Origin of the sequence: Methylacidiphilum kamchatkense Kam1 (assembly GCF_007475525.1) — a bacterium.
GTDB classification, from domain to species: Bacteria; Verrucomicrobiota; Verrucomicrobiia; order Methylacidiphilales; family Methylacidiphilaceae; genus Methylacidiphilum; species Methylacidiphilum kamchatkense.
This window is the reverse complement of record NZ_CP037899.1, coordinates 2,018,503-2,076,173: the sequence shown is the minus strand read 5'-3', so window position 1 is coordinate 2,076,173 and position 57,671 is coordinate 2,018,503. Positions and strand designations below refer to the sequence as shown.

Genomic DNA, 57,671 nt, shown 5'->3' with positions numbered 1-57,671 from the left:
TTGTGGAGCAACTGAAACTTTTTTGTAAAGAGACGGCTCCCTTTGATGATGTGACCTTACTGGCCCTTTCAAAAAATTAGTGGAGATGGGAAGACAAACAATTTTGAATGCTATGGCAGAGACAAATATTAAAGAAGGACAGCAAGGGGTTGACCCAGCTGTTGAATCAATGGACAATGCCGCCTTTGTTGTAGTTAGCTCTAGGTTACTCTCAGAGTGGAAACAAAAAGCTCAACAGACTGATGAAATGCATGAAAAACTATTGAGGACTCTAGCTGATTGGGATAATGCTAGGAAAAGAATTTCAAAAGAAAAGGAAGAGGCCATAAAGCATGCCAATACACAAATCCTCCAGTCTCTTTTACCTATCATAGACAATTTTGAAATTGGCATTCAATCTTCCCAAAAGGCATCGGATATTAATTCAGTGCTGACGGGTGTCAAAATGGTTTTATCTCAGTTTTTGCAGATATTAAAAGAAGAAGGAGTCGAACCTATCGAAGCGGTAGGGAAACCATTCGATCCGCATTTTCATGAGTCCTTAGGATTTGTTGAAACGGATGAGGTAGAAGAAGGACATGTTGCAAGTCAGCTTAGAAAAGGCTATATGTACAAAGGTAGGCTTTTAAGGGCCGCTGCTGTCTATGTCGCTAAAAAACCGACGGCTCCTTCTAAGGAGGAAGTTTCTTCCGAATCTAAGGAAGAAGCTCCTGCTCAAGATGAAAAAAAGGCTAGCGATTAGTTTTGCTGAGCCTCTCAGCATACATAGGATTTTAGGGTATTTTGTATAATATTTTATTTAAAAAAAATCAGTAATAGATAAGAGTGAGTGAGGATGGCGAAGATTAAAAAAGATTATTACGAACTTCTTGGTGTGGAAAGAGGGGCATCGACTGAAGAAATTAAGAAGGCTTACAGAAAATTAGCCCTCAAGTATCATCCGGATAAAAATCCTGGGAATAAGCAGGCTGAAGAGCTTTTTAAAGATATAAGTGAAGCCTATGAGGTGTTAAGCGATCCAGAAAAGAGGGCTGCTTACGATCAGTTTGGTCATGCAGCTTTTGATCAAAGGGCTGCTGGACCTACCGGATTCCACGATCCTTTTGAGATTTTCAAAGAGGTCTTTGGCTCAGGAACATTTTTTGGAGATAGTCTGTTTGGAAGCCTTTTTGAAGAGGCTTTTGGCGTAGGGGTAGGAGGAAAACGAGGCAAGCAGCAAAGGGGGGCAGATCTTCGATGTGATTTAAAAATCAGTTTTGAAGAAGCTGCATTAGGTTGTGAAAAGGAAATAACCTTTACAAAACTGGATACCTGTCCGGGTTGTGAGGGGAAGGGCTATGCACCAGGTTCGGGCATGATTAGCTGTCCAGTCTGTTCGGGCAGCGGTCAAATAAGATCTTCTAAAGGATTTTTTACCATTGCACAAACTTGTCCCCGTTGTCATGGGGCTGGAGCGATAATAGAGAAACCTTGTCTGCGCTGTCATGGCGAAGGAAGGATCAAACAAACTGCTCAGCTTAAGGTCAAAATTCCCCCTGGGATTGACGAAGGGTATCGGTTAAGGCTCTCTGGTCATGGAGAATCTGGCATTGCAGGGGCTCCACCAGGAGACCTGTATGTGGTAATTCATGTTATGCCTCATGAACTCTTTAGTCGCCAAGGCAACGATTTGTTGTGTGAGATGCCGATTAGCTTTGCTCAAGCAGCCTTAGGAGGAGAAATAAGTGTGCCTACTTTGACTGGACATGAAATTCTTAGAATTCCACCTGGAACACAGAGCGGAAAGATTTTCAGGCTTCGTCACAAAGGCATTGCGGATATTCATGGGCATGGGATTGGCGATCTGTTAGTAAAAGTTCATGTAGAGGTGCCAACACACCTGACGCCGACACAACGATCTTTATTGGAGGCTTTCGCAGCGGCATGTGACCAGAAAACACATCCCCAACAGGAAAGTTTTTTTGAGAAAGCCAAGAGATTCTTTAGGTCTTCCTAATCCTTTAGCATAAGCGTTCGTTAGGGACTGTTCTTTTCTTGGTGATCATTAACTCTTCTCCTCTGCGGTCAGAACGGAAAGCTAAAAGAGCATATGGATTATGGTGGTCGTTCCAACTTGGAATGAGGATCGAGGCTTTTATTATGGAGAGAAGCCTCTTTTTACTCTTAGTGGCGATCAGAAAGATTGGGGTGGAGTTAAATCCGTTCTTAAAGAATTACGTAAAATAAAAAATGGACAGCAAGGACTAGTTGGTTATGTAGGCTTCGAAGGGAATTTCTGGTTTGGCTTTTATCCATGCCTTTCTTTGTTTAAAGATCGTTTCAAGCTCTCTGCTTTTCTGAAAAGCAAAAAAAAATCAAAAGCAACTGCCTTTATCCGCCCAGCTTTCTTTTCTAATACTGGACCTCAGGGATACGCTTCGATGGTTGCAAAAGCAAAAGAGTACATTGCTGCCGGTGATATCTACGTCATTAATTTAGCAAGGCAAATTTCTTGTCAGTGGGAGGCAGACCCTTTGTCGGTGCTTGCTTTTTTCCTTCATGAAGGCAAAGGGCTGGGAGGAATTTGTTATTTGGACGATGCTCCACAAACGCTAGTCTGTGCAAGTCCAGAGCTGTTTTTACATATCAATGGTAGAAGGATGACAAGCAAACCTATCAAAGGGACAAGGCCTCGGAACGGCGATAGGATATCGAACAGAAAAAATCTTTTGGACCTTGTTCAAAGCCAGAAAGAAAAAGCTGAATTGTTGATGATAACGGATTTAGTGAGAAATGATTTCGGAAAAGTTTGTCATTATGGAACGGTGAAGGTTAGCCAGCTGTGGCGTATTACTGCTCACCCGCATCTCTATCACATGCATTGTACTATTGAGGGGATCCTGTCCTCAGCTTACGATATGATAGATGCTTTCTTATCTAACTTTCCAGGTGGTTCGGTGACGGGTACCCCTAAAAAACGAGCGATAGAAATTATCAAAGAATTGGAACCCAATCCTCGAGGCCTGTATTCAGGAGCCATTGGTTATTTTATGCCCCAACGGGCCGCTTTTACTATGGCTATAAGGCTGGTGGTGATTGAAAAGGGAGTAGCAACTTTTCATGTCGGCAGTGGCATTACTTACGATTCAGATCCATATGCCGAATATGAAGAAACAGAACAAAAAGCAATTTTTATAAAAAGTGCTCTTGAGAATTGTTTGAAATAGTGATTTTTTAAAATAATTTTGATGCTTATAAGAAGCCTTTCCTGATTTTTTTCATGAAAGTTCAAAAAAACAATTTTTCGGCCAAATGCATTCCAAAAATAACTATTGGGGAATTCTATAAGCAGCATGGCGAGTTGCTTCATTTATCTTTGATAGCGGGCAAAAAGGGTTTTAATCGGTTAATTAGAGAAGGATCCATTAATCGACCGGGTTTACAGCTTTCCGGTTATTTAAGATATTTTCCTAAGCAAAGGGTCCAGATTATTGGATGGGGAGAGATGTCGTATCTGAAAAGTCTTCCCAGTGCAGAATCTGAAGAACGGATAAGGCAACTTTTCCTAAAAAAGATTCCTTGTCTGATTCTTTCCCGTGGAATGACTCCTCCAGCCTTCATCGTTAAACAAGCCGAAGAGTTAGGGGTTCCTCTTTTTGTATCACAACTCCATACGATGCGGTTAATCAACACCGTGACGATCTGTTTGGAAATGGATTTTGCTCCTCGAACCAATGAACAGGGCAGCATGGTAGATATTCAGGGGATTGGAGTGCTTATAAAAGGTCCTAGTGGTATTGGGAAAAGCGAATGCGTCCTTTCCTTGGTAGAAAGAGGCTATTCTTTGGTTGCCGATGATGTTACAACAATTTATTGTTTGGAGGGTAGAGAATTAGTGGCTAAGGCTCCAGATATTAGTCGGTTTCATATGGAGGTAAGAGGGATAGGAATCATCGATGTGACAACTCTTTTTGGTTTGCGGGCTATACGGCCTGAAAAAAAATTGGATATGGTAGCGACTCTTAAAGAATGGGAGAAAGGAGAGGAAATTGAAAGAGTAAACTTAGAGCAAGATTATTATGAGATATTTAATATTCGCGTCCCGCATGTCACTATTCCCATAAGACCGGGAAGAGATTTAGCGACCCTAGTAGAGGTGGCGGCACTGGATCAGAAATTAAGATCGATGGGGTACAATGCGGCAGCCGAATTCAACGAAAAATTAATTAAAATCACTGGAAGGAACCATAGGAAGATCTAAATGGAACCTGAAACGAATCAATCGGATTCTGGAAAAACGAGCTTTTCTCCTGTAGTGCGTGAAGTGGTTGTACAAAATAAGCTGGGCATTCATGCAAGACCTGCGGCCATGTTTGTAAAGATAGCTAACCGCTATGAGTCAGACATCAAAGTGGAGAAGGACGGTGAAGAAGTCAATGGGAAAAGTATCATGGGAGTGATGTTATTAGCAGCCAGTATGGGTTCTAAGCTTAAAATTACAGCTATTGGCCCTGATGCACAACAGGCTGTTGAAGCACTAGTCAATCTCGTGAATAACAAGTTTGGAGAAAATCAATAAGAGGTTAGCAAGCAAACGTTTTAAAATGTAAATGCAGCTCTGATATGGAGGATTTTAAAGAAACATTATTAGAAGGATGCCCTGCTTCTCCTGGATTATCCTATGGATCTGCTTTAATCCTTCAAGAAGAGCATGAAATTATTAGAGAAAGAAAAATAGAACCTCACGAAATTCGTAGCGAGCTAGAGAAGTTTGAAAAAGCGATTCTGCAGACAAAAGAAGATCTGTTAAAAGCAAAGGCCTCGCTGTGTGGCTTGGGATTAACTGTAGAAGAAAGTCTTTTCGATGTTCAGATTTTGGCTCTTGAAGATGAAATGATCTTGCAGGCTGTCAAGGAAAAACTGGAGCGTGACCTTGTTTGTGTAGAGGCAGTCTATCAAAACATCATCAGGTCATTTATTGCTGGACTCAATAAGGTTGGAGAAGATGAATATTTAAGGGAAAGAGCGATTGAAATTCGGGATGTGGCAAAAAGAGTTTTAAAAAAATTAAAAGGAGAAGAAGGTTCTCTACAAATCCTTGATTCTCCAAGGATTTTGATTGCTGATTTTCTTATGCTTTCTGATCTGGTTTCCTTGGATCTCCGACACGTCTCTGGAATTGTTACCGAAGATAGAAGCAGAACTTCCCATGCGGTCATTCTAGCGAGGTCTCAAGGAATTCCTGCTATTGTCGGCATTCAAGGTATTTTAAATAAAGTTACCAATGGACAAACTGTACTGATTGATGGTTTCAAAGGAATCCTTTTGGTTAACCCTTCTCCAGAAAGAATAGCGATGATCAAAGAGAAAAAATTATCTTCTTCTTATTTAGAATTATCTGATCAAAAAATTCTGCACCAACTAGCTGAATCTATTGATGGAAAGAAAGTTTATGTTTCAGCTAACATCGAATTTCCTGAGGACATCCCTGTGATGACGAAAAGTGGTGCTGATGGCATAGGGCTTTATCGGACAGAGTTCCTTTTTTTAAAAGCCAATCATCCTCCATCTGAAGAAGAGCAATATGAAGCCTACCGAAATGCTGCTGTCCATGCTAAACCCCATCAGGTTGTCATTAGAACTCTGGATTTGGGTGCTGATAAAATTATTTCCTATTTGCCTTGGCGATGGATGGAAGAAAATCCCGTTCTTGGTTCAAGGGGGATTCGTGTTTCTTTAAAAGAAAAAGAAATGTTTAAAACGCAATTGCGTTCGATCCTGCGTGCAGCTGTTGAAGGAAATGTCGCAGTAATGTTCCCAATGATCACCGATTTGACTGAAATTATTGCCGCCAAGGAAATGATTGATCAAACAAAACAAGAACTTTTTCATCAAGGGGTACCCTTTGGAGATGTCAAGTGCGGGGTAATGATTGAAACCCCTTCTTCCTGTTTAATTGCAGAGCATATTGCTCAAACGGTTGATTTTTTCAGCATTGGAAGCAACGATCTCATTCAATATACGCTAGCGGTTGATAGGATGAATAATAATGTGGAATATTTATACCAACCTTTTCATCCATCCGTGCTCCTTTTGATTCGCATGGCCGCAGAAGCGGCTCATCGAAGAAATATTCCAATTGGAATCTGTGGGGAAATATCAAGTGATCTTTACCTCTTACCATTTTTTCTTGCAGTAGGGATCCACCGACTTAGTATGGGTTCAGTGTTTATTCCAAGAACGAAAAGAGCAATACGTTTTTTGGATGTCGATAAAATAAAAAATAGTCTCTCTCCACTATGGGAAGCAAAAACCTCCAAAGAGACTTTTGAAATTTTAAAAATGATTGCTCAGACTTATTTACCCTCCTATTTTTTTGAGCAGTAGCGCAGAGAAGATCTCTGAATCAAAAATATCAACGGAGAAAAAAACATGCGTGCTTTAGTTCTATCTGCTGGATATGCCACAAGATTATACCCTCTGACTTTGAACCAGCCTAAAGCCCTATTGCCTGTAGCTGGAAAGCCGATCCTCGATTACATAATGGATAAGCTTTTTGAACTTTCTTCATTGGATGAAATCTATGTAGTCACTAACCACAAGTTTTATGCGCACTTTGTTGAGTGGGAGCATCGATATACAGAGAAAGCGACGGTAAAGCTTCCGGTCGTAGTGTTAGATGATGGTTCAACGACAGAAGAAAATCGACTAGGGGCTATCGGAGATATCCAGTTTGCCATCGAAAGAATGCCACTCCAGGATGATCTTATTGTTCTTGCAAGCGATAATCTTTTTTGTGCCTCCCTTACTTCTTTTGTTTCTGAAGCCAAGCGGAAAAATAGCCCGTTGCTAGGTGTCTACAACTTAAAAGACAAACAACTTGCTTCTAAATATGGGGTTGTGAGTTTCGATGCCAATGGCAAACTCTGTTATTTTGAAGAAAAACCTCAAAATCCATCGACAAGTTGGGTAGCAATGGCCCTTTATTTTTTCCCAAAATCGGTATTATCTTTGGTTAAAACGTATTTGAATGAGCAAAAGAACACGGATCAGCCAGGTCGATTTATCCAGTGGCTTTATCCTAAAATGGATGTCTATGTTTGGGAACTGACAGGCCCCTGGTTTGACATTGGTAGCAAGGAGACTTTAGAAGCGGCAAACCTTGCCTTTCAATAAATAAAGTTGCATTAGGATTAAATGCTCGGCATGGAATATGTTCCGACAAAATCAGCAGAGAGGAATTTCCTCCAGTTAAGAAAATTATTTCCTCGGTTTGTCTTTAGCCGTTTTTCTTCTGAAATAAGACAAAAAACTCTTTATGTGGAATATGAGTTTTGGACCGGGAAGGACAAAAGGGAGGCCATTTTTTTTCGACCATACTTAAAAATTCATGGGTTGCCACTTGATCTGAAGAATGAGCTTGGCAAGTATCTCGATGCTTTTCTTTTTCATATCGGGATGATCGAGCTCATCAGCTATTGGAAGGCTACCTGCTCTCCCCATATTCTCATTGAGCCAGCCTTCCTTTCTCCAGAGCAATTGTACTGGTGGTCTAAGCTTTATTGGAAGGGGTTAGGAGAATTTTTTTTTCAAAATGACATTGAAAAAACTGCTGATGAGCTGATGCAGATTGAATGTAGATCGCAGCAGCAATTCCCAACAGTGGAATTTCCTTTTCTAGAAGGCAATATCCTTCCTGTCGGAGGAGGAAAAGATTCCTTTTTAACTTTGGAATGGCTGAAAGAGCAAAAAGAAAAGAATCTCTGTTTTTTATTGAACCCTGTTCAGTCCCAATGGGACACCTTGAATTATTTTGGTTATCCTCAAAATCAGATTGTTGTGGTGGAACGGAAAATCGACGATCAACTCTTAGAGCTTAACAAAAAAGGCTTTCTCAATGGGCACACTCCTTTTTCGGCCCTCTTAGCCTTTATTGGGGTCTTGCTGATGGCTCTACACAAAAGAAAGTATTTCATCACTAGTCATGAATCCAGCGCTAGTCAGCCTACGATCCCTTCCAAAGGCATTAATCATCAATATTCGAAGTCCTACGAGTTTGAAAAGGATTTTCAAAAGTACCTGACTGATTTTTTATGTCCTTCTTTTTGTTACTTTAGTTTTTTGCGGCCACTCAATGAAATTCAGATTGCCAGGCATGTTAGTACTATTCCAAAGTCCGTACGCATCTTTCAAAGTTGCAATCGTAATCGGAATTCTGGAGGATGGTGTGGACACTGTCCCAAATGTCTCTTTGTCTTTTTAATCCTCAGGCCATTTGTTCCCCAAAAGGAGCTTGAGGCAACTTTTGGATCGGATCTTCTGGAGAACGAATCATTGTTTGGCCTCTTGTTGTCCCTTTGTGGTGAAGGAACCCATAGGCCTTTTGAATGCGTTGGATCTGAGGAGGAAACTAAAGCGGCGGCAAGCCTTCTTTGGTATCAAGCTAGAAAATCCAAGAAAAACCCACCACTTTTGATCAGAAAACTTATCGAATTGTATCCCGAATTTTTGTTGACAATGGAAACCCTGCAAGCTTTGTATGATCAAACGGATCGGGAACATCGTCTTCCACAAAAATTTTTGTCGATCCTAAATGAAAAATGTAAGATAAAAGTTCTTTTTGATGACTGAGGCTATTCGTAGTTATTTTTTAGGGAAAAAGATCCTTATTTGGGGGCTTGGATTGGAGGGAAAGGCCACTCTCGAATTTCTTTTAGCTAATCTTCCTGGAACCTTTTTGTTTGTTAGCGATAGCAATCCCGCTGCTCTAAACGCTATTCATAATCCTTGGATAAGGCAAATTGAGGAAGAGGACCTCCTTAGCTCCATAGAAAGTTTTGATGTGATTGTTAAAAGCCCTGGGATTCGCACAAGCCATCTAGCCATAGAGCCTTCTATAAAAGAAAAAATAGTGTTACAGACCGATCTGTTTCTCCAATTTTGGCCTGGAATAACAATTGGGATAACTGGTTCAAAGGGAAAAAGTACGACGACGTCGTTGATCCATCATCTGCTAAAAACAAATGGGCTTGATGCCTATATTGGAGGCAATATCGGAGTTCCTCCTTTTCATCTCATTCCATTTGCCTCAGAACAGGCGATTGCTGTGCTTGAGCTTTCTTCTTACCAATTGGAATATTGTCAACATTCTCCTTCTATTGCCATTTGGCTCAATCTCTATCCAGAGCATCTCAACTATCATGGTTCTTTTGAAGCCTATGGTCGAGCCAAAAGTAATATCGCAAGATTCCAGGCTTCCGAAAATTTTTTTCTCTATAATGCTGACAATCCATCTTTATTGGAATTTTTAGCTTCCTTTGATCCCATGCCCGGAAAAATGATTGCCATTGATGGAAAATGGAAGAAAACATTCGATTGTTCTAGGCTTAACCTTCCTGGAGAACACAATAAGAGAAATGCTCTGTTTGCTGCCTTAACAGCTTCTCTATTCGGGATATCTTCTGAAAAGATAGCCGAAGCCTTTGCTAGCTTTTGTGGACTGCCGCATAGACTCGAATATGTGGCAACCATTGAGGGAATCTCTTATTACAACGACTCCATTGCTACTGTTCCCGAAGCCACCCTTGCTGGGATCGAAGCCATTCCCAATGTTCAGTCACTCATTATTGGTGGACAGGATCGAGGTCTTCCTTTAGAAGATTTTACTTCGAAGCTTTGTCAAACAATAAACATAAGGAACATCATTCTCCTTCCTGAGACCGGTTGGCGAATTGGCACTTTTTTCGAACGTAAAAACCACAAAAAAAATCTTTTCTTTGCTAAAGATCTCGAAGAAGCCGTTACCATTGCTAGTAAATTTACCACGAAAGGCTCTAGCTGCCTTTTTTCTCCTGCGGCACCAAGTTACCACCGCTATCTTAATTTTGAAAAACGGGGAGAACATTTTAAAAGGCTTGTTTTGCAACTTCAAAAGGTTTAATTGATTTCCCCATTGATAATAATAGTAGGTTGTTTTCCTATTTTCCCTGGCTCCGAATGCAGTAAAAATGTTTTTTTAAATTCTTGGGAATAACCCCCATCTTTTTTTTACCTAACCTCATAGAAAGGGAAAGTACTTTCTGAAAAGAGCTCCTTGGTTGTTTTTGAGAGCTTTTGATAATGTTGATCGGAAAGACTTTTTCTTGGAAAGGAGCTATGATAAAAAGATTTTTTACTATCCATACGAATCTGTGGGTTGGGGTAGCTTTTGTTTTTTTATTTTCTCATTTTTCTTTAGCTCAACAGTCTTCAAACAATTGGTCGGAAGGAAATGGAACAGCTCAGGGATCTCTTCTCCAAAATGGTGGGATGGGCGAAGATGTACCTATTGTAAAAGCATCCAGGTCGAAAATATCGAGCACGCAATCGGATCCAGCACCGACGACTACGATCTCTGAGATCAATGTATATGCCAAGCCTGAATTGACCATGCAACCAACCTCTTCTGATATTGATTCGGTCTATGGAATACCGATGAATGTCATGGATACCCCTAGAACGGTCACTCCTGTGAATAAGACATTGATGTATGCCAGTGGTGTTAATGCTTTAGGTGGAATGATGAATCCAATGGCGCTATTGACTGTCAATCCAACGACGTATGGATCAGTTATGGATTTTATGACCGATGCACCATATGTCCTTGGAACTCAAGCTGTTCCTTATGTTAATGGAATCGAACTTTCACTTACAAACATTATGATGGGCAATGCGGGGTTACCTTGGAATTGGAATATGATCGAGTCTTTTGATATCTTGGAAGGACCTGCCAATGCGGTCTATGGACAAACCCAGGGCTCTAACGGTATAGTCAATTATGTTACTAAACAGCCTTATTTCGACAAGTTCAGAGGCTATGTGTATGACACAACGGGGATGTATGAAAATTATATTTGGGGGTTGGATGTAGGAGGGCCTATTAATGATAAACTAGCCTATCGGTTTAGCTACATGGGCACAGAAAGTGGGAGTTGGTGGCAGTATGTGCATAATGACGAGCAGGATTTTTATGCAGCCTTAAGCGCAAAACCCATAGAGAATTATACAGCAGATTGGTATTTTAATATGGAATTTGCCGATGCCTCTCCTCTTGGCTATAGCGGCATGAACAGACCTTCTAATGAACTGTTCTGGAATGGCCTTTATTACACGGGATATCTGCCAGTTTCTCAGATAAATAGTTTTCCTCCGACTTTCCCTAATGGACAGCCTATTCCTTATAATCAATTTCCTGGAGCTGGACTTCAACCGGTTAACCGCAGAGCAATGCTTATTCCTCCCAATGCGGCACAAACAGGGTATCAAGGGATGACGCAGTTGATCCAAAAAGCTCATATTGCTGAGGGCTTCGATATCGTAAACAATACCCTAGTCTGGTATACCCGTCATCGAGCGATCCAGCCTGCCTACTTTTATGATGAAGCGGTAATGGGTGATTATGAGGTCGATAATCGCACGGAAATTCGATTACAGTTTGATACTCCAGTTGGGGGAAAACCTGGAAGAAAAACTCATTGGGGAAAACAGGAGGGAGCAGATCAACAAGAAGGGCTTGATTTTTTTCACTATGTGGACACCGGCTTTGAATGGCATTACCAAAGGAACCTAGATTATGTTTCAACCAATTTTTTGAATATTCCTAATGAATTTGATATTATGAACGAAAATCCTTTGCTTTGGGATGCAAGGCTTACTCCTGCTTGGCAGGCTTTAGTGGCTCAACAAATCGAAGTGCCTATACCTGGGATGCCAGGTTATTATTTTGAACCAGGCAATGGAATAACAGGGACGACTGATTGTCAATATTGGGCCTTTGCTCCCTTTCTGCAATGGAATATTCAATTTCATCCAAAGGTTAGTCTTCTAGCCGGCGCACGGGCAACTACCTATATAGTCGATGCAGTAACTCCACCGGGTACACCTCCAGATCAATTCGCACAATTTAGAACAACCTCTCTGGCTCCGCTTTTTAATATCAGTCCAGTCTATAAGCCGTTTCCTTGGATGACCATGTATTTTAATTTTAACTGGCTTTATTCTACCGCTGCGGCCGATATGGGTGGCTTTGCTCCTGTTTTTTCTCAAAATAATATGCGTCTTTTGGATCAATACATTGAAGGTGGATTAAAGTTTAACCTTTTCCATAACAAACTGTATCTGACCGCAGCTGGAATTCGAAGCCATTTAGAGGAAGGCTACGTTGCCTTACCGCCTGTAGTAACGCATATGACCGCTTTTCAGTTTAATCTAAATTATCAACCTAATCGACATTTTTGGGCTAGAGCAGGATTTGCTTACATGCGAGGAATATCCAACTTTAGCGACCTGCCTTTTGGTCCCCTGAAACGCAATCTTATTCTACCGGCTATGCCTTTAGACATCATCTTCCTTTGGATGATGCGGGAATGTTTGGGTTTGGATATGGACCTGGAATTTGGCCTTGGATTGATTTCCCTGATATAGTCGCCAATGCCATGGTTAGTTATAAGTTCGACAATGGTTTTGGAGTGACGATTAGCGGAACGTGGATGGCCGCTACCCCGAGTTTTTGGAATTACACAGCTTGGATTCCTGCTCAAGACTATGCCAATATTCAGGTTTTTTATTCGAGTAAAAGGTGGGAAGCCTCGCTTTATTTCTGGAATTTTTTCAACAGTCACTATTGGATCCCTTATGCTGCAGCTGCTGGAGCTTCTCCGGATAGTGGATCGAATTCAGATTGGGTAGTTTCAGGTCAGGCTTTCTGGATACAAGGAACGGTTGCCTATAAGTTTTAACATGCGCTTCTGTAGAGAGCTTTGTTTTCAAGAAGAAGTTGAAGGGGAAAAGATTAGCAAGAATTTGACCTTTGTGAAGAAATTTGATGCTAGCAAATTGGGATTTTCTTTTTTCTTGCCACTCTCTGTTTTTGGCTAAATGCGCTAAAAATCCGCTTTTTGCTATAGGCAAGTTGGAAAAATTTTCCATGTGGATCAATTCGAGCAGCCTCTTTAAGACTTCTTACAGACTACCCTCTTTTGCTGATGCTGGCATTTTGAAACACATGGCATATTCTTATTAGAAATAAAATTCTAAATTTTTTTCCAAAACATCATCGTAGGCGGTAAAGCATACAAGGGTATTCCATGGCAGGAGGTAGTACGAAGAATGAGGACTGAATTGACAAAAGATGAGAAAGAAATTCTTGAGAAACTGAGGAATATTTTTCTTTCTCAAGAGAAACAGACGCAGCCTTATTGGAAGTCTGAAGCAGAGCTAAGCATTTACGATAAAGTTTTTGGAGAGAGGATTCGGTGGAAATGGCAAAGTGTTTTAAGAGAGCTTTCTTTGCTTGACTGGATTCCACCTAAGTCCCATTTGATCGACTGGGGATGTGGATCAGGTATTGCTGCAAGAACCTTTTATGGTTGGGCTCTAAAAAATAATTTTCAGCTATTATCCTGTTTTTTCTGGGATTATTCTTCCTTGGCTATGCGATATGCACAAGCAGCTTTTAGTAGCGAGTGTCCGAATATTGCCACAAAGGAGCTTAATCTGTCGCAGATCCCTAAGCCGTTTATTCTTCTACTCAGTCATGTTATTGGGGAGCTAACTGAAAAATATATGGATGAAATGCTTACTATTGCAAAAAAGGCTGAAGCCATCCTATGGGTTGAACCTGCAAAAAAGGAATATTCAAAGAAAATTATAGAACTGAGAGAAGTGTTAAAAGAAAAATTTTGGGTGGTTGCTCCCTGTCTCCATCAACAAAAATGCCAAATGCTTAATCAAGAAAAGAATTGGTGTCATTTCTTTGCTTCTGTTCCTCGCCATGTCTTTCACAGTTCTTTTTGGAGTCACATTCAAAACCTTTTAGGGATCGACCTTCGTTCAGTGGCTTACTCTTATCTGGTAATGGATTCCAGGAAAACCCAAATGGAATATGGCAATCTTTTTAGAATTATTGGGACAGTGCGTAACTATAAGGCCTACAGTGAGTTACTTTGTTGCTCAGCTACAGGCGAACTTCAGCCAAAGAGATATTTACACCGCTATAATCCCTGGCTATTCAAAAGCATCAAAAAGGGAGGGGAAATTTCTACCTTAGCAAAGAGTAGTGGAGAAAATCCTCCAATGTGTGTCCTTTTGGAAAAATCTCAAAATAAATCAGAACTTATAGGATAAAGTGCCTTCAACCCAGAACGGCCAGCCAGGAAAAATGGTATCAAGGTTAAGGGTTCGGACTTGGGTAAATCCAAAACCATTTGGAAGCCAATAATGTTCATTTGTAAAATTGTAAAAGGCAGTTCTGAGTTCCCAGTTTTTATCGGAATAAAACAATTGGGCATTGGGGATAAATTGGGTTGGGATTCTTACTTGATGCTCATATCCTAGAAACATATCACTCATCAATAGTGCACCAAGACTAATCCCCAAGCCATTCTCAAATTGGTAAGTTGCCATTCCTGAAACTATCTGCTCAGGCCATGCGATTAATGCATATTTGCCGGGTGGGAAAGATCCAGAATTGTCCAGAGGTAGCCCTAGTAGAGCAGCTACCGTCGTTGAGTAGGTTTGTGCTAGAGGCGGACCAGTGGGTAGCCCATTCCAGTTTTCAACTCCGTTCATGAATAGATAGTTGGCTTTTAGCCAAAAGTGAGAGGATGGTTGATACTGTAAACTGGTTTCAAATCCTTTAATATTGACTGGAGTAGGAGGCAATCCAAAATTAAAAAGATAGGTATTTTCTATAAACAGATCTGAGGAGAGGAAAAGTTGGTTTTCTATCAGATTAAGTTTTACCCCCAATTCTTCCAGCTCGTTTAGAAGATGAAAAGCTGAAGGGCCAAATAGTGGAGAATAGCCACCTCCGCCTGCAACAACGGTAGTTTGTTGCCAATTGAAATTAAAGTAAAAATTTAGCCATGGATAGGGTTTCCAGTAGGGGCTTATATTGATTTGAGGGGCTAATTGGGAAGTAGTAAGACTTTCAAACAAAAAAGCAGGGGTTCCAGGAGGAGTTTCAGTAGAAACTTCATAAAGGTTTATTCTTGCTCCGAAGATGATCGAAAGGGTTTTTGTTAAACGGATATTATCTTGCCAGAATGGAGATATTCTCCAGTACCGGCTGAGATTGCTCCCGGTAGCTCCATTTAAAGGTTCAAAATACAGGGGATAGGGACCTGTCGGTACCAGCCATTCTCCACCTCCAGGACCAGCAGGGTTGCCGATTAAAGCTTGAAAATTTCCTGAAAAAAGAGCATTTCTTTGGAAAGGGTTCTCAAAAACACTCCAGCCGTTAGGAACCACAAAACTAAAAGAGTCATAAGCTAGAGCGTACTGATACCGCCATTCCAAGCCTGTATCTACAAAGTGTCCGATTGGATCTTTGAAGCCAGCCGTTTCAAAAATCCAGCGTAGCTCAGTGCGGTTATCGATTTCATAATTTCCAATCCAAGCTTCATTAAAGAAAAATTCGTCTTCACTAGAAACATGGGTCTGGTACCAAAAGAAGGTGTTGTTAACTAACTGGAGATTATCCTGAAGTTGAAATCTCTGAATCCATTGCGCCATGGCTGTTTGTGCCCTTCCTAGATCACCAGGATATTTGACATTTGCCCTTCTGCTGATAGGTAAAGCCGTTTTTAGGTAGTTCGAAGCTGGAGGATTATTTTCAGTACCTGTATTGACTTCGGAGGGAGGAAGGAATCCTGGATAGTAAAGCCCGTTTTCGATCAAAGAAGTGGTGGGTCGATTTAAAAGAACATCTTCTAGCATATAGCTATAGGTTCCAAAATCGAGATACAAATCAGATTGGTAATTTTCAGTAGGCCTATAGCCCAAGGCCACGTAAAAATTTTGCTGTTGATCCTTAATCAGGTCATAATAACTACCACTATCGATTCCCATATAGCTGAAGCGGTAGCCAAGCTTGTTATGGGTTCCAGAAACTGGCCCGCCCATATCAGCTCCCCACATGTATTGGCGATACATGCCGGTGGTATCCCACAAGTTACCCCTGAACCTATCGAAATAGGGCTGTTTTGTTATATAATTAACATAGCCATTAGAAGGCTGAGTGGAACCAAAGACGGCACCTGGTGGGCCTTCGACCAGATCGATCGATTCTACCATGTTCAGGTTCCACGGTAGATCTTGAAGTGGCATGTTAACGGTTTGTTCCATACCGTTAATAAATGTGAGGCCGGTGGTTCCTCGAATATCTGGAGCAGAAGTACAACCCGTTTGTGAAGGGTCGACCATGGCTGCTGGGTTGATGTAGGTAAAACTGAGAGGATCGAGTTTCCCCCAAGAACCGATGCCTGCCGTCTTCATTAAAGTCTGTGAAATGGGGCTTACCGCTCTAGGGGTATCGAGAACTGGCAGCGGAGTGGCATAACAAGAGGTGGATTCTGGAAGGAAAACCTCAGAAAGTTTGCTAGCGCTCACGGTCACTTCAGGAAGGGAAGCAAAGGGTTGATCAACTGTTTGTTGCTGAGTGGATGCAGCAAAACAAACTGTGTGGGGAACTAGGAAGAGCAAAGCAAGAAAACCCAAATAATAGTGAGCTGGACCATGGCCAGAAAACATAATTGATAATGGATTATCATTATCATATTTTATGTCAACTAGAAAAAGCCGCATAAAGATCTTTGGGAGCTGCAGAAATTGTAGTTGAAGGAATACTTCAGGGGGCTCAAAATTATTTTGAAAACCTTAGATATTAAAGTAGAATCAAAAGGATTGGAAGGGTCTGTAGCTCAACGGCAGAGCAGGGGACTCATAATCCCTTGGTTACAGGTTCGAATCCTGTCAGACCCAAAGACAACTTGATTTTTCTTATTGACCTTTATCCTCCAGCACCGTTAAACTTTAATCCATTGCCTTCCTGTAGGATTCCTCCTGTAACCAATATGTCTTCCTATCGGATTCTTTTCCTTGGAATTAACTACTGGCCTGAAAAAACAGGCATAAGCCTTTTCAATACGGGACGGTGTGAATTTTTTGCAGCCAGAGGTTACAAAGTTTCCATGCTTACAGCCTTCCCTTATTATCCTTTATGGAAAATATCTGCCGAATATCGGAGAAAGTTTTATCTATCGGAAAGTCATAATGGGGTTACTATATATCGTTCATTTATTTATGTTCCAAGAAATGTAACAACTTTGAGGAGAATTGTCCATGAAGGCTCTTTTATTGTCTCTTCGTTCCTAAGAGCCCTTTTTCTAAGAAAACCAGATCTGCTTTTTGTTGTTTCTCCACCTCTTGGCTTGGGAGCCATCGCATTTCTCTTAAGTCGATTGTGGAAAATCCCTTATATCTTTCATGTGCCAGATCTGCAGCCGGACGCTGCTAGGGATCTTAGAATGATCAGATCCAGTGTTTTTTTCGATATTCTCTATAAATTGGAGAAATTTTCGTATGACAAAGCAACAAAAATTTCGACTTTAACTAGAACCATGCGGGCAAAGATCCTTTCTAAGGGGATACCAGCTGAGAAGGTCGTTCTTCTCCCGGATTGGGCCGATCCAGATCTATTTTTATTGCCTGACAAAAAAAGGCTCTGGATTTTAAGAAAAAATACGGGTTGGAAAATAAAATAATCGTTGCCCATACAGGGAATATGGGGATAAAGCAGGGATTGGATATCGTCATTGAAGCCGCAGCCGTTTTAAAAGAAAAAAAAGAGATCGTTTTCCTTTTAGTTGGGGATGGAGCCGATAGGTCCCGGCTTGAGCTGAAGGCCAAAGCATTGGGTATTCCTAATTTGCGCTTCATTGGTTTGCTTCCAAAAGAAGAATATTGCTCATTACTTTCTGCTGTCGATCTCTGCCTAGTCACGCAAAAGAAAGAAGTAGGAGATATTGTTTTTCCTTCCAAGGTTATGACATATCTGGCTGCATCCAAACCAGTCGTCTGCTCGGTTAATAAGAACAGTGAGGTAGCAAAGGTAATTGAAGAGGCTCTGGCAGGAGTGGTTGTACCTGCTGAAGATTCTAAGGAGATGGCCAAAGCTCTTGAAACCCTTGCTATGGATCAGGACACTCGGAAGCGACTAGGAGAAAATGGTAGAGAATATGCTTTGAACACCTGGGACAGAGAAAAGGTGCTCGAAGCTATGGAAAAGGTTGTGTGGGAGGTTTTGACAAAACAACACGAACAACAAGGAGTTTTGAAATGAAAAGAGCGCTCGTTGCAGGGGCTGGTGGATTCATTGGACATCATCTTGTGAATTTTTTAAAACAGAAGGGCTATTGGGTCAGGGGAGTTGATATCAAAGAACCAGAATTCGAAAAAAGTAGAAGTGATGAGTTTTATCTTCTGGATTTGAGATATTGGGGAAATTGTCTAGAAGCAACAAAAGGAATTGATGAGGTCTATCAGCTTGCAGCCGATATGGGGGGGATAGGTTATATTTCTGGCAACCATGCTGAAATTGCTAAAAATAACATCCTTATCAATACCCATATGCTAGAGGCTTCCTACCAAAATGGTGTCAAACGATATTTCTATTCCTCTTCTGCCTGCATTTATCCTTCCTACAGACAGCAATCGGCCGATGTGATTCCCCTGAAAGAAGAGGATGCCATGCCTGCAGACCCTGAAGAAGGCTATGGTTGGGAAAAACTTTTTGCTGAGAAACTCTGTCAGTATTATCAAGAAGATAAAGGAATGGAAACGAGAGTAGCACGCTTTCATAATGTTTATGGACCACTTGGAACCTATAAAGGGGGAAGGGAAAAGGCTCCGGCGGCAATATGTAGAAAAATAGCACTGGCTGAGGATTCTTCAGAGATTGAAATCTGGGGTGATGGCAAACAAACCCGGTCCTTTCTATATATTCAAGACTGCGTCGAAGGAATATACTTGATCACTCAGTCTGATTATCCTAAGCCCTTAAACTTAGGCTCGGAAGAGCTTGTAACGATTGATCAACTCGTGGAAATGACAGCAAAAGTGGCGAATAAAAATATCCGTATTAGACACAATTTATCAAAACCCCAAGGAGTAAGGGGTAGGAACAGTGATAATAGCAAACTTTACAAGATTACTGGTTGGATGCCTAAATTTTCCCTTCTAGAAGGACTCAAGCTAACCTATCCTTGGATTGCTGAACGCGTTGCTCAGGAAAGAAATATGCAGGGCTGTCAATAGCTGTTTGTTGTCAAAAAGTTGTCCACATCGTTCCGCTGACCCTCCTCATCATGCTCTCAGATAGGTTGCCTTAGTAGGCAGAAGCGGCAATGAAAAATACTAAATTTAAGGTTCAACGACTAGAGTCGTTGAGGAAGTAATTTCAGGATAGTTAGCTAAGATCGAATCTATCCAATAAGTTCCCGGTTGAAGTGGTTGGTCTAGTTCTTCTATGGCGACAACCTCGCTGTAAGTAAGAGTATCATTTGGATTTAAAGTGGTTGTTCCGACCATAGGAAGGAATTCTTTATCTTCGGACCATACATAAATGATCTCGTTGTTGGCATTTCTGATTCTAAAATCGAATCTTTGAGAATCTGGAAACTTAAAGGTGTAGGTTCTTCGCCCGCTATTGAAAATGGTAAGCACGACTCGAAGAGAAGGTGTCGTAAGACTATCTTTAAGGGAAGAAAGAGAGAGCCGGTTAGGCTCAACTTTGAGGGTAGACTGAATTTTGTGGAAATTAATCTGATTGGCCTTATCGATTCTTTTGGGGTCAGCAAAGGGGATAATAGACCAATGTTTTCTTGGGGCTTGAAGAATGTCTGGATGGGTATTTTTGCTAGGGCTGATATCAATACCATAGGCGCCCGAACTGAATAGAAAAAAGATCAAAATCCACTGAGGCTTCATGGTATGCTTTTTCTTCATTTGTTTTGCTATTGTGTATGATTTATGAAAAGTAAGAAAAAAATTCTCTTTACTGGAATTTGTTTTGATGAGTAAAGAGAAGTTGCATTAGCCAATAATTAATAAATATCTCTTGGAAATAGTGAAAAGATTTTTTTCTCTCTTCTGCTTATTGTTAAATCTCCTCTTTTTGGCCTCTCTCTTTTTTGCTTATTCCTTAATCCGCAAAGGGTTCACAGCGAGAAGTACTCCCCCAGCTCTTGAAAAGATCATTGCTACAACCGCTCTTAGCCTTTCTATCCCGCAATCTGTCAAAGAGATGAAAAATCCTATCCCTTATTCTCAAGCAGTCTTAGATGAAGCCAGAGATCACTTCGCCGATCATTGTGCCTTATGTCATGGAAACAACGGGAGTGGAGAGACTCCAGTAGGGCAAAATCTTTATCCTAAGCCTACCGATCTGAGGTCGAAAGAGGCACAGAAAAAGTCCGATGGTGAAATTTACTACATCATTCATAATGGAATTCGATGGACTGGAATGCCTGCTTGGGGAGAGGCAAAAGAACCGGATGAAGACAGTTGGAAGCTTGTTCATTTTATTCGACATTTGCCATATTTAACAAAAGAAGAAGAAGAGAAGATGAAGAAAATGAACCCTATTAGTCCTCAGGAAATTCAGGAAGAAAAAGAAGAAGAAAAATTTCTTGAAGAAGATAATTCTTTGGGGGATGCTTCTAAAGAGCAGCAAGAACAATAACATAGAAAACGGAGAAGAAAAGATGAAACAATTTCAGTGGATTACCATTTTTTCATTTTTCGTCATGATTTTTGCGATGCCTACTGTCTATGCTCATGGAAACTTGGAACATATTATGGGCACCGTTACAAGTATTTCAGACAACTCGCTTGTTATCGAGACCAAAAAGGGGAAAACAAGACAGTAGAAATAAGCCCTTCGACTCAATATGTTTTTAAAGGAAATCCTTCTTCTTTGGATAATTTAAAAAAAGGAATGCGAGTTGTAGTGCATGCGAAGAAAAGTGGGGATAAACTTGAAGCCAAGGAAGTAAAATTTGGTGCACCAGCAAAAAAACTTTCTCCTTCCACTCAACAGTGATTTTCTTTCCTCAAATAAGCGGACTGTTTGGAATAAAGTCTCAGCGACTCTCTACAAAGGAAAAATCGAAAACAAAGGTGTCGCAGCAAACCCTTAGGCTTAATTTACCAAATCAGCTCTCTTTAGCCCGCATTGGAATGTGTGGGCTTTTCGTGGCTGATCTCAGCATTGATTGGCCCTTTCAGGCCACCACAGCACTAATCATATTTCTTCTGGCTAGCCTTACGGATCTTTTGGATGGATGGATTGCTAGAAACTACAACTTGGTTAGTGAATTAGGCAAATTATTGGATCCTTTGGCTGATAAAATATTAATCAGTGCAGCTCTTCTCTCTCTACTGCAGTTTAATTATGCCCCTTTATGGGCTGTCATCACGATGATTGCAAGAGAATTTTTAATCACAGGGCTGCGCACCTTAGTTGCCATTCATGGAAAAGTCATGGGGGCGGATATGGGAGGGAAACAAAAGACAATATCCCAGATGGTTTTTATCATTGCTTGTTTTGTTTCACTTAGCTTAAAAGAGACGAAAATAAAAACTGGAATTTTCGATTATATTTTAGAAAATACGCTCTATCCCATGATGTTGTTGACAGTGGCCATTACGATTATTTCTGGAACGAATTACTTTTACCGTCATTGGGAACTAATTCACAAGGAGCCTGGAAGTAAGTGTGAATGAGTCCTTCTTAAAAAAGTCACCTTTTACTATTCCAGAAGAACCTTCCTCAAGCTATGCCTTTAAAGATTGGAGGATTGTCGTTGAAGCTTTGGGTCAAGGCAAACAATGCCTCCTCTTTAGAAAAGGAGGGATCCAAGAAAAAGAGTTTCAACTGAAAGCTCCTACTTTTTGGCTGCTGCCCACCTCCTATCATGAAGATCTGCTCCAAATTAAGCCACAATATAGGACCCTGCTTACTGGAGAAGAAGGGGTGCAGGATCGAGTCGTTCTTAAATACATCGCAACCGTCTATCACTCTTTGTTTATAACCGATTGGGAAAAAGTGAGTTGCCTCTCTGCCTTCCATATTTGGGAAGAAGAAATTCTAAAAAAACGATTTGATTATGGAAAAAAGCGAGGGCTTTCCTTGCTCATCGTAAGAGTGTATAGAACTCGTAGCCCTTTTACGATTGCATGGGATGAGAAAGCGATGGGTGGATGTCGATCTTGGATTAAAATGGCTATCCCTTCTGAAAATATAGAGAAGGAAGCGGTAATGGATGAGGAAAAATTTTGTGAAATGCAAAAAAGCATTTTATTTAGAATTAATGGGGTATGATTAAAAGAGCTTTGGTGATTCTTGCTCCAGGCTTTGAAGAAATAGAGGCGGTTGTGCCCATTGATTTGTTGAGAAGGGCCAAAATTGAAGTGGTCGTAGCGGGCATATTGCCTGGAGTCATTACTGGTTCTAGGAAAATCAGGATAATCCCTGATTATGATCTGGGAGATGTTTTAGAAGAACATTTTGATTGCATTATTTTGCCCGGAGGAGCTGAAGGAGCTGAAAATTTGAAAAAAGATATCCGAATAAAGGAACTCCTCGAAAGACAGATTTTAAAAGGGGGATGGGTTGCAGCAATTTGTGCGGCGCCAGGTTGTCTTATCAACTTCGGTCTTTTCCCTTCAAACAAGTTTACCTGCCATCCGTCCATTAAAGCAGAAATACCTCTTTCTAGACTAGAAGAGAATAGCTCTGTTGTGGTTGACGGTAATTTAATCACGGGCCGAGCGGCTGGCAGTGCCATAGAGTTTGCCTTTGAAATCATTCGTCAGTTAGTTGGAGAAGAAGCGGTTATGGAGGTTAATCGTTCTTTTCTTTCGAGCCTACCAATGCTTGGCTCGATACGGAAAGAATAAAAATGAAAGAAAAAGAATCGCTATTGAATAGTAGAAAATCAGTGGCATTGGGAGAAAAGTTATGTTTACTGATCATTATTGTATACTAGCTAGTATGTCCGATTTTCTGGGGATTCATTGGAGTCCAATGAAAGCAATCGGTTGGATAGGGAATATCCTTTTTTTTTCCCGTTTTGTAATTCAATGGATTGCTACTGAAAAGAAAAAAGCGGTAGTTGTTCCCCTTGCCTTTTGGTATTGTAGCCTTTTAGGCTCTTTATTGCTCTTAATTTATGCATTTTATAGGTGGGACTCGGTGTTTATTTTCGCCTATCTTTTTAGTTGGATCCCTTACTCAAGAAACCTTTATTTTGCTCATAAAGAAAGGGCAAATGCAAAGAGTGAGTTTTCAACTTGCCTGAAGCGCTGAATTATAATTTGAGGACCTTCCCCACAGAACTACTTGAAATTCCGCAAGCGTTAAAAGTTTCTAACTAGATGCCACTTCACGTTTCCATGGAGGGATCTCATGCTAATTAATCTACAAAATATAATCGGATCATTGCATTCTCTACGATTTTATTGGCTAGCAGCATGAAGCTGTTCTAATGTCATTGTTCCCTTGTAAGCTTCAGCTTCTTCTTCCACTCCAAAGTTCGAGGCAATTAACGAATCAATCTTATCTAGTTCTTCTTTAGTTAATGGAGGACAGTCGGGAGCCTGAGCAAATTCTTTGAGCTGAGTGCTGTTATAAATATTAGGCAGACAGCTCAGCACCTTCTTTTCATTAAGAATCCATTGCAGGGCAGCTTGTCCCAAAGAACGATTCGGCAGGACTAGAAACTGGAGGGTGGCTATTTTTTTTAAACCATTTTCAAGCCAGTGTTTTGGTCGAAAACGTCTATGGTCGGTTTGAGAAAATTTAGTGTTAGGGGTATAGTGGCCTTCGAGCATGCCACTGGCATGGGGAACTCTGATAAGATAACGAGTTTGATCCCATGCAGCTTTGCCCATAAGCTCTTTCCCTGGGTAAGATTCAAGGATATTGTAAATGTGTTGGACGATGTGCGGCTTCCTTAAACGAATGGATTCCAGTCCTTCATAGAGCCAACCAATGGCTGGTCCAAGAGCCACACCATAAGAGCGTATGGTGCCTTCCTTAAGCTGATCTTCCAGGAATTGCCAGATAGCATCATCTTTGACGTGGGTTAAACGGATATTATGTAGTTGAAGGTTATCAATGTAATCGCGCTTGAGTCGTTTAAGTGACCGGTGAAGAGCTTCTTTTAAGAAAGGAACAGAAAAATCTTGAGGTAGTTCCTGTTGAGCCGAACGATCGATGTTGTTATAGAAATTGTAGCCTATCTTCGTAGCAATAACTACATCTGTGGAGTTGGGGAAGGCTTTGGCCAGTATTTCTTCTCCATATCCATGACCATATACATCGGCTGTATCAAAAAAGTTGATTCCTAAATCGTATGCTTCTTTAAGAAGCCGGATAGCTTCTGCTTCGGTGTAGGTTCCCCACCACCCGGTAGTCAAAGTCCATAATCCAAAACCGATTACAGATGCCTCGATTTCTGTTCCTGGAATATGTCTGTATTGCATAAAAAGAATTTATCAAAATTAGATAAAGAATGAAGAAAATTTCATTTAGGAATTTTCAATATGCTTTTATAAGGAAAAAATAGTGATAGGGAAAAGATGATAGAATTTTTCTTCCTTAATTCCACAGTTTGGGAATTTAATTCTATTGTATGGAATCCAGAGTGTCTGTGCATATGGGAAAAACGCTTAGTGTAGGCAAGGTGGAGAAATGGAATGGTCTTTTAGTCAAGATAGTGGAATGTTGGCAATCCAAAAGCATGTTGATGCCACTGGGAAAGTCCTGGGCTTCAAACGCAAGGGATTTTCTTTGAGCTTATGGCAAGAATCAGAGGAAGGAGGAGGCGAGTAGGAAACTTATTCTGGCGTGTTGTAAGCTTTTCCTTTAGACTGTCTGGGTTGATAACCTACTGAAAAAATAGACATTAGACTTCTCCAACAGACAGCTGCTCTCATGAATGTAAGCTCAACGCAGTTCTCCATCTCAAAGGACTAGTACTCAGTGTTTGAAAAAAGAGGCACTGTGAGAAAGGAGGGTTCTGATGTGGCTGAAAAAATTACGCCTGCGGCCATGAAAAGAACCGGCAGGAAAAGAATAGTGCGCCTATTTGCACTCGTTATCAAAAGTAGAAGGAGGTTTGTAAGAAAAGAAAATTATTGAATATTTTAATTGATTATGGTAGATCGATTAAAATTATATTTTTTAGAAAAAATAATGCAATATATAGACTAAGGGATTAGAAAAAGTTCTTTTTTATTCTTTATGATTGTTAAAAGACCGACGCTTAATTTTTTTGAAAAAACCTATTTGCCTGGCATTCTTCAGGGTTTGGGAATTACTTTAAAACATTTTTGGGATAGAGTCAGGGGAAAGACAAAAATCACTCTTGAATATCCTGAAGAAAAACCTCAGCTTCCAGAGGGATTAAGGGGAGCTCCGCTATTAGTTAAAGATGAAGAGGGAAGGGAAAAATGCGTCAGCTGTCAACTTTGTGAATTTATCTGTCCTCCAAGAGCCATTCGAATCATCCCTGGAGAAATCCCACTCGAAGATAAATATGCAAAAGTAGAAAAAGCACCTAAGGATTTTTTTATAGACATGACTAGATGCATTTATTGCGGACTGTGTGAAGAGGTCTGTCCAGAAGAAGCTATTTTTCTGCTTCCTAAAATCTATTCTTTATCTGGATATAGCAGAAAAGAGCTTATCCACGACAAAAAGACATTATATGAGCTAGGAGGCATTTATGCTCGACCCATTAAAAAATGGGAGAAAAAATGAAAAAATATTATGGGACTTTTTTTTTGGAATCAGTCGAAGTGTTTTCTTGTTGATTTTTATTTTTTAGTTTTTAGGATTTTCAATCCTTTTTATTATCGAAGTTGATCATGGAAAATTTCTTTTTTTGGACCTTTGTTCTCGCAATGATTGGCAGTGGGATTGGAGTCATTGCCAATAAAAATCCTGTGGCATCCGCCATGAACCTTGTCTTAATGATTATCTGTATTGCCGGGCTTTTTGTACTGCTGGGTGCTTATTTTTTGGCAGCCGTACAAGTGTTGGTTTATGCAGGAGCCGTCATGGTGCTCTTTTTGTTTATTATCATGCTTTTAGATTTAAAAGCTGAACAGCAAGCTAACTTTAGGATGCTGGGTATTATTGGAGGGTTTCTGACTGTCTTATTGCTTGGGATTGGGTTCTTTCTGGCTGGAAAGAATATAACTTCTTTAGTAGGTAAAACGGACAACGTGATTCAAAACAACAGTATAAAGGCCTTGGGAGAACTACTTTTTGGCAACTATGCTCTGGCCTTTGAAGCTGTTGGAGTTCTGCTTTTAATTTCAATGATTGGAGTGATCATTTTGAGCAAAAAAGACTTGGATTAAAATGAGGAAAAACTGTCTTTGTGATAGAATCGGCTGAGAGATCTTGAAAGAAATCTAATGATAGAATACGAAAACATTTAAAAAGGGCGTTTGTTTTTTTATTAAGTTTAGCCCATTAACCATAGTGGGATAGAAAAGAAGATGCAAATTGGCTTAACTCATTATTTGACGGCTAGTGGTATCCTTTTTGCGATTGGCCTTGCAGGGATAATCTTAAGGAGGGATATGATCATTATCTATATGTGTTTGGAGATTATGTTAAATGCAGCAAATCTAGCCCTTGTTGCTTTTAGTCGATATAATTCTAATCTTTCCGGACAAGTGCTGGTTTTTTTTGTGATTACGGTAGCTGCTGCTGAAGTTGCTGTAGGCCTTGCCTTAATTGTTGCACTCTTTCGTGTCAAGCATTCTACCAAAGCCGAAGATATCACTTTGCTGAAGTTTTAGAAGTCCTATAGGAAAAAATGAATACCTCCTCGTTATTAGCTTGGGTCTTATTACTTGCTCCCTTGTTATCGGCTTTTATGATATGGGCGTTTTTAAAGCCTTTCCCTTTTTTAAGTCAGCTAGTTTCTGTAGGGGCTTGTGCAATTAGTTTTCTAATTGCCATAGGAGTTGCTCTTGGATCGATTCATGAACCGGCTGCCATAAATTGGATAGACATTGGTGGACTTACTATTCAGCTAGGAATGGTTTTCGATTCGCTTTCGAAAGTCATGCTACTGGTCGTAACGGGAGTTGGGCTCATGATTCATATTTATTCAATGGGCTATATGGGCGAAGACCCTGGCAGAAGTCGATTTTTTGCTGAGCTTTCTCTTTTTATGCTCTCGATGCTTGGTATCGTTGTAGCAACCAACTTTATCATGATGTATATATTTTGGGAGCTTGTTGGAGTCAGTTCCTATCTTTTAATTGGTTTTTGGTTTGAAAAACCTTCTGCAGCCAATGCGGCTACTAAGGCCTTTTTAGCTAACCGAATAGGGGATTTTGGCTTTCTGTTAGGCATTATCATGTTTTGGACCTTCACAGGTAGCTTGATGTTTGATCCTTCCCTTTCTTCCTATTTTAAGGGACACCCCTTAGTGACGATAATGGGGCTTTTGCTTTTTTGTGGTTGCGTCGGCAAGTCAGCTCAGATTCCTCTTCATGTTTGGCTTCCAGATGCTATGGAAGGCCCTACTCCTGTTTCTGCCTTAATCCATGCGGCAACTATGGTTGCTGCAGGTGTCTATATGCTTTGTAGAATTTTCTTTGTATTAGAACAATCGGAGCAGGCGCTGGAAGTTATTGCATGGACAGGAGGGATTACTGCTCTGGTGGCTGCGCTAACGGCTACGCAGCAAGATGACATAAAGAGAATATTAGCTTATTCTACCATGTCACAGCTAGGCTATATGGTCATGGCCGTAGGTTCTTCTGCGACTATCGCTGCCATGTTCCATCTTTGTACTCATGCTTTTTTTAAGGCCCTTTTATTCCTCGGTGCAGGATCTATTTTGCATGTTTTGCATCATGAGCAGAACATTTGGAAAATGGGTGGATTATGGAAAAAAATGCCCGTGACCTTTGTTACTTTTTTTATTGGGACCTGTGCGCTTGCAGGCATTCCTGGATTTTCTGGCTTTTATAGCAAGGATACGATCCTGGAGATGGTTGGTGAAAAAAACAAAATGCTCTTTTGGATTGGTTTATTTACGGCTGGGCTTACCGCTTTTTATATGACAAGGTTGTTTGTCGTCACTTTTTTGGGAGCTCCTAAGTCGGAAGTTGCTGAACATGCCCATGAGTCACCTTCTGTTATGGGATTGCCAATGATCATTCTTTCATTCTTTGCTTTGGTTGGAGGATATTCTGTGGTAGGGATTGAAAAGGCCTTTGGGACTGCTCATGAAGCTATGTCGGAGGCATCAAAACTTAATGTGATGATTTTCTCAGTACTTGTGGGGCTAACTGGAGTGGGGATAGGGGCTTTTGCTTATTGGAAAAAACAAAAAGAAATCGTCATCTTTCCATTGTTTAAAAATAAGTTTTATTTCGATGAACTGTATGATTTGACCCTACTGAAACTCCAGCAACTTGTAGCGGGAGTTTTTGCTTGGCTGGATGAATGGATCATTGGCTTTGGGATTGTCAGAGGCTCAGCTTTTTTGGTAAGTGTGGGAGGAGAACTATTAAGGGTTTTTCAAACCGGCAATATCCGCAGTTATGCTTTTATTTTTGGCGTTGGAGCTGCAGCCATATTAGTCTTTTTTCTAGTCAGAAGTTAAGCCTTGGTAGGTAAATTGTGTGGGATGAGCAAGGTAGAAAAAAGAAAGTTGGTGGTGATTTTGAAATGGAAATAATCGGAACCACAGTTATGGGAAGTTTTTTGTTTTGTAAACGAGATCATGGAAAGAGGTTAGCATGTCATTTGTAAGCGTTCTTCTTTTTGTTCCCTTATTGGCTTTTATTGCTATAATTCTTAGAGTACCAGCCCGTCAAGCTGCATTAGGAGCTAGTTTGCTAAATTTGCTCGTCAGTTTGTGGATTTATTTCCAGTATGATCCCAAGATTCAAGACTTTCAATTCGTTCAAGATGTCCGTTGGATACAACTCCCAGGACTCCCTGAAATCCACTACCATGTGGGTGTAGATGGCATGAATCTGCCTCTTATTCTTTTAACTACTATTGTGACACTGGCTGCCATCATAGTTGCTCCTGAAGGGATCAAAAGGGAGTCGGAATTTTATAGCTATCTTCTTGCTATTTCTCTTGGGGCAATTGGTGCCTTTGTTTCTTTAGATCTCTTCTTTTTTTATATCTTTCATGAGTTTGCCCTTATTCCAACATTTCTTTTGATTGGAATTTGGGGATCTGAAAACAGGCAGTTTGTGAGTCTTCAAATTACCCTTTATTTAATGGTGGGTAGCTTGGTTCTCCTTGTTGGCATTCTTGCTTTGCTTGTATTGCTCCCACAAGAAGCGAGGACTTTTGATATCCCTAGGCTCCTTGACTATGCAAAAGCCCATCCTTTGCCTATAAGCAAAGAGGCTGTCCCTTTTGCTTTTTTGCTTGTTGGCTTTGGCACATTGGTTTCTCTTTTTCCTTTTTATACATGGGCGCCAACCGGTTATGCAGTAGCTCCGACTCCTGCAGCAATGCTCCATGCTGGAGTGCTAAAAAAATTTGGGCTTTATGGACTGTTAAGGGTGGCTATTCCACTGCTTCCTGGAGGATTGGAACATTGGAAAAGCTGGTTGTATATACTTCTGCTGGGTAACATTCTCTACATAGGGTATGTGACGATTGTCCAAAAAGAGCTAACAACGATGTTGGGCTATTCTAGTGTTATGCATATGGGCTATATCTTTTTGGGGCTTGCAAGCTGGAATAAGATAGGAATCAGTGGAGTAGTAGTTCTTATGGTAGCTCATGGGCTTTCGATCGCCTTGCTTTTTGCGCTGGCAGGAGAAATTAAGGAGAGAACTGGTGAAATAAAGTTTAGTGAACTTGGCGGACTAGGCCAAAGAATGCCATTTGTTTCTGTAGCCTTTGTTTTAGCTTCTTTTGCTTCGATTGGGGTCCCTGGGCTGGCGAATTTTACTGGGGAGCTACTAATCTTTTTGGGTCATGGCAAGCTCAACCGTGGATTACTGCTTTGGCAATTTGGGGAATTGTCATATCGGCTGTCTATCAACTTCGGGCCGTTCAATCCGTTTTTTTTGGTAAACTCCCCGCGCATTTGAACGATGTGGAAGACCTTCAGGGACTGACCAAGAAGTTCCCTTATCTTTTGCTTATGGCTTCTCTTCTCATTATTGGAATGATGCCAAGTTCTCTTCTTTCAGTTATTAAACCGACCGTAGAACACTACTTCTCTGCAAATTGATTTCGATAGAACACAATGAAATTTTTGGTAAAGACAGAAAGCGAGTCCTTTTATCTAAAGAAGTTAACAAGTTATTAGTCTGGATTATCTACGATGAATGCGTTATTTGTTCTTTGTAGTCCCGAATGTTTCCTGACCCTGTCTGCTTTGTTTCTGCTCTTGTGGCAAGCCATAGCAAAACCTAATTATAAGAGTGTGGGCATTCTTGTCTTGGCTTCTTATCTGATCTCAGGAGTTCTGCTGCTTCCTTTTGTTGATAATCAGGGTATTTATTGGAATGGACTGTATGTCTGGGACAAAATGGCAGTTCTGTGGAAAGTGTTCTTTTTGATAACTGGATTCCTTGTTACCTACCTAAGTTTGGAAAGCAACAGTCTTATTACCAAAGGGAGAGCAGAATTTTATACTTTGCCCTTATTAACTACTGCTGGCATGGCTTTGTTAGCCTCAGTGAGGGATTTTATTCTTCTGTTTGTTGGGCTTGAAATTGTCACCGTTTCTTTCTATGTATTGGTAGCTTTTCAAAAAGAATTTCCTTCGGCTTTGGAGGCAGGGGTTAAGTATTTGGTCATAGGAGCTTTGGCTTCTTCTTTTCTTGTTATGGGTATAGCTTTTGTTTTTGGAATCACAGGTTCGACTCAATTTGATGAAGTAGCACGCTTTGCTCAAAACAACCCAGTGAGTGCTCCTTTAGTCCTTGGTCTTATATTTGTTCTAGTTGGTCTTGGGTTTAAAGCCTCAGCTGTGCCTTTTCATGTTTGGACCCCTGATGTCTATCAAGGAGCATCTACGCCGATCACTTCTTATTTGGCGGTTGGATCCAAAGCTGCTGGATTTGTTGTTCTACTAAGAGTTTTGAACCTTCCTTTTTATGACCAAAGTTTTCAGAAGCATTGGATCCCTTTAATTGTTCTAATGGCCCTCCTCTCCGTTATTTTAGGTAATCTGGCAGCTATCCCACAAAGAAATATAAAAAGAATGCTTGGCTATTCGAGTATTAGTCATGGGGGTTTTTTGCTTATGGGGCTATCTGCGCATAATACAATTGGATGTGCGGCTGTTATTTATTATTTTTTTGCTTACCTGGTTGCTATTTTTGCCGCTTTTCTTGTTGTTATTCTCCTTGAAAAGAATCAACCCAGTGGGGTTTCCATCAAGGATTTCAATGGCCTTTATCAAAAAAACGGGCTTTTAGCCTGGTCAATGGCCTTTGCTATGATTTCCTTAGCTGGGCTGCCCCCTTTAATGGGTTTTTTTGGTAAACTGATGGTATTTCTTGCGGCTTGGGAAAGTGGGCAGCATCTGCTAGTGATTATTGGTGCGCTCTGTGCTGCCGCTGGCTTATATTATTATATAGGGGTGGTGCGAGCCATGTTTTGGGCTGAACCCGAAACGGTTCAAAGGATTGTGTTAAGCCCAGCCACTAAAGTTTTGCTGTGGATTTTGAGTATTGGATCCATTTTGCTTGGATTTTATGCCGAACCAGTTATCAAATTAGTCGGAGCCGTTTTGTCGTAAGTTTTGGGGCAGTTAGCTCAGGCGGCAGAGCATCTCGTTTACACCGAGAGGGTCGGGGGTTCGATTCCCTCACTGCCCATGAAGATTATGAACTGAATTTTTATTGTAGAAACTAAAATGAGCACATGTTGATAGGCTTATTCAGTTACAGTTGATAAAACATGTTGTTAAACTTGATTCGTGATCAGCATTAACTACAATTTCCGTCCAAATTATGCAAACATTCTTAATCAATTCATCCATCGGAATTTCTATCGGTTTTAGCTTGCTTGGCATATTAGTGGCTATCATTCTCGCTTTTCGAATTCGATCCCTAGACAGTGGAAATGAAAGGATGAGGATGATTGCCGGAGCTATCGAAGAGGGAGCAAAGGCTTATCTTAACAGACAGCTTGTTACCATCCTTGGGATTGCGGCAGTGCTTTTTCTGCTAATCGGGCTTTTTAAAAATTGGTGGACGGCTTCGGGGTTTTTATTGGGTTCGTTTTGTTCATATCTTGCAGGACTAATAGGGATGCGCGTGGCGGTTCAGGCTAATGTTAGAACAGCTCAAGCTGCTACTCAGAGTAAAGATAAAGCATTACATGTGTCTTTCCTTGGTGGCTCGGTCACCGGATTGCTTGTTGTTGGACTAGCTCTTTTTTCCGTTGGTCTATTCTATGCTCTCTCCTTACATTATCAAGGAGTCACAGAAACTTCTTCTTCCCTTGTTGGTCTTGCCCTTGGAGCAAGCCTAATTAGTGTTTTCGCTCGGTTGGGAGGAGGGATTTATACCAAGGCTGCCGACGTAGGAGCGGATTTGACGGGGAAAATAGAACAAAACCTTAATGAAGATGACCCTCGGAATCCTGCAACCATTGCTGATAATGTCGGCGATAATGTTGGTGATTGTGCAGGAATGGCCGCGGATGTTTTTGAAACCTATGTGGTGAGTCTTATCGGAGCAGTACTTGTTGCCGTCGTTGTCTTAGGCGGAGATCCTGCTGCGACGGCCTATCCCTTTTTAGTAGGTATGGTTACAATTTTGGGGGCTCTTTCTGGGATTTTTTATGTAAGCGTATCGAAGGCTCCTCCAGCAAAAGCGCTCCTTAATGGTGTTATGGTCAATGGTGTGGTGTCTTCAGCCCTTTTCTTACCCCTCTCCTATTTCCTTTTCCCTTCTAATTGGCTAAATATTTTTGCTTGTTCGGTTGTTGGTGTGTTGATGACTGCTGCTATATTCCTCATAACCGATTACTATACGGCAACCACACGCAAACCTGTACAGATCATTGCTCATGCCTCACAAACAGGACATGCCACAAATATCATTGCAGGGTTGGCTACGGGAATGGAAGCGACAGCTTTGCCCGTGCTTTTTATTGGAGCTGCAGTCATGTTAACCTATTGGCTTGGAGGTTTGTATGGGGTTGCTATTGCCGTGCGCTGCATGCTCAGTATGGCTGGTATTGTGATATCATTAGATGCTTTCGGTCCAATTACGGATAATGCTGGAGGCATTGTAGAAATGAGCCAATTGCCGAAATCAGTGAGGCAGATCACAGATGAGTTAGATGCTGTTGGAAATACGATGAAAGCAGTAACGAAAGGCTATGCTATTGGTTCAGCAGGCTTAGCTGCCTTAGTCCTTTTTGGCTCTTACGTAGAAGAACTCAAGCATTTCAGCTCTGCAACAATTGCGCAAGAACTTCAGTTTAAGCTACAAGATCCCAAAGTGATTATAGGCCTTTTTATCGGAGGACTCCTTCCTTATCTTTTTGCTGCTAGAAGCATGTCCGCGGTGGGGAGGGCGGCTGGGAGCGTCGTTCAAGAAGTTCGACGTCAGATTAGAGAAATTCCTGGTATACTGAAAGGAGTCGATAGACCTCAATATGGGCGGTGTGTTGATATTGTGACAAAAGCGGCATTAAAAGAAATGATTTTCCCTGCGATCTTGCCTCTATTGGCTGTATTGGGAATAGCGATTATCCCTGGGCTTGGTCCTGTGGTATTAGGTGGAGCACTTATTGGTACTATTGTCACCGGTTTATTTGTTGCTATTTCAATGACTTCAGGAGGAGCAGCTTGGGATAATGCGAAAAAATGGATAGAAGAAGGGAACTTTGGAGGGAAAGGATCAGAAGCGCATGCGGCGGCTGTAACTGGAGATACGGTTGGCGATCCTTATAAAGATACTGCCGGTCCAGCCATTAATCCAATGATCAAAGTAGTGAATGTTTTAGCCATTCTGATTATTCCCATTTTTGCAAAGTACTGGCATCTTTAGCAACCGCTGAGCGCTTATGAGCAGATGCAATAAGCAGAAAGTTCCCTTGCCACCTATGCAGATGGGTGAAGTAGATTTGTAGATAAAAGTCACCAAAATATTTTTATGCCAGGTTACTAACATGGCTTATGAAAGAGGAAGAGATGCTAGCAGGGGTATTTCTCACTCTGCTTTCCATCTGATACTAAAAATACACAAGACTAGTTCTAGTTGTTTGAAAGGTGTTTGGATTGAAGAGTGACTAAAAGAAGCAATCCTATGAAAAGTCTGCTAGCATTCAAGCCGGTGGATCCTTTAACCGGGAGCTAGGAAAAGATCTGAATTATTGAAGCTTCTATGTGGGATATTGTCTAGCTTCCCTAAATAAGGGATCAGTGGGATAAATTAAATCCTGTCTTAGGAACTAAAGCAAGAAAATTAGAAGCTGAAAGTAACTGACCCTATTCTGCAGACTTCTGCAGAATAGGGTGTTAGATAGGACAGTGGTACAGGCAGCTCTATTGTATAGCTGAGCTAAGGCAGTCCTTAGGGAAAGGACTGCTCCTCTATTTTAAATCGGATCAAATTCCAATTCATTGTATTAGATTTTGGAAGGTTTAAATTGAACCAATTCTTTGAGTGAGGCGGATTGATCATTATTAACTAACTTTCTAAAACGTAAGAAAATAGCAATGGTGCTACAATGGTCGCATCGGATTCGATGACAAATTTCGGAGTGTCCTTCCCTAATTTTCCCCAGGTGATTTTTTCATTTGGAGAGGCACCACTATAGGAACCATAGCTAGTCGTTGCATCGCTGATTTGGCAGAAATATCCCCATAAAGGGACATTCGGAAGTTGCATATCCTGATGTAACATGGGAACGACGCAGATCGGGAAATCACCGGAAATGCCACCTCCAATTTGAAATAGTCCTAAAGAGTGGTTTTTGGTTGTTTGGAGATAAAATTGGGCAAGCTCCATCATATACTCTATACCACTTTTTATTGTCATAGGATCTTTAATATGGCCTTGAAGACAATGTGCGGCATACATATTGCCAAGAGTAGAATCTTCCCAGCCGGGGACAACTATGAAAAGGTTTTTTTCCATAGCTGCAAGTACCCAGCTGTCTTTTGGATCAATTTGATAAAAAGGCTTTAACTTTCCTGATTTTAAGATTTTCCAAATAAATTCATGAGGAAAAAATCGCTGTTTTTTCTTGTCTGCTTCTATCCATTCCTCAAGGATTACCCGTTCAATCCGTCGCATCGCTTCCTCTTCAGGAATGCACGTATCAGTGACACGATTGAGATGCTTTTCATATAATGCAACCTCTTCATCCGCACTGAGTTCTCTATAATGAGGAATCATTTGGTAGAAGTTATGGGCCACAAGGTTGAAAATATCCTCTTCTAAATTAGCCCCTGTACACGAAATGGCATGCACCTTATCCTGCCTGATCATTTCTGCAAGAGAAATTCCTAGTTCAGCAGTGCTCATAGCTCCCCCAGAGCAATCATCATCTTTCCCCCCGATTCGATATGTCGCACATACCCTTTCGCTGCTTCTTTAAGTGATGCGGCATTAAAATGTCTGAAATGATGATCTATAAACTGCTTTATTGTTTGAGATTTCATATTTATACTCCTAAGTATCGAAAGAGAAAATGGATTCTATATAACAAATGGAAGATCTTTCATTTTAATGAATCGGAATTTAACGTAAAACCAAAAGTAAAATAGAAAAGAAACTTTTTTAACACATTCAATGACCATCCTACCTGTCCAATGAAGCTGCTTCAAAAGTAAGAAAAGAGTAGAAATTAAAAGAATGAACAAGACATGCAGATAGAGCAGAAAATCCGCCGACAAAGCCAGTTATTCAACCAAAGAAAGCAGGAAAATCTTTTTCAGTGCAATTTGCAAGAAAGAATCTTTCAGATTAGCTTTAAAAAGACCGCATCCGGTCTTTCTCCATTGTATTTTTCCTGTGATGTTTCCATTAACAAGCCTGATCTGCTTTTTGGGACTACTGCGTTAAAAAGAAGAAGCCTTTTGAGCTTTTGCTTATGCAATTTCTCTCTATCCCTTGTCCTGTTTCTTGCAAGAATTGAAAAATTATGGTATTCCATCCACTTTCTGCTAGGCTCACAAAAGTCATTTACCTTAAGGATGACTTGCACGAGGTTCTAAGTGAAATACTTAGAGTAAGAATACTAATTCAGGCATGAACTCTCCATTGATCGGACAAACGGTAACTTCCAAGAGCAAGTCAAATTTGGCTCTTTCCTTTTTTTGTTTGCCGAAAGAACAAAGATGGGCCATGACCGTCTTTTATGCCTTTTGTCGGGTAATTGATGATATTGCCGATTCAACAGTTCTTTCTACCCATGAAAAAAAGGAAGGGATCCTTTTTTGGAAAAAAGAACTAGAAAAAATTTATTCTTCAGTTCCTTCTTCCCCATTGGGCAAAGAACTTAGTCAAGTCGTTCACAAATGGAATCTTCCCCAGGAAATTCTTCAGGAGATTATTCTTGGCGTAGAAATGGATATAGAAAAAAGAAGATATAAAAATTTCGACGAGCTTTCGCTATATTGTTATCGAGTTGCAGGAGCGGTAGGATTGGTGAGCATTGAGATTTTTGGTTGTCGCCATGCTCTTAGTAAAGACTATGCGCTGGCTCTGGGGACAGCTTTCCAACTTACAAATATTCTGCGAGATGTTCCCAAGGATGCCTCTTTTGGTAGAATCTACTTTCCTTTAGATGAGCTGGAAATCCATGGGATTAGCGAAGAAGACATCCTTACTTTGAGATGGAGCCCAAAAATCCGCGATTTTTTTAGACTCCAATATTTTCGAGCAAAGCATTACTTTGCTAAATCTTCCAAACTCATCCATCCATTGGATAAGCCAAAACTGCTGGCAGCAGAGATCATGAGTTCTGTCTATAAAGCCATCTTAGAAAAAATAAAAACAAAACGGTTTGATGTGTTTCATCATTCGATTCGCTTAAACAAGGCTCAAAAGCTTGCTTCTATACTCAAGGTTTTATTCAAGCATGCTTTTGTTCCTGACTCAACTCTTCCTTCGGGACCTCCAAAAAAGATTGTGATTCTTGGAGGTGGTTTTTCTGGAGTATCTGCTGCCTTAGAGTTGATCTCCCTTGGTCATGAGGTAATCCTGTTGGAATCAAAATCAAAATTAGGGGGAAGGGCAGGAAGCTTCCTAGAGCCTCAAACCAAACAAATAATAGATACTGGTCAACATATAATGATGGGCTGCTATCACCATACTTTAGAATTTGTTGAGAAAATAGGCATCAGCTCAAAGCTATTATGGATCGATCCTTTAAAACTTAGTTTTGTTAGTGAAAAAGGTAGTTCAGTGCTCGAGGCTGGAAATCTTCCAGCCCCTTTCCATCTGCTTGTAGCACTCCTCCGTTATTCGGAGCTTTCGGTTAGCGATTGGTTTAAAGCCTTTTTTTTCCTCCTTTCTGTTATGCTTCATGAAAAGCCCTCTGAAAGAGAATCAGTCTCCGATTGGCTAAGAAGAAAGAAGCAGAGTGTTTCATTAATTCGCTCCCTTTGGGAGCCCCTCTGTGTGGCTGCATTAAATTTGTCAATAGAGCAAGCTTCAGCAGAGCTCTTTTATTCTGTACTGAAAAAAACCATTTTAGGCAAAAGAAAAGATCTTAGTCTTATTTTTAGTCGCGTAGGATTAAGTGAGCTATTTTCTAATGAGTTCGAACGGCTTATAAATGCTTGTGGAGGAAAATTATTTTTTAGAACTTCTGTTTGGTCTCTTGAATTTGAAGAGAACTATTTGAAGTCCATCAAAACTGTCGATGGTAAAGAGTTTGCATCCGATTCCGTTGACTATTTTTTAAGCGCCCTTCCGTGGCATATATTGGGCAGTTTGTTGCCGAAAGAATCGTCCTTGAGAAAGAACTGTGAGTTTATCGAACAGTCTCCAATTCTAAGTTTGTATTTTTGGGTTGATCGACCTTTTACGGATCAACCTGTTATAGGGTTTTTAGATTCTCCAGTACAATGGCTTTTTTCAAGAAATCTAATAATGGATAAAGAACTATTGTCTTTTCCTTTTTATTCTTATGTAGCAGTAATTAGTGCTCCTCCAAAAAATATCCTCAGTTTGAGTTCTAAAGAGGTTGAAAAAATCATTTGGAAAGAAGTTAACCGGCTAATACCCCGCTCAATCGAATCAAAGCTTTGTGGTAGCTTTCTTTTTAAATCTCTAGGTGCTACCCCTAAATTTGATCCCACTTCTTTAAAATATAGGCCACACCCTCAGACAGAATGGAAAAATTTTGTTATTGCAGGGGATTGGACAGACACGGGACTGCCTGCTACAATAGAAGGAGCTATTCTCAGCGGCAAAAAAGCAGCACGATTAATCGATTCTTTAACTCCTCTTTCAAAATTGACTTTAGCTGGTATTAGTAAGGAAAAAAAAGTTTAAAAATATACTCTTACAGTCCCTTGGATCCAGAAAGGAAGTTGAGGAACAATATAATCATAGTTAAAATTTCTAGCTGCACTAAAGCCTGGGGCACCTGGTAACCAATAATGTTCGTTGGTGATGTTATAGAGGTAGAGGCTAGCTTCCCATCTTTTTGAGCTGTAGAAGATTCTAGCATTGAGGGTATACCAGGAGGGGATCCGAGTGGAATAGGTATAAAAGATGAAATTCCCACTTTCGGCCAAAGCCCAGAGGGAGATGCCTAGGCCGTTATCGAACTTATAAGTGGCCATTATGTTCCCGTAGTTATGAGGGAAGCCAATGAAAGGGTAGTTGAGAGGAGATTCATTGACCAATGGGTCTACGGGTAGGCCATAGAGCTTAGCAACAGAACTAGAATAAGGTTGTGAAGCTAAAGGTCCTAGCGGGAGTCCCTGCCAGAGCTCTTGACCTGCGATGAAGGCATAACCGAAGTTCAGCCAGAAGTTTTTGTTAGGCTGATAGTTGGCGTTTAGCTGTGCGCCTTTGATGGCAATTTGAGTGGTAGCTATAGGGCCTCCGGGGATGACTTGAGCGGGGATATAGCCTGTTTGATAGTAGCCAGAGATGCCTAAGAAAAGTTTATCATGGAGCAGGCTAAATTTGGTGCCAACTTCATAGAGGAAATTGTTTTGATGGTAATACGCGGAGGGGAATTCTGGGGCGAAGCTACCGAACTGGGAGAGGAGTGTGGTTTGGCCGTAGAAAAAGGTGAAGTAGCTGGTCATCCAAGGGAAGGGCTTGTAACTGGGGCTAATAGTAAGCTCAGGTTGAACGATGTTCATGGAGGTAGAGGTATAAGGAGGGAGGCCAAAAGAGGGGGCAGCTTGAGAAATTTCAGCGGGGGTGCCAGGAGGAGGGGAGGCTTGCACAAAAAAAGCATTCATTCTTCCAGCAAGCATAAGGCTCCATTGGTCGGTAAAATTAATCTGGTGCTGATAGAATGGGGAAAGGGTAGAAAAGGTGTCAGCTGTGGAAAGATAGTTAAAAACATTATAGTACATCCCTGGGTGTCCAGGAACAGGAATATCGGTCAGATAAGGATTTTGGTAGATAGGGCTGATGGCCGCCGCAAAAGGGACAATGGGGGTGAAATTGTTGTAAGTTAGCGGTTGAGTCAAATTCCAGATATTGACAGGTTGATGCCATACCCCAGCGTATTCTTTGTCAGAAAAAAAGCGAAATTCGATACCCCCGTCAATCTGGTTGTGGAAAGAAAGAGAAGAAGAAAAAAGATCTTCTTGCCCTTCTTGAGGATAGGATTGTGACGTTTGGCCTTTAGGCAAGAGATCAAAAGAATACCGCCATTCTAATCGATTATCAAAATCGTATCCAGAAGGGAGGACTCCCCAAAAGTCCGATGGGATCGCTTGATCAATAAAAGAATTATAAAATTCAAAAAGAGAATTGTTAATAACAGAAAGGTCATCATTTATTTTTAAAGTTTCTATGCATTGCGCTACATAATAGAGTTGTCTATCTCCATCTTCTGGGTTCTCAAAAATATTGCTTCGAGGACTAATCTCTACCTGAGGTCCCCAAGATACAGCATAACCAGCTCCAGGGGGAGCTGTTCCCAGACCTTGATGAAGTATTCCAGTAGGTCCATACCAACCTAAAAGACTGCCTGTTTGATAGAGTCTATTATTAATAAGTGCTTGATCTGGACGGTTGATTCCAGCAACCGTATTTAGATGGTTGTCATCTAGTTCGGTATTGAAATCGATGGATAAATTTTCATAAGGCTTTGCACTTAAAGCTAAATACCAGCATTCTCTATTAAGATAAGCTCCATCATAATAGTTGTAGGGGGCATAGCCATCCTGCCCAAAATAATCGAACCGGTAAGCAAGTTTGTCACTAAGGATGAGGCCTCCTAAATCGATGTTCCAAAAATTAGTCTGATACATCCCTACGGTATAATCGGCACTGCCCCTAAATTTATCAAAATAGGGTTGTTTGGTTACTTCGTTGGCAAATCCGCCTGCTAATTCTTGGGGGCCAAAGACAATGCTGACGGGTCCAGTGACCACATCCAAATTATCATAGGCATTCATGTTCATAAGCGGCCCATATTGGGCAGACTGACTAAAACCAACGAGCATCCCATTTCTATAGACAGTTGCGGGCAATCCCCTAACAATGGGTTCCCCAGCTGGACTCCCTGTAATTTGAGAAGGATTAACTCCTGGGATAAAGGCAGCGAGATCATTTGTTGATTGCGCGTTTATTGTGTTTAATTCCTGTCGGCTAATGGACTGTATTGTTCTGGGGATATCGATAATTTTCATTGCTGGGCCAAGAACTTCTGATTGTTTGTTTGATAAGACTACATTTTCTTCTTCAGGAAGTTCTTCTTGCGCTGTCACGGTAACTGGAGCAAGCACCATTGCGGGGGGAGAGGAAAGCATAACAGAAGGAAAGATAGAGGATTGTTCTTGGGGAATCGTTTGAGCGGTCGAGGTGGATGGAGAAGATGGAATGGTTTGTTGGTCTTTGACTTTTTTAGACTGATCAATATCGGGATTAGAATGGTTTGAGACAGGGTCTGATTGGGATTTTGAGTTCTCAAAGAAGAAAAAAGAGAAAAACAAAAGAGGAAGCAAAAAAATATATTTTCTTTGGCAACAATCAGTCATTATTTCCATTTATTATATCCAATCAATATATTTTCAGACGACTCCTGTTTTTTTCTAATGTTAGACAGATAAAAGATTGAGATTGACGGCTTAGAAAAAAATAGTAAGGCTTCCTTGGATCCAAAATGGAAGTTGTGGCACGATGTAATCATAATTCATAAAACGAGCTGCACTAAAGCCTGGGGCACCTGGTAACCAATAATGTTCGTTGGTGATGTTATAGAGGTAGAGGCTAGCTTCCCATCTTTTTGAGCTGTAGAAGATTCTAGCATTGAGGGTATACCAGGAGGGGATCCGAGTGGAATAGGTATAAAAGATGAAATTCCCACTTTCGGCCAAAGCCCAGAGGGAGATGCCTAGGCCGTTATCGAACTTATAAGTGGCCATTATGTTCCCGTAGTTATGAGGGAAGCCAATGAAAGGGTAGTTGAGAGGAGATTCATTGACCAATGGGTCTACGGGTAGGCCATAGAGCTTAGCAACAGAACTAGAATAAGGTTGTGAAGCTAAAGGTCCTAGCGGGAGTCCCTGCCAGAGCTCTTGACCTGCGATGAAGGCGTAACCGAAGTTCAGCCAGAAGTTTTTGTTAGGCTGATAGTTGGCGTTTAGCTGTGCGCCTTTGATGGCAATTTGAGTGGTAGCTATAGGGCCTCCGGGGATGACTTGAGCGGGGATATAGCCTGTTTGATAGTAGCCAGAGATGCCTAAGAAAAGTTTATCATGGAGCAGGCTAAATTTGGTGCCAACTTCATAGAGGAAATTGTTTTGATGGTAATACGCGGAGGGGAATTCTGGGGCGAAGCTACCGAACTGGGAGAGGAGTGTGGTTTGGCCGTAGAAAAAGGTGAAGTAGCTGGTCATCCAAGGGAAGGGCTTGTAACTGGGGCTAATAGTAAGCTCAGGTTGAACGATGTTCATGGAGGTAGAGGTATAAGGAGGGAGGCCAAAAGAGGGGGCAGCTTGAGAAATTTCAGCGGGGGTGCCAGGAGGAGGGGAGGCTTGCACAAAAAAAGCATTCATTCTTCCAGCAAGCATAAGGCTCCATTGGTCGGTAAAATTAATCTGGTGCTGATAGAATGGGGAAAGGGTAGAAAAGGTGTCAGCTGTGGAGAGATAGTTAAAAACATTATAGTACATCCCTGGGTGTCCAGGAACAGGAATATCGGTCAGATAGGGGTTTTGGAAAAGAGGGCTAGTAGCTGCTGCAAAAGAAACAATGGGACTGAAATTACTGTATGTAAGAGGTTGAGTCAAATTCCAGATATTAATAGGTGAATGCCATACTCCAGAGTATTCGGTATCTGAAAAATATCTAAACTCAATGCCTGCGTCTATCATATGATGCAAAAGAAGCGAGTGGGCTTTAGTAGATTCTTCTGCAGTTTCTTTTAAGCTATCCGTTTCTTTTTTCCCTGGAAGGGTATCAAACTGGGCTCTTAGTTCTAGTCTATCATCAAAATCATAACCGGAGGGGAGTATCGCCCAAAATGTTGATGGAATAGCTTGATCGATCAGCGTGCTGAAATATTCGAAAAGGGAGTTATTTACAAGAGAAAGATTGTCGTTAATCTTAAGATTTTCAATCGCTTGAGCCACATAATAGGTTTGATTTGTTGCATTTTCTGGGTTTGCAAATAGATTGGTCCTTCTGCTTATTGGAACTAAAGGTCCCCAGTTGACCGCATAGCCAGCCCCAGGAGGCGCAGTGCCGATACCAGGATGGAAAACCCCTGGAGGTCCGTACCAACCAGCCCACGTCCCAGTTTGATAGAGGTCATTATCGATCAATGATTGGGTGGGCCTATTCAGGCCAGCAACGGTATTTAAGTGATTCAGGTCCAGTTCGGTATTAAAATCAATGGATAAATTTTCATAAGGTTTGGCTCCAATATTCAGATAGAAACATTGTCTTTGAAGATAAGCTCCATCATAGTAATTGTAAGGGGCATAGCCATCTTGACCGAAATAATCGAACCGATAAGCAAGCTTATCCTTTATCACAGGACCTCCTAGATCGATATTCCACATATTGGTTGAGTACATGCCAACGGTGTAACTGGCGTTGCCTCTGAATTTGTCGAAATAGGGTTGTTTGGTCACCTCATTGGCAAATCCTCCCGCAAGCTCCTGAGGGCCATACACAATGCTGACGGGTCCAGTGACCACATCCAAATTATCATAGGCATTCATGTTCATAAGCGGTCCCCATTGTGCGGATTGGCTAAAGCCAACAAGCATGCCATTTCTATACGTTGTGGCGGGTAATCCTCGGATGACAGGTTCAGCCACAGGGCTTCCAGTCATTTGCGTAGGGTTAACTCCAGGTGTAAAAGCAGCTAAATCATTTACTGATTGTGCATTAATGGTATTCATTTCTTGCCTTGTAACCACTTGCACCGTTCTTGGTGTTTCGATGATTTTCATGGCAGGTCCAAGAACACCTGTTTCCTCATTAGTAGAAACCACATTTTCTTCTTCAGGTAATTCTTCTTGTGCTGTGACGCTTATTGGCAAAAGGATAGGTAGATTAGGTGGAAGCTTTGCTTCTGGCCCAGAAGGCGGAACTGTGGGAGCTGTTTCAGAGGGGGGAGTAGGAGAAATTTCCTCTGGATGAGCGCCTTCTGTAGGTGGATGATTTTCTGGGGGAGGCTCGGTGGATTCTTGTTGAGAAGGTTGCTCAGTCGAAGGAAGTTGGGATTCTTCAGCAGAGGGTTTTCCTTGAGTGTTAGGAGGCGGTAATTCTTTTGAAGGCTGAGAAAAAAGACTGAGTGAAAAAAAGAAAGTGACGAACAAAAAAACACCAAGGGCAAAAGGGTTTATTTCTTTTAGATAAACCATAACATGGATCGAAGTAAAATCGCCTAAGGCATTTCATTGAGATGACAGAAAAATTTCAAGAATAACCTTTTTTACCCGCTGCCTACGCTTTGTTATTCCCTTCAAAGTTTTTTTATGCAAAACAACCTGCTGAACTAAAATTCTAATCCTCCTGCTCGGGAACTAGCCTAAAACCGGTTACTTAGTCAAGCGGAACTGGACAGGGACAACTGCCTGAGATTCCACTGGGACATTCCCAGACATTGCCGGATGAAATCTCCATCTTTTGACAGCATCCATAGCTGCGGAATCAAGATCATGGAATCCTGAACTCCTATAGATGCTCAGAGAAGAAACGGTACCTGCAGGAGATATCTTCACCCAAATATAAACGACTCCTTGTTCTCCCTTTTTCCGGGCTTCTTCAGGATAGATGGGCGGAGGATTTTTGAGATAATCCGGCATGGCCATAGCAGTAACACGCTGAGAAACAGGCTGTTGAGGTTTGGGTGCTGGTTTTTTAATTGGCTGAGTCTTCGGTTTTTGTACGACTGCCTTTACCATGTCATCAGGATGAATGACGGGTTGCTGTGGGGATTCGGTTTTTGGTTGAGGTTGTTGTGGTTCTGGCGAAGGGACAAGTTCTATCATGGATGGAGGCAGCGCAGGTGGATTCGAATTTGATTTAGGAAAAAGAGATAATCCAAGCCCAAAAAGCAGAATGGCGTGAAAAATAACCGATAATATCCATCCCCAAACTTCAGAATCTATCTGAATTTTATTAGTGAAATTTTGGTATTTTGCAATCGCATGTGAAAACAAGCCATGCTCCTCGTGGGCTAAAGGCGGCTCAGCAGTAAAGTAAGTTTTTGTTTGATTTTTCCAAAGCACTTTTATCATTTGACACCCCCTTTCTCCTATTAATTTCTTTTTCCTTCCTTCGACCTTAGGAAGGATATCTGTATGAACAAATTAATCTATAGAAGTTTAATTTAGCGAAAACCGTAGTTTAATTTTTCTTAAAGTTGTAGGATAGGGAGCAAAAAAAATATTAGACCAGTCTAAAAACAATAGCAATGGGAATAAAGGGTATCAGGGTAAATTGTTTTTGGGCATGGCATTGTTATGGCACTGCTATTTCGAGCCGTCTTGTCAGTACGAACTATGGACTTGATAGGGTTGAGAATAATTGCCAACAGATAGATTAGGTTTTAGTTATCCTCGGAAAAATGGAAAGCTTAGCACAATATAGGGAATGTAGCTGTTTGTAGCGGATCGTCATGTTACCATGAACTGATACGAGTGCTTGAATAATTCTTTTCCCAAGCCCTAAATTGCCAGGTCTTGTCTTTGTTGGTTTGATTCTGTTGAAAACATAGAGTTGGGCGCTGTTCGCGCCTATTTTTTTCATTCGTATCGTAATATCTCCAAAGCCATGCTTCATGGCATTGGCCATTAAGTTATAAAGAATCTGTTTGAGATAGGCTCGATCGGCTTCAATAGAGATTCCAGCTTCTTTTTCCACATGGATGTGACGGCCTTCGTTTTCACAAAGAAGTCTAAAGCCTTCGATAATGATTTCTGTAGTTTTCTCAAGTTCCATTTTTTCCCAACGGATGGTCAGGTTACCTTTTTCAGCTTTAGTTAAAAGAATAGCTCTTTCCATATGCTGTTGCAGCCGCTCCAGTTCAGACTCAATCGCTTCAGCGATTTCAGGGTCCATTTTTTCCAGTGATTTTTCTAATCTAATTTTTGCAAGGGTTAACGGCACTCGCAGTTCATGAACTAATTCAGCAGCTTCTTTCCCAGACTCTTCAACGACCTTTTGAATTTTAGAAAGCAGCTTGTTGATTTCATTGACGAGAGGTAAAAATTCTTCGGGATAACGATCGGCTTTAATTCTTTGCCATGGGTTATGTGGGTCAATAAGCTCAAGATCAGAACGCAGTTGTCCAATTGGTTTACTTAACAATTTTGCAAGAGCATAGCCTGCGACCCCAAAACTGACAACCATTGCTAAAGCATAAGAGGCTTCCCAGCGGACTAATTCTCTTCGATGCTCTTTGGATTGAAGGAACCGGGCTTCTTTTGCGGCAGCGATCCAATGGAAAATAGCGGATAAGAAAAGAAAAATGAAAGAAAAAACAACAGTAAAAAGATGCCAGCGTCTTAACATTTCATTTATCGGTTGGATGCTTTAAAATAAAACCAACTCCTCTAATCGTATGGAGCAGGGGAGGCAAGCCTGGCAAATGAATTTTTTGTCTTAAATGATTGATATGGACATTCACTAAAGCAGTTTCTGAATCAAAACATCTATCCCAAATTTTTTCTGTGATGACGGCTTTATTAACAGGGTTGGGAGCTGATTCGAGTAAAAGTCGCAAGAGCTCAAACTCTCTATTAGTCAGTTCGATGCTCTGGCCAGCACGAGTAACCGTTCTACGGGTAAGATCCATTTCCAGATCTTCGAATTTGAGTACCGAAGGAGTAATAGGAGAACGTCTGCGCAAAAGAGCCCGAACCCTGGCAAGCAGTTCTATCGTTGAAAAAGGTTTGGTTAGATAATCATCAGCACCCGCATCTAAACCATGGACGCGGTCGCTTACTTCGGATCTGCCAGATAAAAAAAGAATGGGAATAGAGATCCCCTTTCGACGAATCTGCTTCACAATGCCAATACCATCCTTTGCCGGCAACATCAAATCAAGGATTGCTAAATCATAAGAGTAATTTTCTAAAAGCCATTGAGCCTCTTCCCCATCTTCACATTCCTCAACACTATAACCTTCAGCTTGCAGAGCTCCTTTGACATGCTTACGGACTTTTTGATCGTCTTCTACAATCAATATCTTCATTCTAGATAGAAATATGCTTCAAAAAAGTCGAAATTTCAGCCAACCTTTTTCTTGCTTAGGGCATAATACGCTGCGCCATTCTTCGTAAAGCCTTAGAGCGATCAGCGGCATCGATAACAACTTCTATAAGCCAGAAGGAATCTCTGGTTTCAATGGCTCTTTCAATCGCCTTTTTCAGTTCTCTATTTGTTTTTACCACGCAAGATTTTCCACAGCCTAACAACTCAGTAATTTTGCTATAATTCCAATTCATGAGATCGTTGAATGGTCCATCTAGAAAAATCCGTTCAGTAGAATATCCACTGTTATTCAACAACAGGATAATGGGATGGAGCTTATATCGGCAGGTAGTAGAAAGCTCAATACCAGTCATTTGAAAAGCACCATCTCCACAGATGACAAAAGGAATAAGATGAGGTTTTGCTAATGCTGCTCCTATAGCAGCAGGAATAGAAAATCCAACAGAAGCATAGTAGGCGGGACTGATGAATTCAGTGCTTTCATGGATAACCAGATCTATGGAACCAAAAAGCGACTCGCCAACATCAGCAATGACAACAGTTTGCGAAGATAAAAAGGTGTTGACGATTGTAAAAAAAGAATTAACTGATACGCTTTGATTTTCATCGATCCGATCGATGGAAGGGATGGAAGGATGGGGAAGATTCTGAGGAAGTGTCTTTCGAATGTTTAAAGACAAAAGGCCTCGGACGAAGTCTTCAAAGCGAACATCTTCAAAGGTATGGTGACGGATCATCAGCTTTTCGCTTGTCGCATAGATACATTTGCCCATATCTAATACCGATCGTGTTGAGCCTAAAGTAATGTCGGTCATAAACACTCCCAGGAGGATCAGACAGTCGCTTTTTTCAAAAAAGGCGCATACCTCTTCGCTTCCTGTTGCTCCTTCATAAACGCCGATATAATGAGGATGGGTTTCAGCTATAACCGATTTACCCAACAGAGTGGCGCTTACGGGAATGCCGGTTGCCTCGGTTAGCTGCTCGAGCTCCTTTTGCAGGCCAAATCTCTGAATTTCCACATCTGCCAGAATTAGCGGCTGGGTGGCAGCTTCTATCATTTGCTTTGCTTCCGTTAGAGCTTCCTCCAAAGCTTTTGGATCGGAATGAAAATCTCCCGAAATAGATACTTCATCAGGCATAGCTATTTCAGCAGTTGCCATATCTCTAGGAATTTCTAAGTAGGCGGGTCTTTTGTATTGAAGTGCCAGCCAAATGGCTTTTAGGATCTGCTCTCCAATGTCTCGAGGATTTTCTAAAATGGCTGCATACACAGTTAAAGCTTCAAAAACCTTCAACTGGGTGTTAAAATCTTTTACCTTATGATGGAGGAGAGGATCTTTTTTTCTTTCACTTATGCCTGGTGCTCCGCTGATGACAAGCACGGGCGATTTTTCCGCATATGCTTCGGCTATTGGATTGGTGACTTTGAGTCCTCCTACACAGTAAGTGATGCAAACAGCGCTTAGCCCATTGAGTCTAGCATAAGCGTCCGCAGCAAAACCAGCTCCTTGTTCATCACAGGTATTGATGATCTGTAGACCTTCTTTGATAAATGTATCAAGAATTTTTAGCGAATAGTCTCCAGGCACTCCAAATACATGTAGAACCTTGTGGGCCAGCAGTTGTCGAGCGAGATATTGGGTAGTTGTCATGCTTATGTTTTATCTTAAAAATCGATTTTTTAGGAATCTTCTTTTTGGTTTTTCACACTTTTTCAAGTCTATTTGGAGGGAATCACTATTCCTTTAAGAAAAGGAGCGGTAGGGCTATTCTGGATTTCAGCTAAGGCTTCAGGCGTTCCTGTTCCTATGATTTTACCACCCTCTTTCCCTGCTCCTGGACCAAGCTCGATGACATAATCGGCTTCGGCGATAACATCAGGATGATGTTCAATGATCACAACGGTGTGTCCATATTCCACTAAGCTCTGGCATAAATGCAGGAATTTTTCAATATCGGCTAAATGAAGCCCAATAGTCGGTTCTTCCAAAAGATATAAGATTTTGGGTTCTTTCTGTGCGCCCCATTCAAACATTTTTTGAATGCGCTTTTGCTCCATGGCGATGAGCTCTTTGGCTAGTTTAACCCTCTGAGCCTCTCCTCCTGAAAGAGTGGGAGTAGGCTGACCAAGACATAAATACGAAAGACCTATTTCACAGAGGATTGAGAAGGGTTTTCTTAGTTTCTCGATAGAAGAAAAAAAATGGCAAGCTTCGGCAACGGTCATATGGAGCACTTCAGCTATTGATTTTCCCTTATACAGAACTTCAAGGGTTTGTGGATTATACCTTTTACCTTCACAAGACTCGCAAGGAAGGTAGAAAAGAGGAAGCAGAGGCATACTGATCTGAATTGTTCCATTGCCTAAACAATCAGGACATCGGCCTTCTTTAGAGTTGTAGCTAAACCGGCTTTTAGTATATCCGCGTTGTCGGGCCAGTGGGGTTTGTGAAAAAAGATCCCTAATGCTATCAAACAAACCTAAATAGGTTAAAGGGGTTGATCTAGAGTTCTTGCCTATGGGCATCTGATCAACAAAACAAACTGAACTTATGGCTTCGATACCACTCAGACGCTTCCAGCAGCCTTTTGTAGTGCTCCTATGTGATTTGCTGAGAGCCTCTTTCACAGCCATAAAAATACCATCTCTAAGCAATGTGCTTTTGCCTGAACCACTAACGCCACAAATGACAACGAGTCGTCCAAGTGGTATTTCCACAGTTAAATCATGAAGATTATTCGAACAGATCCCTTCAATCTTAAGCCAAGCTGTGTTCTTCTTGCAGCTTCTTCGTTCTCTGCCCATCAAAGGATGCTTCATTGGTTTGGAGAGATACTGGGATGTCAAAGAGTTTTGAGAACGAAGGAGAGCCTGATAATTTCCTTGAAAGACAACTTGTCCCCCTTCTGATCCAGCTCCAGGACCTAGATCTACGATTTTATCCGCCCTTTTCATCGTCTCTGTATCATGTTCGACGATGACAAGGGTATTGCCTTTAGTTTTCAGCGCTTCAAGACTATTGAGCAGTTTTTGGTTCTCGGTTGGATGAAGTCCGATGGTTGGTTCATCGAGGATATAAAGGATGCCTTTGAGATTAGAACCGAGTTGGGAACATAAATAAATTCTCTGCAGTTCTCCTGCCGATAAAGATTGAGAGGATCGCTCCAAGCTTAAATAATAAAGGCCTATGTTGCAAATAAATTCGAGTCGTTTGACAATTTCTGGAACGATTTTTTCTACAATCTCTTTTTGTTTTGCTGATGCCACGATTGAGCGCATATAGCCGACTAGCTCCCCAATAGGAAGCGAGCAGAGGAAGTCAATGGTCGGTTTTGTATTTTGTAATGGCCAAGGAAGAAAAACTGATCTAGCCAGAGCGTTGAGTCTTTTCCCTTGACAGTCAGGGCAAAGCAGCGGCTGTTGCTCGGCCTGGTCCTCTTCCTCTTCCATTGTTCCCTTGCCCAGACAGGTTGGACACCATCCTAAGGGAGAATGGAAAGAAAATAGTCTTGGATCAAGCTCATCGAAGCTTTTCCCACTTTGGGGGCAGTGAAATTTAGTACTAAAAAGATAGTCTTTCTGATTTTTTGTATCGCATAAAATGAGCGTTTCTTTTCCTAAACTCAAAGCCAAGGCAACATTTTTCTTTAACTCTTCAAATGAAGTAGTTTCGTTGACATTACCGATCCAAAGATCAATGGTATGACTCTTAAATCGAGAAAGGCTGGGAAATTGCCAGCAATCATACCACTGTCCATCTATGCGAAAGCCTGCATAGCCCTTTTTTTGAGCCCATTTCCCAAGCGCAACATAAATACCTTTTCTTTCTCTAATCAGAGGAGCTAAAATTCGGTATTCTTCTTTTGAGCAGAGTCTGAAACGAATCGCTTTTAAAATATCTTCCTGACTTTGTCGTATGGCTTCTTCTTTTGTTTCTGGATCAAAGGGAATGCCTGTTTTGGCAAAAAGTAATCTAAGGTAGGGATAGATTTCAGAAAGGGTGCCGACGGTACTCTTAGATCCAGGTCTGTTGGATCTTTGTTCAATTGCTATCGATGGAGGCAGACATTCTATATCGTCCACCTGTGGCTTTTCAAGAGATTGGATAAATTGTCTAGCATACCCTGAAAGAGAATCTAGAAATCTTCTTCTGCTCTCAGCAAAAAGAACGTCAAAGGCCAAGGTCGATTTTCCTGATCCGCTAATTCCAGTAAGAACAGTTGTTTTGGCTAATTCGATTTCCAGAGAAATGGACTTTAGATTGTGATGACGGGCTCCGCGAATGAATAGAGATTGGCCTCTTGATGAGAGAAAGGAAGAGGGGGTAGGAAGAAAAGAAGGGGTTGCCCTAAGCTTTTCTTTCAAAAAGATCCCTGTAAAACTTTCTTTTGCTGCAGCAATAGTTTCCGGAGGGCCTTGGGCAATAATCTTCCCTCCATGCTTTCCTCCTAAAGGTCCAAGGTCGATCACCCAGTCGCTTGAGAGAATGAGGTCCAAGTTATGTTCAACAACAACCAACGTATTCGCTGCATCAACAAGTTTTTGTAAAAGGCTAATCAGCCGTTTGACATCATCAATATGTAGCCCTGTTGTTGGTTCATCTAGAATAATAAGTCTCTGCTTTGTATGGCTTCTTGTTTTCTTGTTGAACAATTTTTCGGAAAGGATTCCTAGAATCTTTAGTCTTTGAGATTCTCCTCCAGAAAGCTGATTGAGTGGATGACCAAGTTGCAGGTAATCAAGCCCGACTTCTTCTAAAAGAGCAAGTAAAGAGCTTATTTTTTTATGAAGAATAGCTTGTCGAGAACTATCGGCAACCTGCGGTTCAAAAAACATTAAAGCTTCTTTTGCTGTCATTCTCAAGATTTGATCGAGGGATTTCCCATGGTAGTGAATGGCAAGGATATAGGGTTGAAATCTTTTGCCTTCGCAGACAGAACAAGGAACAAAAACGTCAGAAAGAAATTGCATCTCTATTTTTTCGTAGCCAAGCCCAAGGCATCTTGGACAGCGTCCTTCACCTGAATTGATAGAAAAATGGCTTTCTTCTAGGCCTTGAATTTGAGCCGCTTCAGTTGAAGCAAAAAGTTGTTTGACATAAGGCCAGATGCCTAAATAAAGAGCTATATTTGATCTTGGAGTTTTGAAAATAGGTGATTGATCTATTTCAATAACTTCTTCTATATTTTCCCAACCTGTGATTATGGCTCTGTCTGTGAAGAATGGTCCTGGAGGAGGATTGATCTCTTGTATTCTGTGGAGACTATAAGCGATTATCTCCTGGACAAGACTGCTTTTACCACAGCCACTGACGCCTGTGATGGTGACAAATAAGCCGATGGGAATATCCACATCAAGCTCTTGCAAATTATGGATGGTAGCTTTGCGAATTTCTAAAAATCCGGATTGGGGCTCTCTCCTTTTTTGGGGAATAGAGATTGATTTTTTTCCACTGAGATAGGCTCCAGTTAAAGAAGAAGAGCTTGAACAGAGTCCTTGCAGGTCTCCAGCATAGATGACTTGGCCTCCTTCAGCTCCACTTCCTGGCCCAAGTTCTACAATATAATCGGCATGCTTAATAACCGTCTCTTCATGTTCCACCACCACAACGGTGTTGCCTTGATCTCTAAGCTTTTGGATCAGTTGGATAAGCCTTGAACAATCTTTAGGATGCAGCCCTATAGTTGGTTCATCAAGAACAAAGAGCGTATTGGTTAGTTTGTTGCCTAAACAGATAGTCAAATTGGCTCGTCGTGTTTCTCCTCCGGAAAGTGTCCGACTCGCCCTATCCAGAGTAAGATAACCCAGTCCAATGTCGTTTAGATAGCTAAGCCGACTGAGGATTTCTTCTTTGATCCTCATTGCTGCTTGATCAAAGGCTGGAATTTCCACCGCCTCAACAGTATGGATCAGTTCGTTTATGGGTAACTGGAGCAATTCTCCGATGGAAAATGCTGTTTTGCCAGAATCAATTTTGTAGCAGAGGGTCTTTTTGTTAAAACGGCTTCCATTGCATTCTGGACATTGGGAATAGAGACGATAGTGAGAAAGAAAAACCCGAATATGAGTCTGATAGGTCTTTTTCTCAAGAATAGAAAAAAACCCTTTTATACCACACCAGCAATCTTCTTCCACTAGAATTTCAGCGGACTCCTCAGATGCCTCTCCATGGATAAGATAGTCCCATTCGGCTGCTGTGTAGGCCGAGATTTTTTTTGAAAGAGAAATTTTTCTTTTTTTAAGCATTCTCTCTAAGAAAACCTGCCAATGCGCAAAATTTGGGGATTGAAACGGTCGAATTGCTCCCTGAGCAATGGAAAGGGTTTTATCTGGGATTACTTTATCATAGTCGATTGTAATGATTCTTCCGAAACCGTGACAAGTAGGACATGCCCCTTTAGGATTGTTGAAAGAAAAGAGAGCAGGGAAAGGTTCCTCAAATTCTATATTATCAATAGGACAGATCAACTGATCGCTAAAAACAAGACTTTCCTTCTCAGGAAGGAGGACGATCATTAGTCGACCTTTTCCAGATTTAAAACTCTCATCGAAGATTTCTAAAAGTTCTGTTCTCTTATGAGGCTCGGTTCGTTGGAGACTATGAACCACGAAAAGTTCTTGGCAATTGAACTCCGTCTTCTCTAGAATTTCTTCATCGATCCGATTTATTTTGTTTTCTAACCAAATTTTTGAGTATCCCTGGGATACAAGCAATAGGCAGGCTTCTTTGAAAGGAGTATGTGCAGAAAAGCGGACGGGAAAACAGATAAGGAAATCTTTTTGGGGATAAGCGTTATAAAGAAACTCTGTCAGTGTCTTAGGGGAGGATTTTCTTATTTTTTGATGGCATTGAGGACAGAGAGGATAGGCAAGCCTGGTGTAAAAAAGTTTTAAATAATCAGCAATGCCAGTCATGGTAGCGACCGTACTCCTGGTATTGGCACTCGTTTTATCTTGTTCAATGGCAATAGCAGGCAAAATGCCTTCAATGGCTTCGGCTTTTGGTTTTTCAGTTCTTAACAGAAATTGTCTTATGTATGGAGGAAAGGTTTCGATGTAACGGCTCTGGCCTTCGGCATATAGTGTATCGAATGCCAGCGAAGATTTGCCTGAGCCACTAAGACCAGTAATGACAGTCAGAGCTTTATGCGGGATATCTAGATCGATGGCTTTTAAATTATGAGTACGGATTTTTCGCAACCTTATCGATTCGGTCTCATTCATATCATCCGTTATGTACTATTTTTCTTATGCTTTTTACTTGCTATTCCAACGAAGTCCTTACAAATGATAAAAGGCTACGCTACGAGTGGAAAGGAATCAAAAAAGAAAATAAACTTAAAACTTTCATTCATACTATTAACCCACTAAAAGCATATAATGAAAGAAGCTTCTTTTCCAAAGAACTTGTGGGAAGAACCCTTTCTTAGAAGGCTATTATTTGTCCCCCTAGCTCTAGCTCTTTCTAGCTGTGCAGTTGGTCCAGACTACCATAGACCAGCAGTTGAAACACCTTTGGCTTTTAAGTGGGGGAACAGCCCTAATGCTGAAAAACCTTCAACAGGCCAAGACAATGTCTCGGTAATAGAACAGCAGACTGCTTCTGGTAAAAGGCTGGAAGGGATCCGTTGGAAAAAAGCGCTTCCACAAGATGCGATTGCTAAAGGAGAGTGGTGGAAAATTTTCAAAGACCCTCTTTTGGATCAATTGGAAGCGCAACTGTTGGTTGGCAACCAACAGCTCAAGGGTATCTATGCTCAAGTGGTGGAGGCAAGATCTCTTGTAACTCAGTCACTTTCCAATTTTTTCCCTCATATCGGCTTTTATCCTTTTTATTCGCGCTTACGATTTTCTCAAAACCAACCCTTTTTCTTTCTACAGCATCCAGTGGTTTCACCTGTTTTTAATCCGGCTGGTACTCAGCAGATCGGTTTTACTCAATTTCAGGTTGGATTACCCATTTATTGGAACGAATGGGCTTTGCCTCTAGCTGCATCGTACGAGGCTGATATTTGGGGAAGGTATCGGCGCGAATTGGAAGCAGCAAAAGCCTCTGCTCAAGCCACACAAGCCGCTTATGAGTCCCTGCTTCTTACATTGCATGCAGAACTTGCCACTGACTATTTTTCCATTCGTTATATAGATGCCCAATTGGCTGTTTACCGCTATATGATAGACGTTTTTAGGGATAATCTTTATTTAGTGCAAAGCCGCTATGATGGAGGGCTAGCCAATGAGCTTGATCTGGCTAGGGCTAAAACTGATTTGGCTAACCTTCAGTCTCAGTACATTGGATTGGAAAACACCAGAGCCCAAATTGAAAACGCCATTGCAGTGCTTTTGGGCAAACCTGCTTCTTCTGTAAAGATTGCATCCCATCCAATTTCTGGATCCCCTCCCGTATTGCCCGAATATCTTCCTTCGGATCTTTTACAGAGAAGACCCGATGTCGCTCAGGCCGAAAGACAGATGGCTGCGGCTAACGCTGACATTGGTGTGGCTCTTGGTGCTTTCTTTCCTTCTGTAAATCTTTTAGCTTCGGTAGGCTTACTAAGTTCTACTGTAGAAATGCTTTTTAATGGCTCAAGCAGGTTTTGGACTCTTGGTCCGTTTGTCAGTCTTCCTATTTTTGAAGGAGGTCAATTGGTGGCTGGCCTCCAACAAGCCAAAGCGGCATATCAAGCGGCTGTCGCCAATTACAGACAGGGGGTACTGGTAGCCTTTCAGGACGTCGAAAATGCTCTGGCCGCTTTAAAGATTCTAGAAGCGCAGCAAGAGGCACAACAGCGAACAGTCGCTTTTGCTAAAGATCAGTTTGACGTATCCTTAGTTCGATTTAAAGAAGGATTGGTGAATTATATTGAAGTGGATACAACCGAACAGGTATGGCTAAATGCGCAACTGCTTAATCTCCAAATCCTGGGAGAAAGATTTATTGCAACAGTGGCATTGATTAGAGCCTTGGGAGGCGGATGGGAGGATTATAGCATGCGGCCAGTTGGGGCAAATCCCAAAAAGAAGCCTGCCTCGAAATCCTGAAAGTGGATAGGAGTTTTCTATGGCTAGAATGATGTATGCGGCTAGCGAAAACGATCCGAATATGCTTTATGCCACTCAGATCCGGGTTCCTGATCCTTTTCTTTGGATTGCAACGGAAACAAAAAGTTATGCTTTCTTTAGTAAGCTTGAGATTGATCGAGCCAAGCGAGAGGCTAGGGCCGATGTTGTGCTTTCCTATGAAGAGGCTAGCGGCATTAAGGAGGAAAAACTCTCTGCTTCACTTCTAATCCAAGAAATTTGTCGAAAACTTCGGCTTCGACAGCTCACCGTTCCTTCTAACTTTCCTCTAGGTTTAGCGGAAGCGCTTAGAAAAAAGGGGTTAAAAGTTATCCCTAAACAAGGCGAATTTTTTCCCGAACGCTCCGTGAAGACCCAACAAGAAATAGAAGCGATTATCAGAATTCTTCGTGTTGCAGAGAAAGGGATGAAAAAAGCCGTTGAAATCCTTAAGGAAAGCGAAATTAGCAAGGATGGATCGCTTTGGTGGCAAAAGAAAGTTTTAGACTCCAAGACACTGAGAGACGAAATAGAAATTGCAATGATGAGAGAGGGGGCTTTGGCCAACAACACTATTGTGGCCTGCGGAAAGGAAGCTTGCGATCCTCATGAGATTGGGAAAGGTAAACTCCTGGCTCATCAGTCGATTGTCATTGATATTTTCCCAAGAGATAAAACTACAGGTTATTTTGGCGATCTGAGTCGAACGGTGGTCAAAGGCACTCCTTCTAAAGCCCTTCGTGATCTTTACTTAACAGTTCAGGAAGCTAAACAGTGGGTTATAAGCGTTTTACGGGAAGGAGCCAATGGAAAAAAAATCGAGCAAGAAATCCGACAGAGGTTTGCTAAAAAAGGCTACCCTACAGAAATCCGAAATGGCCGATGGGTCGGTTTTTTTCATGGATTAGGCCATGGGGTAGGGCTTGAGATCCATGAGCCACCTAGGTTTAGAAAAGCGGTTTTTAAAACCAACCAGGTGCTCACGGTCGAACCAGGGTTATATTATCCAGAAATCGGAGGAGTGAGATTAGAGGATATGGTCGTTATCAAGAAAGAGGGAGTAGAAAATTTGACTAAAATCGAAGAAAAATTAGAAATTGATTGAAAAGCGTTCGATTGTACATAAAGCTTTATAATACAAGATGAATATGTTTTTATTTTGGTTGCCTCCGCTCCAAGAAAATGAGCCAAAAGCTCCTGATGAAGCTCCCGAGCCAAGCGCCCCTTCTCCGCCAGCACTTCCTGGTTTCCCTGGCCCAACAATGCCTCCTGGCGAGCTTCCTTAGATTCCCTAGGAATAGGCAAGTAAAATCATCATTTCCGATTGACTCTCCATATCAACCAGAATCCTAGGGTTTGGAAAATAATATTGGGTAGCCAAATAATAAGCTCTGGGAAAAAATTTGTTTTTGCTTTTAAAGCATCAGCCAGAAGAACGATGACATAGTAAGAAAGTACAATGAATAAACTTAAAGCCACCCCAATGGAAGTTTCTTTTCTCTGGACTTGAATAGCTAGCGGGGCGCCTACAAGAACAAAGGTAAAACAAGAAAGAGAAAAGGCCAATCTTTTCTGAAATTCGGTCAATACAGGGGTTGGATTAGAAGTAAAACCGAATAAATCAGCTGCTACAATTTGTCGACCTATCTCATCCAGAGTGGAAAGACCAATGCTTTTTCTGACTGCTAACCGATCGAATAGGGTGGCTAGTGATATTTCATAAGGCAATTGGGTGGCTCGCGAACCGGGCATGACCAATTTTACATTTTGAGGGTCTGCAATGTTCCTTTCTTCTTGTCGCGCATTCCAGAGAGTCAGTAGAATTCTTTGGTGAGCTAGATCCGGTTCGATATCAGCTTCTGAGGCTCGAATAGAGCGTAAGGGGCGAAGC

General features: G+C 41.3%; 45 protein-coding genes, 2 tRNA genes and 1 pseudogene (2 of these 48 only partly in view). 36 read left to right on the top strand and 12 right to left on the bottom strand.

From position 1 onward, the window contains the following. The 13 genes from kam1_RS09500 to kam1_RS09445 all read left to right on the top strand — a co-directional run. Positions 1–80 carry the 3' portion of a PP2C family protein-serine/threonine phosphatase gene (locus kam1_RS09500; RefSeq protein WP_039721420.1) on the top strand. The gene continues 1,162 nt to the left of window position 1, outside the view, so the window shows 80 of its 1,242 coding nt (coding positions 1,163–1,242); the start codon falls outside the window, past its left edge; the stop codon is at positions 78–80. A 5-nt stretch (positions 81–85) separates the two neighbouring features. Beyond that, entirely contained in the window at positions 86–742 is a 657-nt protein-coding gene (locus tag kam1_RS09495) for a nucleotide exchange factor GrpE (protein ID WP_235277192.1), read from the top strand. 93 nt (positions 743–835) lie between these two features. After that, positions 836–1,996 (top strand): molecular chaperone DnaJ, encoded by a 1,161-nt coding sequence (gene dnaJ, locus kam1_RS09490; protein ID WP_039721419.1) that lies wholly within the window; start codon positions 836–838, stop codon positions 1,994–1,996. Between the two features lie 100 nt (positions 1,997–2,096). Further along, complete coding sequence (locus tag kam1_RS09485; RefSeq protein WP_039721418.1) at positions 2,097–3,206, top strand: anthranilate synthase component I family protein; 1,110 nt, start codon at positions 2,097–2,099, stop codon at positions 3,204–3,206. Between the two features lie 53 nt (positions 3,207–3,259). Next, positions 3,260–4,240, top strand: a complete 981-nt coding sequence (gene hprK, locus kam1_RS09480; RefSeq protein WP_039721417.1) for an HPr(Ser) kinase/phosphatase — start codon at positions 3,260–3,262, stop codon at positions 4,238–4,240. Further along, the gene (locus kam1_RS09475) at positions 4,241–4,558 is read left to right on the top strand and encodes an HPr family phosphocarrier protein (protein ID WP_039721416.1); all 318 of its coding nucleotides are present in this window, start codon (positions 4,241–4,243) and stop codon (positions 4,556–4,558) included. A 44-nt stretch (positions 4,559–4,602) separates the two neighbouring features. Continuing rightward, a complete protein-coding gene (gene ptsP, locus kam1_RS09470; protein ID WP_039721415.1) occupies positions 4,603–6,366 on the top strand; it encodes a phosphoenolpyruvate--protein phosphotransferase in 1,764 nt (587 codons plus the stop codon). 45 nt (positions 6,367–6,411) lie between these two features. Further along, positions 6,412–7,155 (top strand): nucleotidyltransferase family protein, encoded by a 744-nt coding sequence (locus kam1_RS09465; protein WP_039721414.1) that lies wholly within the window; start codon positions 6,412–6,414, stop codon positions 7,153–7,155. 30 nt (positions 7,156–7,185) lie between these two features. Continuing rightward, entirely contained in the window at positions 7,186–8,610 is a 1,425-nt protein-coding gene (locus kam1_RS09460; protein ID WP_244946070.1) for a hypothetical protein, read from the top strand. Then, the gene (gene murD / locus kam1_RS09455) at positions 8,603–9,919 is read left to right on the top strand and encodes a UDP-N-acetylmuramoyl-L-alanine--D-glutamate ligase (RefSeq protein ID WP_039721413.1); all 1,317 of its coding nucleotides are present in this window, start codon (positions 8,603–8,605) and stop codon (positions 9,917–9,919) included. Before kam1_RS09460 ends, murD begins: the two co-directional genes overlap by 8 nt. 215 nt (positions 9,920–10,134) lie before the next feature. Then, the gene (locus kam1_RS09450; RefSeq protein WP_244946069.1) at positions 10,135–12,441 is read left to right on the top strand and encodes a TonB-dependent receptor; all 2,307 of its coding nucleotides are present in this window, start codon (positions 10,135–10,137) and stop codon (positions 12,439–12,441) included. Then, on the top strand, positions 12,384–12,755 hold the full coding sequence (locus kam1_RS10885) for a hypothetical protein (RefSeq protein WP_244946068.1): 372 nt from the start codon (positions 12,384–12,386) through the stop codon (positions 12,753–12,755). The genes kam1_RS09450 and kam1_RS10885 overlap by 58 nt, the downstream gene beginning before the upstream one ends. Before the next feature lie 370 nt (positions 12,756–13,125). Continuing rightward, positions 13,126–14,142 (top strand): small ribosomal subunit Rsm22 family protein, encoded by a 1,017-nt coding sequence (locus kam1_RS09445; RefSeq protein ID WP_039721412.1) that lies wholly within the window; start codon positions 13,126–13,128, stop codon positions 14,140–14,142. Here kam1_RS09445 and kam1_RS09440 read toward each other — a convergent pair. Continuing rightward, positions 14,125–16,602: a TonB-dependent receptor gene (locus tag kam1_RS09440; protein WP_235277184.1), complete on the bottom strand. Its 2,478-nt coding sequence runs from the start codon at positions 16,600–16,602 to the stop codon at positions 14,125–14,127. The genes kam1_RS09445 and kam1_RS09440 overlap by 18 nt on opposite strands. Positions 16,603–16,707: 105 nt before the next feature. Between kam1_RS09440 and kam1_RS09435 the strand changes: the two genes are divergently transcribed. From kam1_RS09435 to kam1_RS09425, 4 genes are all read left to right on the top strand, one after another. Continuing rightward, a tRNA-Ile gene (locus kam1_RS09435) sits at positions 16,708–16,779 on the top strand. Beyond that, on the top strand, positions 16,749–17,561 hold the full coding sequence (locus kam1_RS10880; protein WP_244946067.1) for a glycosyltransferase: 813 nt from the start codon (positions 16,749–16,751) through the stop codon (positions 17,559–17,561). Before kam1_RS09435 ends, kam1_RS10880 begins: the two co-directional genes overlap by 31 nt. Continuing rightward, a complete protein-coding gene (locus kam1_RS10875; protein ID WP_244946066.1) occupies positions 17,546–18,139 on the top strand; it encodes a glycosyltransferase family 4 protein in 594 nt (197 codons plus the stop codon). Before kam1_RS10880 ends, kam1_RS10875 begins: the two co-directional genes overlap by 16 nt. Then, a complete protein-coding gene (locus tag kam1_RS09425) occupies positions 18,136–19,113 on the top strand; it encodes an NAD-dependent epimerase/dehydratase family protein (RefSeq protein WP_039721411.1) in 978 nt (325 codons plus the stop codon). Before kam1_RS10875 ends, kam1_RS09425 begins: the two co-directional genes overlap by 4 nt. A gap of 105 nt (positions 19,114–19,218) precedes the next feature. On the opposite strand, the gene kam1_RS09420 is transcribed toward kam1_RS09425, so the two are convergent. After that, positions 19,219–19,785 (bottom strand): BsuPI-related putative proteinase inhibitor, encoded by a 567-nt coding sequence (locus tag kam1_RS09420; protein WP_039721410.1) that lies wholly within the window; start codon positions 19,783–19,785, stop codon positions 19,219–19,221. 139 nt (positions 19,786–19,924) lie between these two features. On the opposite strand from kam1_RS09420, the gene kam1_RS09415 reads away from it, so the two are divergent. From kam1_RS09415 to kam1_RS09390, 6 genes are all read left to right on the top strand, one after another. Further along, positions 19,925–20,539 (top strand): c-type cytochrome, encoded by a 615-nt coding sequence (locus tag kam1_RS09415; RefSeq protein ID WP_039721574.1) that lies wholly within the window; start codon positions 19,925–19,927, stop codon positions 20,537–20,539. A 36-nt stretch (positions 20,540–20,575) separates the two neighbouring features. Next, a complete protein-coding gene (locus kam1_RS09410) occupies positions 20,576–20,899 on the top strand; it encodes a hypothetical protein (protein WP_244946065.1) in 324 nt (107 codons plus the stop codon). A gap of 77 nt (positions 20,900–20,976) precedes the next feature. Beyond that, a complete protein-coding gene (gene pgsA / locus kam1_RS09405) occupies positions 20,977–21,582 on the top strand; it encodes a CDP-diacylglycerol--glycerol-3-phosphate 3-phosphatidyltransferase (protein ID WP_039721572.1) in 606 nt (201 codons plus the stop codon). Further along, a complete protein-coding gene (locus kam1_RS09400) occupies positions 21,575–22,180 on the top strand; it encodes a DUF1802 family protein (RefSeq protein WP_039721409.1) in 606 nt (201 codons plus the stop codon). Before pgsA ends, kam1_RS09400 begins: the two co-directional genes overlap by 8 nt. After that, positions 22,177–22,758: a DJ-1 family glyoxalase III gene (locus tag kam1_RS09395; protein ID WP_052250474.1), complete on the top strand. Its 582-nt coding sequence runs from the start codon at positions 22,177–22,179 to the stop codon at positions 22,756–22,758. Before kam1_RS09400 ends, kam1_RS09395 begins: the two co-directional genes overlap by 4 nt. Before the next feature lie 61 nt (positions 22,759–22,819). Next, a complete protein-coding gene (locus kam1_RS09390) occupies positions 22,820–23,167 on the top strand; it encodes a lipid-A-disaccharide synthase N-terminal domain-containing protein (RefSeq protein WP_244946064.1) in 348 nt (115 codons plus the stop codon). 149 nt (positions 23,168–23,316) lie between these two features. Here kam1_RS09390 and kam1_RS09385 read toward each other — a convergent pair whose 3' ends face one another. Beyond that, complete coding sequence (locus tag kam1_RS09385; RefSeq protein ID WP_039721407.1) at positions 23,317–24,345, bottom strand: aldo/keto reductase; 1,029 nt, start codon at positions 24,343–24,345, stop codon at positions 23,317–23,319. 208 nt (positions 24,346–24,553) lie between these two features. On the opposite strand from kam1_RS09385, the gene kam1_RS10180 reads away from it, so the two are divergent. The 9 genes from kam1_RS10180 (at position 24,554) to kam1_RS09345 (ending at position 33,885) form a co-directional block, all read left to right on the top strand. Next, positions 24,554–24,694, top strand: a complete 141-nt coding sequence (locus tag kam1_RS10180) for a hypothetical protein (RefSeq protein ID WP_161792033.1) — start codon at positions 24,554–24,556, stop codon at positions 24,692–24,694. 411 nt (positions 24,695–25,105) lie between these two features. Continuing rightward, positions 25,106–25,624: a NuoI/complex I 23 kDa subunit family protein gene (locus kam1_RS09380; RefSeq protein ID WP_039721406.1), complete on the top strand. Its 519-nt coding sequence runs from the start codon at positions 25,106–25,108 to the stop codon at positions 25,622–25,624. Between the two features lie 107 nt (positions 25,625–25,731). Beyond that, on the top strand, positions 25,732–26,229 hold the full coding sequence (locus tag kam1_RS09375; protein ID WP_039721405.1) for an NADH-quinone oxidoreductase subunit J: 498 nt from the start codon (positions 25,732–25,734) through the stop codon (positions 26,227–26,229). A gap of 141 nt (positions 26,230–26,370) precedes the next feature. Further along, on the top strand, positions 26,371–26,676 hold the full coding sequence (gene nuoK, locus kam1_RS09370; RefSeq protein WP_039721404.1) for an NADH-quinone oxidoreductase subunit NuoK: 306 nt from the start codon (positions 26,371–26,373) through the stop codon (positions 26,674–26,676). Positions 26,677–26,693: 17 nt separating this feature from the next. Further along, positions 26,694–28,499, top strand: a complete 1,806-nt coding sequence (nuoL, locus tag kam1_RS09365; RefSeq protein WP_143958415.1) for an NADH-quinone oxidoreductase subunit L — start codon at positions 26,694–26,696, stop codon at positions 28,497–28,499. A gap of 136 nt (positions 28,500–28,635) precedes the next feature. Then, a complete protein-coding gene (locus kam1_RS09360; RefSeq protein WP_244946063.1) occupies positions 28,636–29,958 on the top strand; it encodes a complex I subunit 4 family protein in 1,323 nt (440 codons plus the stop codon). A 236-nt stretch (positions 29,959–30,194) separates the two neighbouring features. Beyond that, positions 30,195–31,619, top strand: a complete 1,425-nt coding sequence (locus kam1_RS09355; RefSeq protein WP_039721402.1) for an NADH-quinone oxidoreductase subunit N — start codon at positions 30,195–30,197, stop codon at positions 31,617–31,619. Positions 31,620–31,625: 6 nt separating this feature from the next. After that, positions 31,626–31,698: transfer RNA gene (locus kam1_RS09350), tRNA-Val, on the top strand. Positions 31,699–31,833: 135 nt separating this feature from the next. Beyond that, positions 31,834–33,885, top strand: coding sequence for a sodium-translocating pyrophosphatase (locus tag kam1_RS09345; protein WP_039721401.1), 2,052 nt, complete (start codon positions 31,834–31,836; stop codon positions 33,883–33,885). Positions 33,886–34,527: 642 nt separating this feature from the next. Here the strand turns inward: kam1_RS09345 and kam1_RS09340 are convergent. After that, positions 34,528–35,504, bottom strand: a pseudogene (locus kam1_RS09340) (deoxyhypusine synthase family protein). Positions 35,505–36,093: 589 nt separating this feature from the next. Between kam1_RS09340 and hpnE the strand changes: the two are divergent. Continuing rightward, positions 36,094–38,346, top strand: coding sequence for a hydroxysqualene dehydroxylase HpnE (gene hpnE / locus kam1_RS09335; RefSeq protein ID WP_143958414.1), 2,253 nt, complete (start codon positions 36,094–36,096; stop codon positions 38,344–38,346). Here hpnE and kam1_RS09330 read toward each other — a convergent pair. The 7 genes from kam1_RS09330 to uvrA form a co-directional block, all read right to left on the bottom strand. Next, on the bottom strand, positions 38,343–41,033 hold the full coding sequence (locus tag kam1_RS09330; protein ID WP_244946060.1) for a TonB-dependent receptor: 2,691 nt from the start codon (positions 41,031–41,033) through the stop codon (positions 38,343–38,345). The two genes, hpnE and kam1_RS09330, sit on opposite strands and share 4 nt — an antisense overlap. A gap of 81 nt (positions 41,034–41,114) precedes the next feature. Continuing rightward, a complete protein-coding gene (locus kam1_RS09325; protein WP_143958413.1) occupies positions 41,115–43,862 on the bottom strand; it encodes a TonB-dependent receptor in 2,748 nt (915 codons plus the stop codon). A 177-nt stretch (positions 43,863–44,039) separates the two neighbouring features. Next, positions 44,040–44,741 (bottom strand): energy transducer TonB, encoded by a 702-nt coding sequence (locus kam1_RS09320; protein ID WP_039720829.1) that lies wholly within the window; start codon positions 44,739–44,741, stop codon positions 44,040–44,042. 304 nt (positions 44,742–45,045) lie between these two features. After that, on the bottom strand, positions 45,046–46,017 hold the full coding sequence (locus tag kam1_RS09315) for a sensor histidine kinase (protein ID WP_039720830.1): 972 nt from the start codon (positions 46,015–46,017) through the stop codon (positions 45,046–45,048). 1 nt (position 46,018) lies between these two features. After that, positions 46,019–46,699 (bottom strand): response regulator transcription factor, encoded by a 681-nt coding sequence (locus kam1_RS09310; RefSeq protein ID WP_039720831.1) that lies wholly within the window; start codon positions 46,697–46,699, stop codon positions 46,019–46,021. A 55-nt stretch (positions 46,700–46,754) separates the two neighbouring features. Beyond that, entirely contained in the window at positions 46,755–48,374 is a 1,620-nt protein-coding gene (locus kam1_RS09305; RefSeq protein WP_039720832.1) for an alpha-keto acid decarboxylase family protein, read from the bottom strand. Positions 48,375–48,442: 68 nt separating this feature from the next. After that, entirely contained in the window at positions 48,443–53,947 is a 5,505-nt protein-coding gene (gene uvrA / locus kam1_RS09300; RefSeq protein ID WP_039720833.1) for an excinuclease ABC subunit UvrA, read from the bottom strand. A 156-nt stretch (positions 53,948–54,103) separates the two neighbouring features. Between uvrA and kam1_RS09295 the strand changes: the two genes are divergently transcribed. The 3 genes from kam1_RS09295 to kam1_RS10175 are packed head-to-tail and all read left to right on the top strand — an operon-like array spanning position 54,104 to position 57,066. Then, the gene (locus kam1_RS09295) at positions 54,104–55,762 is read left to right on the top strand and encodes an efflux transporter outer membrane subunit (protein WP_039720834.1); all 1,659 of its coding nucleotides are present in this window, start codon (positions 54,104–54,106) and stop codon (positions 55,760–55,762) included. Positions 55,763–55,781: 19 nt separating this feature from the next. Next, complete coding sequence (locus kam1_RS09290; protein WP_039720835.1) at positions 55,782–56,885, top strand: M24 family metallopeptidase; 1,104 nt, start codon at positions 55,782–55,784, stop codon at positions 56,883–56,885. A gap of 37 nt (positions 56,886–56,922) precedes the next feature. Further along, positions 56,923–57,066, top strand: a complete 144-nt coding sequence (locus kam1_RS10175) for a hypothetical protein (protein WP_161792022.1) — start codon at positions 56,923–56,925, stop codon at positions 57,064–57,066. 28 nt (positions 57,067–57,094) lie between these two features. Here kam1_RS10175 and kam1_RS09285 read toward each other — a convergent pair whose 3' ends face one another. Next, positions 57,095–57,671, bottom strand: partial view of an LptF/LptG family permease gene (locus tag kam1_RS09285; RefSeq protein ID WP_039720836.1) — the 3' portion only. The gene runs 542 nt beyond the window's last position; only the last 577 of its 1,119 coding nucleotides appear in the window; its start codon lies off the right edge, out of view — the gene reads right to left on this strand; the stop codon is at positions 57,095–57,097.

What these genes read in the sequence shown, in the direction of transcription:
- kam1_RS09495 (WP_235277192.1), top strand. Translation starts at nt 86, where the DNA reads ATGGGAAGACAAACAATTTTGAATGCTATGGCAGAGACAAATATTAAA.
- dnaJ (WP_039721419.1), top strand. Translation starts at nt 836, where the DNA reads ATGGCGAAGATTAAAAAAGATTATTACGAACTTCTTGGTGTGGAAAGA.
- kam1_RS09485 (WP_039721418.1), top strand. Translation starts at nt 2,097, where the DNA reads ATGGTGGTCGTTCCAACTTGGAATGAGGATCGAGGCTTTTATTATGGA.
- hprK (WP_039721417.1), top strand. Translation starts at nt 3,260, where the DNA reads ATGAAAGTTCAAAAAAACAATTTTTCGGCCAAATGCATTCCAAAAATA.
- kam1_RS09475 (WP_039721416.1), top strand. Translation starts at nt 4,241, where the DNA reads ATGGAACCTGAAACGAATCAATCGGATTCTGGAAAAACGAGCTTTTCT.
- ptsP (WP_039721415.1), top strand. Translation starts at nt 4,603, where the DNA reads ATGGAGGATTTTAAAGAAACATTATTAGAAGGATGCCCTGCTTCTCCT.
- kam1_RS09465 (WP_039721414.1), top strand. Translation starts at nt 6,412, where the DNA reads ATGCGTGCTTTAGTTCTATCTGCTGGATATGCCACAAGATTATACCCT.
- kam1_RS09460 (WP_244946070.1), top strand. Translation starts at nt 7,186, where the DNA reads ATGGAATATGTTCCGACAAAATCAGCAGAGAGGAATTTCCTCCAGTTA.
- murD (WP_039721413.1), top strand. Translation starts at nt 8,603, where the DNA reads ATGACTGAGGCTATTCGTAGTTATTTTTTAGGGAAAAAGATCCTTATT.
- kam1_RS09450 (WP_244946069.1), top strand. Translation starts at nt 10,135, where the DNA reads ATGATAAAAAGATTTTTTACTATCCATACGAATCTGTGGGTTGGGGTA.
- kam1_RS10885 (WP_244946068.1), top strand. Translation starts at nt 12,384, where the DNA reads ATGTTTGGGTTTGGATATGGACCTGGAATTTGGCCTTGGATTGATTTC.
- kam1_RS09445 (WP_039721412.1), top strand. Translation starts at nt 13,126, where the DNA reads ATGAGGACTGAATTGACAAAAGATGAGAAAGAAATTCTTGAGAAACTG.
- kam1_RS09440 (WP_235277184.1), bottom strand. Translation starts at nt 16,602, where the DNA reads ATGCGGCTTTTTCTAGTTGACATAAAATATGATAATGATAATCCATTA.
- kam1_RS09425 (WP_039721411.1), top strand. Translation starts at nt 18,136, where the DNA reads ATGAAAAGAGCGCTCGTTGCAGGGGCTGGTGGATTCATTGGACATCAT.
- kam1_RS09420 (WP_039721410.1), bottom strand. Translation starts at nt 19,785, where the DNA reads ATGAAGCCTCAGTGGATTTTGATCTTTTTTCTATTCAGTTCGGGCGCC.
- kam1_RS09395 (WP_052250474.1), top strand. Translation starts at nt 22,177, where the DNA reads ATGATTAAAAGAGCTTTGGTGATTCTTGCTCCAGGCTTTGAAGAAATA.
- kam1_RS09390 (WP_244946064.1), top strand. Translation starts at nt 22,820, where the DNA reads ATGTTTACTGATCATTATTGTATACTAGCTAGTATGTCCGATTTTCTG.
- kam1_RS09385 (WP_039721407.1), bottom strand. Translation starts at nt 24,345, where the DNA reads ATGCAATACAGACATATTCCAGGAACAGAAATCGAGGCATCTGTAATC.
- kam1_RS10180 (WP_161792033.1), top strand. Translation starts at nt 24,554, where the DNA reads ATGGAATGGTCTTTTAGTCAAGATAGTGGAATGTTGGCAATCCAAAAG.
- kam1_RS09380 (WP_039721406.1), top strand. Translation starts at nt 25,106, where the DNA reads ATGATTGTTAAAAGACCGACGCTTAATTTTTTTGAAAAAACCTATTTG.
- kam1_RS09375 (WP_039721405.1), top strand. Translation starts at nt 25,732, where the DNA reads ATGGAAAATTTCTTTTTTTGGACCTTTGTTCTCGCAATGATTGGCAGT.
- nuoK (WP_039721404.1), top strand. Translation starts at nt 26,371, where the DNA reads ATGCAAATTGGCTTAACTCATTATTTGACGGCTAGTGGTATCCTTTTT.
- nuoL (WP_143958415.1), top strand. Translation starts at nt 26,694, where the DNA reads ATGAATACCTCCTCGTTATTAGCTTGGGTCTTATTACTTGCTCCCTTG.
- kam1_RS09360 (WP_244946063.1), top strand. Translation starts at nt 28,636, where the DNA reads ATGTCATTTGTAAGCGTTCTTCTTTTTGTTCCCTTATTGGCTTTTATT.
- kam1_RS09355 (WP_039721402.1), top strand. Translation starts at nt 30,195, where the DNA reads ATGAATGCGTTATTTGTTCTTTGTAGTCCCGAATGTTTCCTGACCCTG.
- kam1_RS09345 (WP_039721401.1), top strand. Translation starts at nt 31,834, where the DNA reads ATGCAAACATTCTTAATCAATTCATCCATCGGAATTTCTATCGGTTTT.
- hpnE (WP_143958414.1), top strand. Translation starts at nt 36,094, where the DNA reads ATGAACTCTCCATTGATCGGACAAACGGTAACTTCCAAGAGCAAGTCA.
- kam1_RS09330 (WP_244946060.1), bottom strand. Translation starts at nt 41,033, where the DNA reads ATGGAAATAATGACTGATTGTTGCCAAAGAAAATATATTTTTTTGCTT.
- kam1_RS09325 (WP_143958413.1), bottom strand. Translation starts at nt 43,862, where the DNA reads ATGGTTTATCTAAAAGAAATAAACCCTTTTGCCCTTGGTGTTTTTTTG.
- kam1_RS09320 (WP_039720829.1), bottom strand. Translation starts at nt 44,741, where the DNA reads ATGATAAAAGTGCTTTGGAAAAATCAAACAAAAACTTACTTTACTGCT.
- kam1_RS09315 (WP_039720830.1), bottom strand. Translation starts at nt 46,017, where the DNA reads ATGTTAAGACGCTGGCATCTTTTTACTGTTGTTTTTTCTTTCATTTTT.
- kam1_RS09310 (WP_039720831.1), bottom strand. Translation starts at nt 46,699, where the DNA reads ATGAAGATATTGATTGTAGAAGACGATCAAAAAGTCCGTAAGCATGTC.
- kam1_RS09305 (WP_039720832.1), bottom strand. Translation starts at nt 48,374, where the DNA reads ATGACAACTACCCAATATCTCGCTCGACAACTGCTGGCCCACAAGGTT.
- uvrA (WP_039720833.1), bottom strand. Translation starts at nt 53,947, where the DNA reads ATGAATGAGACCGAATCGATAAGGTTGCGAAAAATCCGTACTCATAAT.
- kam1_RS09295 (WP_039720834.1), top strand. Translation starts at nt 54,104, where the DNA reads ATGAAAGAAGCTTCTTTTCCAAAGAACTTGTGGGAAGAACCCTTTCTT.
- kam1_RS09290 (WP_039720835.1), top strand. Translation starts at nt 55,782, where the DNA reads ATGGCTAGAATGATGTATGCGGCTAGCGAAAACGATCCGAATATGCTT.
- kam1_RS10175 (WP_161792022.1), top strand. Translation starts at nt 56,923, where the DNA reads ATGAATATGTTTTTATTTTGGTTGCCTCCGCTCCAAGAAAATGAGCCA.